39 protein-coding genes, 1 tRNA gene and 1 pseudogene (2 of these 41 only partly in view) are annotated in these 57671 nt (G+C 64.1%); 8 read left to right on the forward strand and 33 right to left on the reverse strand.

Annotated elements, in window-relative coordinates; translation table 11 throughout:
- The 3 genes in view from ACQGNJ_RS12460 to dapD are tightly spaced (at most 7 nt apart) and all read right to left on the reverse strand, a layout consistent with a single transcriptional unit that may run on beyond the window.
- A protein-coding gene (locus ACQGNJ_RS12460) for a DUF2165 family protein (RefSeq protein ID WP_426689566.1) crosses the window boundary here: on the reverse strand, positions 1 to 457 show its 5' portion. It extends 35 nt beyond the left edge of the window; 457 of the gene's 492 nt are visible here — the first part of the coding sequence; it begins with the start codon at positions 455 to 457; the stop codon falls past the left edge of the window.
- 7 nt (positions 458 to 464) lie between these two features.
- The gene (locus ACQGNJ_RS12465; protein ID WP_426689567.1) at positions 465 to 821 is read right to left on the reverse strand and encodes a Spx/MgsR family RNA polymerase-binding regulatory protein; all 357 of its coding nucleotides are present in this window, start codon (positions 819 to 821) and stop codon (positions 465 to 467) included.
- A complete protein-coding gene (dapD, locus tag ACQGNJ_RS12470) occupies positions 818 to 1645 on the reverse strand; it encodes a 2,3,4,5-tetrahydropyridine-2,6-dicarboxylate N-succinyltransferase (protein WP_426689568.1) in 828 nt (275 codons plus the stop codon). Before dapD ends, ACQGNJ_RS12465 begins: the two co-directional genes overlap by 4 nt.
- Before the next feature lie 138 nt (positions 1646 to 1783).
- Between dapD and ACQGNJ_RS12475 the strand changes: the two genes are divergently transcribed.
- The 4 genes from ACQGNJ_RS12475 to tssA all read left to right on the forward strand — a co-directional run bounded on the left by ACQGNJ_RS12475 (position 1784) and on the right by tssA (position 4355).
- Positions 1784 to 2338: an NADPH-dependent FMN reductase gene (locus ACQGNJ_RS12475; protein WP_426689569.1), complete on the forward strand. Its 555-nt coding sequence runs from the start codon at positions 1784 to 1786 to the stop codon at positions 2336 to 2338.
- Between the two features lie 176 nt (positions 2339 to 2514).
- Complete coding sequence (locus tag ACQGNJ_RS12480; protein ID WP_426689570.1) at positions 2515 to 2796, forward strand: hypothetical protein; 282 nt, start codon at positions 2515 to 2517, stop codon at positions 2794 to 2796.
- 81 nt (positions 2797 to 2877) lie between these two features.
- Entirely contained in the window at positions 2878 to 3195 is a 318-nt protein-coding gene (locus ACQGNJ_RS12485) for a hypothetical protein (protein WP_426689571.1), read from the forward strand.
- 119 nt (positions 3196 to 3314) lie between these two features.
- Positions 3315 to 4355, forward strand: coding sequence for a type VI secretion system protein TssA (tssA, locus tag ACQGNJ_RS12490; protein ID WP_426689630.1), 1041 nt, complete (start codon positions 3315 to 3317; stop codon positions 4353 to 4355).
- 36 nt (positions 4356 to 4391) lie between these two features.
- Here the strand turns inward: tssA and ACQGNJ_RS12495 are convergent, their stop codons facing one another.
- The 28 genes and pseudogenes from ACQGNJ_RS12495 to uvrB all read right to left on the reverse strand — a co-directional run bounded on the left by ACQGNJ_RS12495 (position 4392) and on the right by uvrB (position 51604).
- Positions 4392 to 5300 (reverse strand): hypothetical protein, encoded by a 909-nt coding sequence (locus ACQGNJ_RS12495; protein WP_426689572.1) that lies wholly within the window; start codon positions 5298 to 5300, stop codon positions 4392 to 4394.
- A gap of 200 nt (positions 5301 to 5500) precedes the next feature.
- Complete coding sequence (locus ACQGNJ_RS12500) at positions 5501 to 12616, reverse strand: two-partner secretion domain-containing protein (RefSeq protein WP_426689573.1); 7116 nt, start codon at positions 12614 to 12616, stop codon at positions 5501 to 5503.
- A gap of 3 nt (positions 12617 to 12619) precedes the next feature.
- Positions 12620 to 14326 carry a ShlB/FhaC/HecB family hemolysin secretion/activation protein gene (locus ACQGNJ_RS12505; RefSeq protein WP_426689631.1) on the reverse strand — a complete coding sequence of 569 codons (1707 nt, stop codon included), beginning with the start codon at positions 14324 to 14326 and terminating at the stop codon, positions 12620 to 12622.
- Positions 14327 to 14826: 500 nt separating this feature from the next.
- Positions 14827 to 15186, reverse strand: a complete 360-nt coding sequence (locus ACQGNJ_RS12510) for a hypothetical protein (protein WP_426689574.1) — start codon at positions 15184 to 15186, stop codon at positions 14827 to 14829.
- Positions 15183 to 19616 carry a protein kinase domain-containing protein gene (locus ACQGNJ_RS12515; RefSeq protein ID WP_426689575.1) on the reverse strand — a complete coding sequence of 1478 codons (4434 nt, stop codon included), beginning with the start codon at positions 19614 to 19616 and terminating at the stop codon, positions 15183 to 15185. The genes ACQGNJ_RS12510 and ACQGNJ_RS12515 overlap by 4 nt, the downstream gene beginning before the upstream one ends.
- Positions 19617 to 19632: 16 nt before the next feature.
- Positions 19633 to 20352, reverse strand: a complete 720-nt coding sequence (locus ACQGNJ_RS12520; RefSeq protein WP_426689632.1) for a PP2C family protein-serine/threonine phosphatase — start codon at positions 20350 to 20352, stop codon at positions 19633 to 19635.
- Positions 20349 to 22004, reverse strand: coding sequence for a type VI secretion system-associated protein TagF (gene tagF / locus ACQGNJ_RS12525; protein ID WP_426689576.1), 1656 nt, complete (start codon positions 22002 to 22004; stop codon positions 20349 to 20351). The genes ACQGNJ_RS12520 and tagF overlap by 4 nt, the downstream gene beginning before the upstream one ends.
- A 4-nt stretch (positions 22005 to 22008) precedes the next feature.
- Entirely contained in the window at positions 22009 to 25542 is a 3534-nt protein-coding gene (gene tssM, locus ACQGNJ_RS12530) for a type VI secretion system membrane subunit TssM (RefSeq protein WP_426689577.1), read from the reverse strand.
- Positions 25543 to 25547: 5 nt separating this feature from the next.
- A complete protein-coding gene (icmH, locus tag ACQGNJ_RS12535) occupies positions 25548 to 26879 on the reverse strand; it encodes a type IVB secretion system protein IcmH/DotU (RefSeq protein ID WP_426689633.1) in 1332 nt (443 codons plus the stop codon).
- 37 nt (positions 26880 to 26916) lie between these two features.
- A complete protein-coding gene (gene tssK, locus ACQGNJ_RS12540) occupies positions 26917 to 28254 on the reverse strand; it encodes a type VI secretion system baseplate subunit TssK (RefSeq protein WP_426689578.1) in 1338 nt (445 codons plus the stop codon).
- A gap of 127 nt (positions 28255 to 28381) precedes the next feature.
- Complete coding sequence (gene tagH / locus ACQGNJ_RS12545; protein ID WP_426689634.1) at positions 28382 to 29752, reverse strand: type VI secretion system-associated FHA domain protein TagH; 1371 nt, start codon at positions 29750 to 29752, stop codon at positions 28382 to 28384.
- A 480-nt stretch (positions 29753 to 30232) separates the two neighbouring features.
- Complete coding sequence (locus tag ACQGNJ_RS12550; RefSeq protein WP_426689579.1) at positions 30233 to 30772, reverse strand: DUF6931 family protein; 540 nt, start codon at positions 30770 to 30772, stop codon at positions 30233 to 30235.
- 16 nt (positions 30773 to 30788) lie between these two features.
- Positions 30789 to 32765, reverse strand: a complete 1977-nt coding sequence (locus ACQGNJ_RS12555; RefSeq protein WP_426689580.1) for a type VI secretion system Vgr family protein — start codon at positions 32763 to 32765, stop codon at positions 30789 to 30791.
- Positions 32766 to 32916: 151 nt separating this feature from the next.
- On the reverse strand, positions 32917 to 34212 hold the full coding sequence (locus tag ACQGNJ_RS12560; RefSeq protein ID WP_426689635.1) for a class I SAM-dependent methyltransferase: 1296 nt from the start codon (positions 34210 to 34212) through the stop codon (positions 32917 to 32919).
- A gap of 200 nt (positions 34213 to 34412) precedes the next feature.
- Positions 34413 to 34700, reverse strand: a complete 288-nt coding sequence (locus ACQGNJ_RS12565; protein WP_426689581.1) for a PAAR domain-containing protein — start codon at positions 34698 to 34700, stop codon at positions 34413 to 34415.
- A gap of 120 nt (positions 34701 to 34820) precedes the next feature.
- Positions 34821 to 35834 carry a hypothetical protein gene (locus ACQGNJ_RS12570; protein ID WP_426689582.1) on the reverse strand — a complete coding sequence of 338 codons (1014 nt, stop codon included), beginning with the start codon at positions 35832 to 35834 and terminating at the stop codon, positions 34821 to 34823.
- A gap of 82 nt (positions 35835 to 35916) precedes the next feature.
- Complete coding sequence (locus ACQGNJ_RS12575; protein ID WP_426689583.1) at positions 35917 to 37026, reverse strand: PI-PLC domain-containing protein; 1110 nt, start codon at positions 37024 to 37026, stop codon at positions 35917 to 35919.
- 91 nt (positions 37027 to 37117) lie between these two features.
- A complete protein-coding gene (locus tag ACQGNJ_RS12580) occupies positions 37118 to 38413 on the reverse strand; it encodes a hypothetical protein (protein WP_426689584.1) in 1296 nt (431 codons plus the stop codon).
- Positions 38414 to 38638: 225 nt separating this feature from the next.
- A pseudogene (tssH, locus tag ACQGNJ_RS12585) lies at positions 38639 to 41306 on the reverse strand (type VI secretion system ATPase TssH); the annotation flags it as partial.
- Between the two features lie 112 nt (positions 41307 to 41418).
- Entirely contained in the window at positions 41419 to 42441 is a 1023-nt protein-coding gene (gene tssG, locus ACQGNJ_RS12590) for a type VI secretion system baseplate subunit TssG (protein WP_426689585.1), read from the reverse strand.
- Positions 42405 to 44288 carry a type VI secretion system baseplate subunit TssF gene (tssF, locus tag ACQGNJ_RS12595; protein ID WP_426689586.1) on the reverse strand — a complete coding sequence of 628 codons (1884 nt, stop codon included), beginning with the start codon at positions 44286 to 44288 and terminating at the stop codon, positions 42405 to 42407. The genes tssG and tssF overlap by 37 nt, the downstream gene beginning before the upstream one ends.
- A 6-nt stretch (positions 44289 to 44294) precedes the next feature.
- Positions 44295 to 44798, reverse strand: a complete 504-nt coding sequence (gene tssE / locus ACQGNJ_RS12600; RefSeq protein ID WP_426689587.1) for a type VI secretion system baseplate subunit TssE — start codon at positions 44796 to 44798, stop codon at positions 44295 to 44297.
- Between the two features lie 18 nt (positions 44799 to 44816).
- The gene (locus ACQGNJ_RS12605; protein ID WP_426689588.1) at positions 44817 to 45608 is read right to left on the reverse strand and encodes a type VI secretion system accessory protein TagJ; all 792 of its coding nucleotides are present in this window, start codon (positions 45606 to 45608) and stop codon (positions 44817 to 44819) included.
- A 202-nt stretch (positions 45609 to 45810) separates the two neighbouring features.
- Positions 45811 to 46305 (reverse strand): Hcp family type VI secretion system effector, encoded by a 495-nt coding sequence (locus ACQGNJ_RS12610; RefSeq protein WP_426689589.1) that lies wholly within the window; start codon positions 46303 to 46305, stop codon positions 45811 to 45813.
- 119 nt (positions 46306 to 46424) lie between these two features.
- Positions 46425 to 47918 carry a type VI secretion system contractile sheath large subunit gene (gene tssC / locus ACQGNJ_RS12615; RefSeq protein ID WP_426689590.1) on the reverse strand — a complete coding sequence of 498 codons (1494 nt, stop codon included), beginning with the start codon at positions 47916 to 47918 and terminating at the stop codon, positions 46425 to 46427.
- Between the two features lie 6 nt (positions 47919 to 47924).
- On the reverse strand, positions 47925 to 48446 hold the full coding sequence (gene tssB / locus ACQGNJ_RS12620) for a type VI secretion system contractile sheath small subunit (RefSeq protein WP_426689591.1): 522 nt from the start codon (positions 48444 to 48446) through the stop codon (positions 47925 to 47927).
- A gap of 970 nt (positions 48447 to 49416) precedes the next feature.
- Positions 49417 to 49491 (reverse strand) — tRNA-Val (locus ACQGNJ_RS12625).
- Between the two features lie 88 nt (positions 49492 to 49579).
- Positions 49580 to 51604, reverse strand: a complete 2025-nt coding sequence (gene uvrB / locus ACQGNJ_RS12630) for an excinuclease ABC subunit UvrB (protein WP_426689592.1) — start codon at positions 51602 to 51604, stop codon at positions 49580 to 49582.
- 154 nt (positions 51605 to 51758) lie between these two features.
- On the opposite strand from uvrB, the gene ACQGNJ_RS12635 reads away from it, so the two are divergent.
- The 4 genes from ACQGNJ_RS12635 (at position 51759) to ACQGNJ_RS12650 (ending at position 56215) form a co-directional block, all read left to right on the forward strand.
- Positions 51759 to 52316 carry a GspH/FimT family pseudopilin gene (locus ACQGNJ_RS12635; RefSeq protein WP_426689593.1) on the forward strand — a complete coding sequence of 186 codons (558 nt, stop codon included), beginning with the start codon at positions 51759 to 51761 and terminating at the stop codon, positions 52314 to 52316.
- A gap of 106 nt (positions 52317 to 52422) precedes the next feature.
- Positions 52423 to 53184: a glucose 1-dehydrogenase gene (locus tag ACQGNJ_RS12640; protein ID WP_426689594.1), complete on the forward strand. Its 762-nt coding sequence runs from the start codon at positions 52423 to 52425 to the stop codon at positions 53182 to 53184.
- 27 nt (positions 53185 to 53211) lie between these two features.
- On the forward strand, positions 53212 to 53649 hold the full coding sequence (locus ACQGNJ_RS12645) for a universal stress protein (RefSeq protein WP_426689595.1): 438 nt from the start codon (positions 53212 to 53214) through the stop codon (positions 53647 to 53649).
- 37 nt (positions 53650 to 53686) lie between these two features.
- Entirely contained in the window at positions 53687 to 56215 is a 2529-nt protein-coding gene (locus tag ACQGNJ_RS12650; protein WP_426689596.1) for a cation-translocating P-type ATPase, read from the forward strand.
- 11 nt (positions 56216 to 56226) lie between these two features.
- Here ACQGNJ_RS12650 and ACQGNJ_RS12655 read toward each other — a convergent pair whose 3' ends face one another.
- Both ACQGNJ_RS12655 and ACQGNJ_RS12660 read right to left on the reverse strand, forming a co-directional pair.
- Positions 56227 to 56667: an OsmC family protein gene (locus ACQGNJ_RS12655; protein WP_426689597.1), complete on the reverse strand. Its 441-nt coding sequence runs from the start codon at positions 56665 to 56667 to the stop codon at positions 56227 to 56229.
- 36 nt (positions 56668 to 56703) lie between these two features.
- Positions 56704 to 57671 carry the 3' portion of an ATP-binding protein gene (locus ACQGNJ_RS12660; protein WP_426689598.1) on the reverse strand. It continues 412 nt past the right edge of the window, so 968 of the gene's 1380 nt are visible here — the last part of the coding sequence; its start codon lies beyond the right edge, outside the window — the gene reads right to left on this strand; it ends in the stop codon at positions 56704 to 56706.

Here is a 57671-nt window from a genome sequence, read left to right on the forward strand (position 1 = left end):
GGACCAGCGCGAGCAACAGCACCACGACGAAGCGGAACGCGCTGGCCAGCCCGTTCCATTGGGTGGACATCCACATGCCGAACCATTCGCCGCCGATCGCCATGAAGCCGCCCAGCCACAGCAGCAGGCCGAGCGTGAGACCGACCACGGCGAGGCGCTTCGATCGGTGGAAGGTCGCCGCCGGCCTGCGGCGCGCATGCCACAGGCGCCACGCACCCAGCCCGCACAGCACGGCGGCCAGCGTTTCGGTGGCGATGATCAGCACGTACGCCGCGTGTTGCAGCAGCGGAGCATGGATCGCGCGGTAATGAACGCCGGCGTCGGGAAAGATCGAATCCATCGCCAATACGTGCTGCACGAAGACCAGGTTGCTGCCGTAGTCGGTGATGTTGCCGAAGGCGACCAGCGCCAGCCACAACGCGATCGTCGCGGTCAGCCCGATCTTCGAAAGCCGCATCGGCATCTCAGCGCCCGAACAGTTTCTTGAAGCCGTTGTCGGTGAAACCCGCGCTCACCGTGCCATCGGGCTGCACCACCACCGGGCGGCGGATCAGCGCGGGATATTCCTTCAGCAACAGCGTCCACTCCGGATCGCTGCCCGGGCTCTTGCGCTGCGGCAGCAGATTGCGCCAGGTGGTGGAGGATTTGTTGACCAACTTCTCCCAGCCGCCCAGTTGTGCCGCCCATTCTTTCAGCGTCGCCGCCGGTACCGGGTTGGCGCGGTAGTCGACGAACTCATGTGCCACCTCGAACCGGGCCAGCCAGTTGCGCGCCTTGCGGCAGGTGTCGCAAGTCGAAAGCCCGTACAGCAGTGGATTCATTCGCCGCTCCGCAACAGCTCGTTGATGCTGGTCTTGCTGCGCGTCTTCGCATCGACCTGCTTGACGATGATCGCCGCGTACAGGCTGTGGCTGCCGTCCTTCGCCGGCAGGTTTCCGGCCACCACCACGCTGCCGGCCGGCACGCGGCCATAGCTCACTTCGCCGGTGGCGCGGTTGTAGATGCGCGTCGACTGGCCCAGGAACACGCCCATGCCGATCACGCTGCCACGCTCCACCACCACGCCCTCGACCACTTCCGAACGCGCGCCGACGAAACAGTTGTCCTCGATGATGGTCGGATTGGCCTGCAGCGGTTCGAGCACGCCACCGATGCCGACGCCACCGGACAGGTGCACGCCGGCACCGATCTGCGCGCAGGAACCCACCGTGGCCCAGGTGTCGACCATGCTGCCGCTACCGACGAAGGCGCCGATATTGACGTAGCTCGGCATCAGCACCGCGTCCTTGGCGATGTGCGCACCGCGACGCACCAAGGCGCCGGGCACCACGCGCGCACCCAGTTGCTGCAGTTCCGCATCGTTGCCATGGGCAAAGCGCAACGGAACCTTGTCGAATGCCTGCGCAGGGCCACCGTCGACCACGCGGTTGTCATTGATGCGGAAGTACAGCAGCACGGCTTTCTTGAGCCAGGGATTTACCGTCCAGCCACCGTTGCCGTCCGGCTCGGCGACGCGACGCTCGCCGGATTCCAGCAGGTCGAGGGCCTGGTCGATGGCCGGTCGCAGATGGCTTTCGATTTCGCTTTGCGTCAGCGTGTTGCGGCGCTCGAAGGCGTCGTCGATCAGGGTTTCGATGGCTTGCATGGCATTCATTCGGTGATATTGATGAGCGGTCCGGACGGACCGTAAAGAATACAGGCTGGACAGCGCAATGCCGCGTGCGGATTCATCCGCATTTAACGACGGCCAGCCCATTGTTCCATCGCCCCAGAGGAGTCAGACATGAACCAGATCAAGATCGGCGTGCTCGTCGGAAGCCTGCGCATGGATTCGTTCAACCGGCGACTGGCCCGGGCGGTGGAGAAGCTGGCACCGGACGACCTTGCATTCCGGCATATCCAGATCAACGACCTTCCGCTCTATTCGCAGGATTTCGATGCTGCCTATCCGGCCGCCGCGACCCGGCTGAAAAAAGACATCGAGTCGGTCGACGCGCTGCTCTTTGCCACACCCGAGTACAACCGGTCGATACCAGGCGTGTTGAAGAACGCGATCGATATCGCCTCGCGTCCGTGGGGTACCAACTCGTTTGCCGGCAGGCCCGCGGCAGTGATCGGCACCTCGATCGGCTCCACCGGCACCGCCATGGCCCAGCAGCACCTGCGCAACGTGCTGGCCTATCTGGACATGCCCGTGCTGGCCCAGCCGGAGGTCTTCATCCATTTCAAGGATGGCCTGGTCGCCGAGGACGGCAGCATCGAGAACGATGGAACGCGGAAGTTCCTGCAGGGTTTTGTGGACAACTACGTTGCCTGGGTCCGGCGATTTGTGCGCTGACGAGGCACCACGCGCGCTTGAAGACCGCTGCCCCGGAGGAATCGTCAGCGCAGCCTTCACCGCAGCCTGACGCTTCGCCTGTCCATGATGTCATCGAGGTCGTGTAATGAATGGAGTACATCGCCAGGGGCCATCAGTCGCTCGGCAACGACCCATTGCTCCGGAGGAACCGACGCATGCAAGAACAGATCAGTGAAGGCTCGATGGTCTTTGTTGCCGATGGTGCCGATGGCATCGGCTCCGTTCGGGAAATCAGGCGCGGCCTGCCGGAGCTGCTGGTGTATATCGAGAACGCCGGTGATTTCGTGGTGCCGTTGTCGGCAGTGAAGTCCGTCCATTCCGGAAAGGTGCTGCTGGATTTCGACCAGCTTGAGCTGCGCCTGCGCAACGCCATTCGCCATGCGCGCGATTCCGAGGACCGCAACTACGTGGCGCCGCCGTCGTCCGAGGACGAATAGCCAGGGACGGAACGTGACCAGCGCCAGCGCCACATTTGCCGATACGATGCCCGGCTTGCCGATTGAAACCCGACGGAAAGCATGATCGACAAAGACGAAGAGCGACTGAACCGCCAACTCGACCGCTTCGAACGCGAACTGCCCAAGCCGGTGGGCCAGAGCATTCGCTGGCTGCGCGAGCCCTCGTCGCGCTGGATCCGCATTCCGACTGGCCTGCTGCTGATCGCGGGCGGAATCTTCAGCATCCTGCCCCTGCTGGGTCTGTGGATGCTGCCGCTGGGTCTGTTGCTGCTGGCACAGGACGTGCCATTCCTGCGCCGTCCGATGCGACGCGCCCTGCTCTGGGTGGAGCGCCGGTGGGTGCGCTGGAAGCGGCGGCGCCGGAACAAGGCTGGATAGCCCGGTGGCTGCGGGACAGTTCCCGCCACCCTGACTTTGCGGGAATACCGCTGCCGGCTGGCTTTGCGTCGATTATTTGTGATAATGGCTCGATCCCACCTGGAAGGCGGTGCAAGCCCATGACGCAATATGATCTTGAGTCCTTGTTGGCGCCGATCGGAGACGAGTCACCGGCGGGTGATGACCTCGAATACGACCCCGATTTTCTCGCCCTGGAACGCGCCGCTGCGCCCAAGGCGGAGCGCGCCATCGGCGACAACGTCAAGGCCGCGGAAGAGCCGGACTGGGAGAAGGTGGTCGAGCTGGCCGAAGCCGTATTGCGCCGATCCAAGGACCTGCGTGCGGCCATCCATCTCACCACCGGCTGGATGCGAACCTCTGGCATGCGCGGCTGGAGTGCCGGGCTCAGCCTGATCCGCGGCCTGCTCGAACACTACTGGGACAGCGTCTATCCGCAGCTGGATGCCGACGACGACAACGATCCGACCATGCGCGTCAATTCGATCGTGCCACTCGGTGACCTGCAGGGCGTGCTGCGCTACTTCCGCACCACCCCATTCGTGCAATCGCCGCGCATGGGCCGTTTCGACTTGCGTGATTTGCGCATCGCCAACGGCACGCTGAAAGTCACCGCAACGGATGGCGAAGCGGCAGCCTCGTTGACCGAGATCGAAGCGTGCTGCATGGATTGCGCCGAAGAGGAACTGGTAGCCGTGACCGCCGCCATTGCCCAGTCGCTGGAAAGCGCCAAGGCCATCGACGGCATTTTCAACGACCGGGTCGGCACGGCCGGACCTGATCTGAAGCAGCTGCTCAGCGATATCTACGAACTGAAGAAGTTTCTGGAACCCCAGTTGGCGCGTCGGCTTCCGCCCGAAGGCGCGGCCGGGGACGGCGATTCAGCCGAAGACACCACCGCTGTGACGGGTGGCGCGACCCGCGCCTCCACGGGTGCGATTACCGGTCCGCAGGACGTCATGCGGCGCATCGATGAGTTGTGCGACTACTACACGCGCAATGAGCCATCCAGCCCGGTGCCCATGCTGCTGCGCCGTGCGCAACGCCTGGTCGGCATGGACTTCATGGACTTGCTGAAAGACCTGGCTCCGGGCGGCATTCCCGAGCTGCGTGTGGTTTCGGGTACGCCCGAAGACGAGTAGCGCCAAGCGGTCAATGGGCTGGTTGCGGCGGCGTCTTCAGTAGACGCCTTTGCACGTGCCGACCCCGGAACGAACGAAGAGCTGGTGCACCGAGGGGTCCCAGCTCAGGGTCATTCCACCGGGCAGACCGGCGCTGATCCCAGCCGAGGCAATCTGGCTGATCGGCCCGACCGTCGCCGTGTGCCCATCGGCAAAAGTGACTCCGGCGCTGATGGTGTAGCGCACCGGATCGGCGCAGTTGCCCGTATCGACCTGGCGCGAAACCGTCTGGCCGCCGGCAAATTCCGGCATCGTTCCGGCGATGGGCGAGCCGACCTGTTCCGTGCCATTGCCCGCGCGGCAGGTGGTGGTCAGCGCGTAACTCACCAACAGCCTGGCGGGCGCCGCCACCTGCACCACGGCAACCGCTTCGGGCAGCGCCCCGCAGCCAAGCAGGAACGACTTGTGTTTGGGCACGACGTGCAGCACGTAGCTGCCGGGCTGCAGCGGCTTGTCATTGGCGATCGCCAGCTCGATGCGATCGGGCGACACGCCGGTCACCATGGGCTGGACGGTCTGAGGTTTGCCTTGCGCATCGGTGGCGGTGACCGTGGGATTCTCGCACTGGGCATCGAACAGATTGGCGCCAACCAGCGCAAAGCTGGACTTGCCCGGGGCACTGCGCAGGACGAACAGCGGGCGGTGATCGGCAGTCTCGACGCCATCAATCACCGGTGTCAGTTTGGCCGATCCCGAGGCTTCGGCAATCTGGCTGACCGTGGTGGCGAGTGCTTCGGCCATGGCGTCCGCATCAGCAGCGAGGCAATCCTTGCTGGCGGTCAGAAAAGCCTGGACCCGCTGACTTGCCGCATGGGCACGATACGCATTGCCCTTGGACTTCGCATCGATGATGTCGATCGGCGTGTCGATATTCTTGCCGAGCGACTTGCGCAGCACGTCGGCCATCGTGGCAAGTCGCTGGCTGGTCGAACCCAGCGTGGAGTCCGGCTTGCTGCCTGCACGAACGGACAGCTCATGCTGGGCAGCATCCAGTTCGTCAAGAACCGTCGTGCCGGTCAATCGCGGCGCGATTTGCGCAGCGACCGGGCTGACCCACCCCGACGTCAGCAATCCAAGCAGGACCGCGGCGCCGAGCCTCAGCGTCCTCATCGACGACCATTCATCATGAAGCCGACCATGCCGACGGCATCGCCTTCCTGGCAATCCTGCTGGTCCGGCTGGTCCGGATCGCAACCGTTCTGCTGGTCAGCCGGCAAACGTACGCCCGACGGGACAATGCCATACGAACGGTAGTTCGCCGTGATCACGCTCGGGTCGATGTACGAATCGCCATGGTTGCCGTTCTGCGCGCTGCCCGCGCCGGTGGCGGTAGGCACGTTGATGGCAAAGCCGCCACCCAGCGGCAGCAGATTGTTGCTGCTGTCCACCGCGTAAAAGTAGGCCGGCGGAAAACCGACGTTGGCAATCATCTGCAAACCGGTGCCGACGACGTAGATCGGCGCCGTTCCCCTGCCCATCCGCCCGGTCGAACCCCAGATGCCCGTGCTGTTGTAGAGCGGCGTGGTGCCCAGCTGGAACAGATCGCCATTGGTCACCGACAGGTAGGTGACCGCAGTACCAGCATTGACCGTGAACGCACTGCCGTCGACCGACGCCAGGGTCAGGGTCTTGTTGTTGGTCATGCTGAAACCGCCCGGCGACGAGAAGTTGCCGAGCGTGTCGACCATGTTGTTGATGCGACCGGACGCGCTGCCCAGCGTGCTGGCGCCCGTCGCGCTTCCGCTCAGGGTGCTGGCCGTGATCAGGCCACCGGAGCCTTCGTTGATCGCGCCGGCGGACTTCAGCGTGGTCTTCGTGCCGCTGATCGCCCCGTTGATGGACAGTCCACCGGCGGTCGTGGTCAGGGCCAGGGCGGAACCGCCGTTGACCGCGCCATTGACTGTCAGCGCCTGCGCATTGCTCAGCGCGAAGTTCGCTGCGCTGAAGCTGCCCAGGGTGCCGATGTGGTTGGCGCCGGTGAGAGTCGTCGCGCCGACCGACTGGCCGCTCAGTGTGCCGGCCGTGATGCTGCCGCCGGCACCTTCGCTGATCGCACCCGCCGACTTCAGCGTCGTCGTGGTGCCGCTGACGGCACCGTTGATGATCAGGTCGCCCGCGGTGGTGGTGAGTGCCACGGCCGGGCCGCCATCGAGTGGCCCGACCACCGTCAGCGTCTGTGCATTGGTCAGACTGAAGTCCGCCGTGAAGCTGCCCAGCGTGTTGATGTGGTTGCTGCCGTCCAGTGTCGTATTGCCGGTCGACTGACCCGTCAGCAGATTCGCGGTAATGCTGCCTGCCGCCCCCTCGGTAATCGCACCGGCGGAGTTGAGCGTGGTCGTGGTGCCGCTGACCGCCCCGTTGATCGCCAGATCGCCAGCGGTCGTGGTCAACGTGGTACTGGCGCCGCCCAGGAGCGGACCACTCACTGTCAACGAACGCGCATTGGTCAGGCTGAAGGCCGTCGCGCTGAAATCGCCCAGCGTGGTGACCTTGTTGGCCTGATTCAGCGTTGTGGTACCGGTCGAACTGCCGGTCAGCGTGCCAGCGGTGAGGATGCCGCCACCCTGGCTGATGTTGCCGCTGGAGTCCAGGTTCACCGTCGTGCCCGTGACGTTGTTGCCCAATGCCAGATCGCCGGCCGAGGTCAGCGAAACATCACCACCCGTCAAGGCCGTGTTCACGCTCAGCGCTCCGCTGGTCGTGGTCAGGCTGATGTTGCCGGTACCACCTGTGGTGGTCAGCGGACCAGCCACGCTCAGCGCCTGCGCATTGGTGAGGGCGAAATTGGCGGCACTGAAGCTCCCGAGCGTGCCGATATGGTTGGCCTGGTTCAGCACGGTATTGCCGACCGAACTGCCATTCAAGGTGGTAGCGGTGATGCCGCCACCGCTGCCTTCGGTAATGTCCGCGGCCGAGTTCAGCGTCGTCGTGGTGCCGCTGACCGCGCCGTTGATGGCGAGGCCGCCAGCCGTGGTTGCCAGGGTCGTGCTGGTGCCGCCACTGACGGGACCGGTGACGTTCAGCGCCTGCGCATTGGTCAGCGCAAAGCCAGCCGCCGTGAAGCTGCCCAGCGTGCCGATCTGGTTGGTGCCGTTGAGCGTCGTTGCTCCAGCGGAGTGGCCCGCCAGCGTGGTTGCCGTGATGGCGCCGCCAGCGCCTTCGCTGATCGCCCCCGCGGATGCGAGTGCCGTCGTCGTGCCGTTGACTGCCGCGTTGATCGCCAGGTTGCCGGCAGTCGTGGTCAGCGCTGTGCTGGCGCCACCATTCAAGGTGCCGGCGATGGTCAGCGACTGTGCGTTGGTGAGGGCAAAACCCGCGGCACTGAAGCTGCCCAGGTTGGTGACATGATTGCTGCCGTTGAGCGTGGTCGCACCCGCCGACTGGCCCGTCAGTGTCGCGGCGGTGATGTTGCCGCCGACCCCTTCACTGATCGCCCCGGCCGACGTCAGGGTGGTGGTCGTGCCGCTCACCGCACCGTCGATGGCCAGGTCCCCCGCCGTCGTGGTCAACGCCGTGCTGGCGCCGCCATCGACTGCTCCGGTCACGGCCAGAGACTGCGCGTTGGTCAGGGTGAAGCCGGCGGCAGTGAAGCTGGCCAGGGTGCCGATGTGGTTGACCCCGTCAAGATGGGTTGCGCCTGCTGAATGACCTGTCAGCGTGGTGGCCGTGATGCCGCCTGCCGGTCCTTCGTTGATCGTACCGGACGAGTTCAGGCTCACTGCCGTGCCGTTGACGATGCCGCCCACGGTCAGGTTGCCCGAATTCACTGTCAACGCACCCGTGTTCACCGTCCCGAGCGTCAGGGCATTGATGTCGCTGATCTGCGTAGCGCCACCAGCGAGATTCACCGTGCCACCGAAGTCATTGCTGCCGCCAGCGAGGGTAATCGCGCTGGTGCCGGCATCGATCGTGGTTATTCCCGCCACGGTCAGCGCTGCGCCCGTCTGCGATACCGCCCCGCCGCTGGTGATGAGCAGGTCGCCACCCACCGTCGTCGCACCCAGCGTCGTGCTGGTTCCGGCACCGGTCGTGGTGATCGTTAGCGTACCGGCCGCGTTGCCGCTGATGCCGAGGTTGCTGCTCGCCGTCACTGCCGCGATGCCGGACGTGGTGCCGCCGACCCCTGTCGTACCCGCGCCGGACAGGTTCACGTTGACCGGCGTGGTGTAGCCCGAGTAATCCAGGCTGCCGTTGCTCCCGGCGTCGAGATTGCCCGAGATGTCCCCGTCGGCACCCGAGTGCATGAAGAACTGACCGGTACCCGTGTCGATCAGGTTGCCGATGCCGGAGAACGTCCCGGCCAGATTGGTTACCGTACCCTGGTTGTGGCCGGTGAGGCTCCAGTTCTGGTTGGACGCGGACAGCGTGCCGGTGCCTGCATCGGCGACGTTCTCGAACGAGGTCCAGGCCAGCGTGCCGCCGTTGCCGGCGTTGGCGCCGGTCAGGGTGTAGGTCTGGTTGCTGCCGCTGATCGTGTCCGCGGCCGAGCCGCCCTTCGCCGTGGTGATGCCGCTCCAGCCACCGGTGCCCGTTGCGCTGCCGCCCAGACCCACGCTCACCGCCGTGGTGTACGCGCTGTAATCCAGTGTGCCCGCACCACCGCCCGCCAGCGTGCCGCTGACGCTGGCGCCNTGCAGGTAATTGCCGAAGTCCAGCGTCTGCACCGCGATGGTGCCGGTGACGCCGCCGTTGGTGCCGAAGTTCACCGTGCCGGTGGCGTCGCTGATGTTCTCGAACGAGCTCCAGCTCACCGCGCCACTGCTGCCCTTGTCGGCAACGGTGTTGTCCAGCTGGTAGGTCTGGCCGGAACCCGTGATCGTGTCGCTGTTGCCGCTGCCTGTCACCGTGGTGACGCCTGTCCAGGTGCCGCCAATGCCGCTGGTCGCGCCGGCGCCGTTGGCCAGGTCGAACGTCACTGCCGTGCCGTAACCGGTGTAATTCAGCGTCTTCGCCGTCACGTTGCCCGTGACGCTGCCGCTGGTCCCGAAGTTCACCGTGCCGGTGGTGTCGGCGATGTTGCCGAACGATGTCCAGCTCACGCCGTTGCTGCTGCCTTTGTCCGCAACGGCATTGTCCAGCAGGTAGGTTTTGCCAGAACCCGTGATCGTCGCCCCGGAGCCGTTGCCGGCTATCGTGGTCAGGCCGAAAGCACTGTAATCCAGGCCCGAGTCGCTCGATGTTTTCGTGCCGACATCGAAAGCGCCGGTCACGTCGGTGACGTCGCCGCCGGTACCGGACACTGCGCCGAACCCGGTATAGGTTATGGCACTTGTCGACGATGCCCCGGCGTGGTCGTCGAAGCTGCCGGCGACGTTCGCAATGGTGCCGGTACCCGCCACGTTGGTGGCATTGACGAAGGTCATGCCAAGGCTGGTCCGGGCGTTGTCGTCGAATCCCGAAGCTCCCGTGACGGTCGTGGTGTCGGCGGCGGTGAAGCCGTTGAAGGTGACGCCGCCAGTGCTGCCTGCCGTGTTGCCGGTCAGATTGAACGTGGCGCTGCCCAGACCGGTGATCGAACCGGTGCCGGTCATGCTTCCCGTGCCCGTTGGCGAGGCGCCGGAAAACGCAGCGTTACCCAGACCTGCAAGCGTACCGTCGACGGTGATGGTTGTTGCCGCGGTCGCCGACAAATCGCCATTGATCGTGCCGGTGCCCAGATCCAGCGCACCGGTGTTGCTGACGACGGTCAGAGCACCCGTGTTCAAGGTACCCAGAACAAGATCACCGCCGTTCGCGACCTGCGTGGTTCCACCGGTGAGACTTACCGCACCAGTGAATGCATTGAGGCCGTTCAGCGTGATCGCCCCGCTGCCAGCGTTGAACGCCGAGGTACCGGCTACGGTGAAGATGCCTGATGTCTGCAAAATGTCGCCGGTCGTGGTGGTCACCGACAGGGGTCCGTTGACGGTTACAGCGTCTGCGCTGAACGTGCTGCTGTTCGTCGTCAGGCCGGTCAGTGCGGTTCCGCTGCCTATCGCACCACCAAAAGTCGCCGCGCCGCTGGTGCTGTTTACCGTCAGGTTGTGCGCACCGTCGAGCGTCGAGGCAAAGTCGATCGAACCACCCGTGCTCGTCAATAGCGTATCGGCGCCCAGCGTCACTGCGCCGCTGTAAGTCTGATCGCTGCCCGTGCTCACACCCGTCGCGTTGAGCGCCGTCGTGCCACTGACCGACAGCGTGGTCAGGCCTGACAACACGCTGCCAAGCACGGCATTGCCCGTGACGATCAGACCGTTGCCCGATCCGGTTACACCGCCAAGCAGCTTTACCGTCGTGCCCGTCAGGGTGTCGCTGTTGCCCAGGGTCACGCCGTCGTTGTAGGTCTGCGTGCCGGTGGTGTGAACATCACCGCCCAGCGTCGTAACGCCCGCTGCGTCCGTGGTCAGACTTGTCAGGGCGTTCGTCGCACCAACCGCCCCACCAAACGTCGTCAGGCCGCCCGTATTCACCGTGAGGTTGCGCGCACCGTCCACCGTCGAGATGAAGTTGATGGTGCCGTTGCCGCTGCTGGCAAGCGTCACGTTGGCGCCAAGAACTACCGGGCCGTTGTAGGTCTGGTTGCCACCGGTGGTGATGTTCTTGCCGATATTGATGGCGCCGCCCGCCACGGCTGCATCTGCACCGTTGGCGGTTGCAGAATTCAGCACCAGCGCAGATGTCCCGGTGCCCGTGAGTACAGCGTTGATGTTGACATCGTTGGCAGCGGTGAGAGTAAGCGTGTTTGCGCCCCAGCTCACCGCATCATTCACGTTGATGTTGCCGCTGCCGCCGCCACCGCCGCTGCTGGACAGGATCGTGACGTTGCCGCCGCCGAGATTGGTACCCAGCGCGGCACCGGTGATGTCGCCACCACTGGCGGCGATCTTGAAGTCCTTCGGGTCGATCAGCCAGTCGCCGCTGGTGCCGTTGGGAGCCAGGGTGTTGACGCGGGCGCTGTCGGCGATGCTGACGTGCGCAGCCGAGGTTTCGACGGCGCCGCCGTTACCACCCAGGGCGCCGCCGCGGGCACTTAGGCCGCCGGCGATGGTGCTGGACTGGTCGCCCCATACGACCACTGACCCGCCGTTGCCGGATTGCGTGGCGTCGGCATTCAATGTGGCGCCGGCGGCGAGCGTGCTGTTGGCGGCCCTGAGCAGTCCTTCGCCACCTCGCTGGCCTCCGCCGACGCGGATGCTGCCGCCACCCAGCGCACCGGAGGCGTCAACGCTGCCGCTGACGTTGACATCCTGGTCGGACAGCAACTGCGCACTGCCGCCATGCACGCCGGACACGTTGATGTTGCCGCCGTTCTCGACGTTGCCGCCATTGCCCACCAGCCGCACCACGCCGCCGTCGGTGTTGATGCCGCTGGCGTCGATGACGCCGGCGTTGTTGACCAGATTGGTGAACAGGTCCCTGGTGGCCGAGGCCTGCAGCACCACGGTGCCGTCTTCGGCACGCAAGGTGCCCTTGTTCGTTACCGCGGCTTCCCTGGCATCCAGGCGCTGCTTCAACTCACCGGTGATCTGGATATTGATCAGACCGTTGCCGTCGAAATCGAGCGTTGCATGCTCCGCCCCGTCGAGATTGATCTTGCCGTAGTTGGCGAAGATCAGTCCGTCGTTGAGGACACTTCCACCGACCAGGCTTACCGAGCCACCGCTCGCCGCCTGGATCAGGCCATGGTTGACGATGCCTGCACCGGCGCCGCTGACATTGAGGTTGTAGTGCCCGGCGAGAAAATCACTCGGGGTCAGGTCCAGCGTGCTGGCCATCAAGCCGCCGACGTTCATCTGCGCCGTGGCACCGAAGATGATGCCGTGGGTGTTGATCAGGAAGACCTGGCCGTTTGAATTGATCTTGCCGAAGATCTGGCTGGGGTTCTGATCGAGAATCCGATTGAGTGCCACCGCCGAACGACCCGGCTGGTTGAACAGCACCGATTCATTGGCGGCCACGTTGAAGGTCTGCCAGTTCAACGCCAGTTTCTGCGAAACCTGGTTGATGACGGTGCTGTTGCCGCTCTGCGTAATGGAGCCGGAGCCGCCTACGACGACGCCACCCGTGGGGCCGCCGGCCAAGGCCTCGCCGCTGAAGATGATCGATCCGAGGGCCAGTCCCACGCAGAGACTGATCGGCCACGTCCGCCGCAAGGGCAACGCCTTTCCGGAAGTCCGACTGGCATGGTCACGCGCGGTAACGCGCATCGTGCGCTGCTTTGTGCTCTTGCTCATGGTCGTCATCCGTCAGAACGTGAAGCTGAACCGAGAGTAGATGTGGTAGCCCTTGCCGTCGGACGCATCCTGCGAACTCAGGGGCACAGCACCGTTGAGGTGAAACTCGAAGTTGTGGAATCGCGGCAGGCGGAAGATCAGCCCCGCACCCACGCCACTCAAGGTGGCCGTATCCGGGGTAATTTCCCGATTGGCGCCCGCCGAAAAACCTTTGGCGTAGTCGACGAACAGCTGGAATTCGAGCAATTCGCGCCATGGCCGCCCGTAAAATGGCGAAACCTTGTCGCCGAACCCCGGGGCATCAACGTGATATTCCAGCGACGTGTAGTAACCGCGGTCGCGCAGTGCATCAGCAATCGGATAGGCGCGCGTGCTGTCCGGGCCACCCAGCGCGAATTGCTCGAGCGGAATCAATGCGTCGTTGGCGTACTGCCCCACGAGCTTCAGATAGAGCCTTTGCGACTTGGTCAGGAACTGCATGCGCGTGTACGACAACTTCCCGACAAGAAAGCTGCGTGAGTGTTGCGGACTGACCAGGTCCGGGTCGAGCGAGTCGTCGTTGATGGACTTGCGCAGACCCACCTGGAGGATATCGACACCGTTGAAACGCCGATCCGTATGCAGCATGGCGTAGGTCAATTCGGCCAGCGTGAATTTCTCGTCCGACAGATGGAAGCCCAGACTATCCAGCCTGGACTCTTCCCGAATCACATGCAGCGTGCTCACCGACTGCATGTCGTCGCGGTTGATGAACTTCCAGTCCATGCCGCCGTAATACATCGAGCTGGGACCTTTCACATCCAGCGCGGCGAACGACCCGGTATTGATCTGCAATTCGTTGCGGGAGGCACCCACCACGGCTGACAGACCTGGCACCCAGGGCGCCGGCGCACGATACGTGGTTGCACCGTAGATGTTGTCGCTGGGGTCCAGTGCGTAGTCGACATTGAGATTGAAGACATCGCCGATACCCAGCGGATTGGCCCATTCAAGGCCGGCCTGCGCCCTGTAGCGACCCGTCAGCTCGGTTCCGAAATTGTTCGCACCAAGGGTGAACTTGACCGGGCGTTTCGCTTCCGTCGCGATCATCACCAGGTCGGTATCGCCGGTGTTCTCGCCGGGCTGGAAGGTCGAGGCGACTGTGACGCCTGGCAGATCGCGTGCGTAAAGGAGAGCCGTGTCCACATCGCGCTTCAACAACGGCTTGCCACGGAGCTTCTCTGCCGGCGCGGAAATCACATTGGGCCGGTAGCGTTTGGTGCCCTTGACGATGATCTTGCCGATCCTGCCTTCCAGTACCTGGATCTGCACGATCTTGTCGGGACCCACCGTCTGCGCCGGAAGAAACGCATTGGAAACGATGAAACCCGCGCTCCGATAGCGCTCGACGATCTTGTTGGCGACGCCCTGCATGTCGTCGAAGCTGAGCCGCACGGGGTTACCCGCCTTGGCGGCCAACTCGCGATATTGCGTATCGGCCAGCGCCTGGATGCCTGCTGGCGTGAGGCCCACATCCGCATGGTCAGCCACACCGGTAACGCGGAACCCCTGCACGGCGATCTTCTGCTCAGCGGCGGAGTCACGGTCACGGACCGGGGGCACCACATTGTCCGCCGGAGCCTGCACCGGCTGAACTTGCGGTGTCGAAGAACTACTGGTCAGCGGCGCGTTGCCGGAAGCGTGGTCAGCTGACCCGACGCCGGCGTCCTGCGCCCACACAGACCCGCTCGCAAATGCCAACGCTGCCGCGAAGCAAACAATTCGCACGATACATTCCCCTTGGCCGCATCCAATCGATCCATTGACAGCCTGCTCCGGATGACCCGTGCACGCCAGCTGCGAACTCCCAAGCCCCGACTTTCAGGCAATTGCTGCCCTGCTGGCTCGTCTTACCGCTATCAGGATACACCTTTGCCCCTTCAAGGGAAGAGGTATTGGAGGTTGAAAAAGCACCTTCCGGAAGGCTCGGAAAGACCTGACAAGAGATGCTGGAGAAGGACGGCTTTACACACGCCTCGCCTGTCCAAACTCGTTCAATCTCTCGCGTGAAATCGTGGCTCCCGGCCGTTCCCGGGCTGCCGCGTGATGGGTCCGGATCTGCAGGAACTTGCCCTGGCGATCCGCTCACCGCGAGGGTCAGAACACGGGCAACCAGACTGGTGCGTCAAATGCCTGTCATGGATGCAAGTAACACTTGCACCCACTGGCACGACAGCCGATCAATGATGCAGAAACATCCAGCAGAGCATTGCCGCCAGCAGAGCAATGCCAACCAGCAGGGCAAGCAGCGACTTCCACGACAGCATCGGGCGCATGGAAAGCAGCGAGGAGAGCGCGCGTCCGGCGGCCGCGGAGGAATCATCGATGCCTGTCGCGGCGGAATACTGCGCGCGCGGCTTGGTGACCGCACCCGGCGGTACCAGCGCCTTGCGCGCGGTCACCACGCCCCCCCCATCGGACAACGACTGCAGTACCCGACGACGGCGACTGCGATACTCGGCACGCGAAATCCGGCCAAGCCGATGAGCGTCATCCAGGGCGCGCAAGTCTCGATTGATGGCAACTTCGCGTTCGGTCATTTCAGCTCCCTCAGTATCCGGAAACCCACATCCCGTTGCGGTGAGCCACCATCGGCGCGGCTGGAGTCGACGCTGCAGTCCGACCAGTAGCTGCTGTAACTGCCTCCGCGCACCATCACGCTACCCCCGCTCACCACCCACTCCCATACGTTGCCGGTCATGTTCACCAGGCCCCACGGATTGCGCGACCGCCCGCGAGGGGAAACCGGTGCACCGCCACCATCTCCACCGCCCGCCGAGGGAAGAATGCAGTTGCTGTCTTCGGCCTGCTTCCAACTGCCACCCGCCTTCGCTGCATGCACCCATTCCGCATCGGTGGGCAGGCGATAGGTGAAGCCGCCGCTGAGGTCGCTGAGCCAGCGTGCGTAGGCACGCGCCTGATCGAGGCTGATATTGCTGATCGGTGCGTTGCCAAGGTCCTTGTCCGTGACCGAGACGGCAGCGCACTTGCCGCTGGCGCGGCAGAACTGGTTGAACTCGTTGATCGATATTTCCGCTCGAGACAAGGCGTAAGCCTTGCCTCCGCTCACGCCGGGCACAACCACCAGCAACGGACCGCGACCGCCTCCGATGGCATCCGAGCAGAACTTGCCCTTGCCCGCCATTCCCGGTTTGGCGCAGGAATCGGGGCCACCCGCGGTCGGTGCCGCGCCCTCCGCCGGCGGTTGGGCGACGGGTGTCGGGCCAGCCTTTCCGGTCGCCGGGGATGGCCTTCCGGGCACAGGCGCCGGCGTCTCGCTTACGGGCGCCGAAACCGGCGCCTGAACCTGCGGCGCGGGCGCCACCGCCGCTGCGCGCTTGAGCTTGTCCAGCTGATCGGCCAGCGACTTGGCCGTCAGCTGACCACGCGCCTTCATGCTCGTTTCCAGCTTGCCAAGCTCCGTGGCATCCGTCCGGCGCACGCCGTCCAGTTGCTTCTGCAACTGCGCATACTCGGCGCTGCCCAGTGGCTGCTTCGAGGCCGCCATGATGGCGGCGACCACGTCGTACCGGGCCTTGGCCGCGCGCAGTCCGGGGTTGTTGCCGAGCGTACCCAGTGCTTGCCCGAGGATGTCCGTTGCGCGCTGGTAGCGCCCCTTCTGGAAGGCATCCTCGGCCTGGCCAAGATACGCATCGGCCAGCAGCTTCGGACCCTCGGTCTTGAGGAACGGATTGTCCGGCTGCAAGGTCTTGATCCGCGCCAGCGACTGGCTCGCCTTGCTGACGTCGCCTGCGGCCACGGCGCTCTTCATCGATTCGATGCGCGACTTCACCTCGGCGTCGGCGCTCTCCTGCGCCGCCTTCGCCTGCAACTGCTGCTGCAGGGCATCCAGTGCCGCGCCCTGGGCGATCAGCTCGGCAGACTTCGGTACGTACTTCAGGCCGAAGTCGACGGCAATTCTGGCCTGCGGCAGATGCTGCGGATCGGCCAGTCGCCCGGCCTCGGCGGCGATGGCGACGCCCAATGCATTGACCGCGCGTTCGGTCTCCACCGACTTGTCCGCGCTCAGGGTTCCCATGGCCGCAGCGACTTCGCGCTGCCAGTCCGGCGTCAGCGTCGGTTTCGCCGTCAAGCCCGATAGCGTCGTGCGCGCGTCGGCAAGCGCCTGTGTCTGCTGCTGCAGGTTCTGCTGCTTTGCCGCCGTGCGGGCAGCAGCCACATCGGCCAGAACCCGGCCAAATCCTGCCTCGGCCGGATCGAGCTGCTGGCCGGCCTGGGCCACACGTTCGGCGGCGTCCAGATTGGCACCTGCGATCTGCTCGCGTGCCAGCTTGATCAAGCCCGCGTCCGCCTCGACGCGCAGCGCGGCATAGTCGGGCGAATCGGCGCCGATCTGGCCGCGTGCGGTACTCAGTGCGCTCTTGACGTCCTGCAGCCAGACCACCGTGGCCTGGGGTTTGGCCAGCAGATCGGCTACCCGGCTCTTCGCCAGGGCGTTGCGCTGCGCTTCGCTGGCCGCTTTCTGGGCGAGCTGGTTCTGCTGCTCCAGCAAGGCCTGCCGTGTTGCCGTCAGGCTGGAGTCGCCCGGGAACAGGTTGATGCCGAAACCGGCAACACTGATCGCACCAGCCAGGTCGCCAGCGCCCTGGCGTTCCGTTGCCTGACTCGCCAGCACAGCCTTGAGCCGGGTGGTCTGCGCAGCGAGGCGCGGATCATCCCCGAGCAAACTGGCTGCGTCGTGGTAAGACGCGGCCACTTTCGTGCGCCAGTCGTCAGCATTGCTCGGCTGATCCAGCAAGGCGGTGAGTGTCTGCAGGCCCTGTTCGCGCTGCCGCTGCAACTCCTGCGCCTTCTGTTCCTGCAGGCGTTGCGCCGCCAGCGCCTTGCCGATTTCATCGAGTTGCGCACCGCGCTGCTTCAGCCTGGTGGAATCGGGGAACAGGCTGCTGGCGAGCTTGAGTTGTGCAGTCGCCTCATCAACACGTCCGGCGTCGATCGACTTGCCGATGGCGGTGTCGTACTTCAACTCCAGTTCGGCATTCTTCAGCAGGGCGCTGTTCGGATCGATCGCGCGGATACGGGTCAGCGTGGTGACGACGTTGTCCGGCTGGTTTTCGAAGATCGCATCGGCACTGATCTGGTCGCTCAACTTGGTGTCGAGCGAGTTGAGCAGGTCGTTCCGCTGTTTCTCCACCTCGGTTCGCTTGATGTCCAGCGCCGGTGAGTACAGCTTGAGATCGTCGCGCAGCTTGAACACCTGCTGGGTGCCGGCGTAGTCGTAACGATCCTTCGCCGGATTCCAGTAGGCGTCGATGCGGCCGAGCAGATAGCTCTGGATCAGTTCGCCCTGATCGATGACCGTGCGCTTGCGGTCGTCATCGCTGAGCGTGTCGAGCGCCTGCAGCGCCTGGTTTTCATCGGCATAGTGATCCGGGCGAGTCAAGGTGAAACGCGCGATCACTTCTTCCAGGTGGTGATTGCGCTGGTAAGTCGTCCACGCCCATGCACCGCCGGCAATCACCAGAATGGCCGGCACGCCGTACAAGAGGTAGGGCAGCGCACGCTCACGCGCCCCCACTTCGCGCAGGCCTTCGACCAGATCGTTCGCACTCTTCAGGCGCTGAGCCTTGGTGAAGGCCACGCTCGCGCAGAGCGTCTTGTACTGGAGCTTGGTCAGCCCCTTGACCGGCGGCGGCTTGCGCCCTTCCTTCATCGCTACTTCGGCGCTGGCCTTGTCGTACGGATGCTTGCCGGTAAGCAGTTCGAAGGTCACGCAACCCAGCGCATAGACGTCGTCGCTAGGCACCGGATCCTCGCCCCTGATCATTTCCAGGCTGGCGTAGGCGGGGGTCAGCGCACCGAGCGTGCCGGCGTCGAACACCGTCTGCTCGCCGACCGCATCGCCCATGTGCTTGCCGGCGCGAGCGATGCCGAAATCGAACACCTTCGGCACCCCGTCACGGGTCACCATGACGTTGGCCGGTTTGAAATCCGAATGCACCACGCCGGCGGAGTGCGCGCGCGTGAGCGCTCTCGCCATGCCTTCGATCAGCGGCCGCGCCTGCGCCAGCGGCATGCCGTTATAGGCCTTCTCGCGAATCAGCTGCTTGAGATCGGAGCCGTCGACGTACTCCATCGTCATGAAAACGATGGTGCGATCCTTGTCGAAGTCGTACACGCGCACGATGTTGTCGTGCGCCAGCTGTTGCGAGCGGCGCGACTCGCGTTGCAGCGAAATCAGCGAATCGGGATGTCGGCGAAATTCGTCATTCAGGATCTTGACGGCGACGTAGGGATCGCGATCACGCGCTTCCACCTTGCGTTCGTCGCGGGCCTTGAAGACCACGCCCATGCCGCCGCGACCAATCTCCTTCTCGAGGTAAAAGCGCCCCTTCAGCAGGGAGCCTACGGTGACGAAATCGGCCGCTTCGCCCTCGGCGATGTGATTCCAGCTGGAGCTGCTCATGCCGGAATGGGTGCCAGTCATGCCCTGGTGGGTGCCCTGCGTGCCGGTGGCGCCGAGGGTCTGTCCTTCGGCGGGCTCCCGTGGGGTTGCCGCGGACGGCCGTACCATGGTGGCTTCGTCTGTCACCGGTGGCTGAGGCGGACGCGAGGCCGGCTTGACCACCGTGACGTCATCCAGTCCTGGCTCTGGCGGTGCGCCCGGACGAGAGGCAGGCTGCACTCTGGTGGCTTCATCGCCGCCGGCACCTGCGGCAGACGCCGGCGGTGGTGGCGCGGGACGTTGCGTGGCCGGCTTGATCTGGGTGACGTCATCGTCATGCGCAGCGCCGGCAGTTGCAGCCTGCACGGCAGCCAGCTTGGCCAGCAGGGCCTTGGCGACCATCGGATCCAGCGCGCCGGTGTCGCGTTGCTGTTCGACCCACTCGCGATCTGCCCGATGCTGCGCCTCCGGCACGGCTCCGCGCGCACCGAGCGCGTCAAACAGGGCTGCGAGCTTGAGCTTGTCGGCCTGGTAGGCGGAGACCAGTTCGGCTATGGAATTCATGAGTGGTGGCTTGTCTTCATTCTTGGATGCGTACGACAACCGCAGAGATATTGTCCCGGCCGGCGCGGCTCAGGGCCAGGTCGAACAGGCTGGCCACGAGATCCTGCGGCTCGGGATGGCGACGGCATTCGTCGTCGAGTTCGGCATCGGACATTTCCTTGTTGATGCCGTCGGAGCAAAGCACGAAGGCCATGCCGGGCCGATTGCCGGCGACGACCCAGTCGACGAAAAGATTTTCCTCGGCCCCCACCGCGCGCGTGAGCACACCGGAGCCGGCCTGGCTCGGCGCCGCGGGCGCGCCGAAGTGAGTGACATCGTCGTCACCCCCATGCACGTGGTCACGGGTGACCTGCCGCAACTGCCCCTCTTCGAAGCAGTAGATCCGGCTGTCACCGACCCAGCCGCAGAGCATGAAGTCGCTGTCGTGCACCAGCACCACCACGGTGGAGCCGATCAGGTCGACGCCGCGCGCCGCTGCCGTGTGCAGCAGGTCGGCATTGATCTGCGAAAGGGTGTCTTCGATCGTCTCGATGAAGTCCAGCGCGCTACCCGTGCGCGGCAAGGCGGCCAGACGCTCGACAATCATCGTGCTGGCGTAGTCGCCGGCCGAATGGCCACCCAATCCGTCGGCGACGATCCACAGGCCAACTTCGTCACGCACGAGGATCGCGTCCTCATTGTGCTTGCGCACCTTCCCGGTAACCGTGCGTCCTGCTGAAACATAGCGAGTCATCATGCGCCCGTCTCGATGATCGTCAGCGGCCACCGGGCCGCATCCAGGCCCAGTCCAGCCGCTGGGGCCAGGCGCAGGCGTGCTTCGTCGACGGAGGGCAGCGCGAGCGCGCTGGCCAGGATGTCCGGCGACAATTGCAACAAGGGCGGGCCGGCCATCAACAGCAGCCGATCGCCAGGTTGGAGCTCGCAGCGGACTTCACCCCACAGGGGTTGCTCCGCGGCACCCAATCCAGGCGCGCTCGGCTCCGGGCGGCTGAACAACAGATCGTCAAACTCACCGTCGCCTGCTCCACCGGGCAGGGGATCGTCTGCCTGCGCGAAGAGAGGCTGCAGGCGGCCGTGTCGGCAATGCCAGGCACCCGCCATGCCGATTCGCAGCAAGCTGGCCTGGCCGCCGGACACATGGGCGGCAATCACCGCACAGTCCTCCAGCACCGGGTCGATCAGGTCTTCACTGGCCCGACGCAATGGCGGGTTCAGCATCAGGAGTTGCCGGCGCAGCGACTGCATGCCGCCGATCAGGTCGCTGCACGACATCGTGCGGATGATTCCGGACACCTCAGCAACGGCGCGCTGGCGGGGATCGACAACCCCCACCTCGGCGCAGGCCACGGTCAGGGCGCAGTCCGTCCTTGCAACCACCGCCGCGCTCGCGGCAACGACCATCGCCGCGTCGACCTCCTTGCCCATCGCCACCGGATCGTTCGATGCCACCGGTTGAGAGAGGGTCGAAACCTGAGGGCTTGCGACAAGATCGGACAGCAAGTCCGGATCGTCAGGCAGCCATGCCGTCGCCGCGGCAGGCGTTGCCACTGTCGGGGCCGGGGACGTTGGCGGCCTGGCCACCAGCGTCGGGATGGTGAGGTCGTCGAGCAGGCTGGCGGCACTCTCCCGGGCCAACGGCTGGGGTGGCCTGGAGCGTTCGAAGGCAAGCGGCGACTGCCACGCGGCCAGGCCATGTCCCGCGTCGAGAAACGCTGCGTAGGCGGCGGATGCCGGCAGCCCGCGGGTGGCCAGCGCACATGCCGGCACCCTCTCGCCGCCGGCGGTCCACCACAGGCACCAGGGCCCGGCGCCTGCCGTCAGGCGCTCCCACAATTCGCTCAGAAAATTTGCTGGTGAGGAGACCGCAGGCAGCGGCAGGCGCCAGTGAGTGGCGACACTCCAGTCGACATCCCGCAACGAAGTCGACGCCTGCGACGACGACGTTGCCAGCGGCTCGCCCAGCGCAGCCACCTGATCGTCGAACACTTCCACGTTGATGCGGGCGTCGGCCTGCGCCGCGGCATGGACCTGTTCGGCGGCGTCGAACCAGGCTTTCGCCTCGGTCAGCGCGCGCGTACCGGTAGCGATGTCCGCTGCAAGTGGCGCCGCGATGACCATGGGGAAGCAGCGTCCCACCCGGTCCACACCGGGGCCCATGATGCCGAGCCACGCGGCGTCACCGCATATGCCCGGGGCGAGCAGAAAGCGCCAGACCGGACTGGCGTGGTAGGCATCGTGCCAACCCGCGCCCAGTTCGGCGCGGCTTTCCGCCACCGCCCCTTCGAAATGCCCGTCCCAGACATCGACAAAAGCCGATGGCAGCCGGCGCTGCACGAAATCCCCCGCGCAAGGCAGCTTTCCGAAAAACCCCGCGACGGGATTCGGCATGCGCCTAGCCCCCGCACCGGAAACTGGACAGCGCGTTGCTCAGGAAGGGATTCTTCAAGTTGTTGGCCTGAAGCGTCACCTTTGCGACATGACCGCCGAAGTTGAAGCTGGCGACGAAACGCAGATCGGACTGCTTCTGCAGATTCGCCGCCTGCAGCGCCCGGAAGAACGCCCAGTCACCGTGATAGTCGAATGTGGTCAGCAAGCCGCCTGAAGTGTCATAGGCCGAGATGGCAACATGACCCGGCGTGGGACCCGGCCATTTCATGCTGGCGGTGGTCGCTCCACCGGACTGGTATTCGTATTTCTGGCCATCAACCTCGATCACCAGCTTGCCGATCCCCGCGTCGAGTACCGGCGCAAGCAGGGTGAAGTCGACCTCGGGCATGTTGCCGTTGCGGAAGAACATCTGCTTGATCCGATCGGCACCCTGCAGCTGCGCCAGCATGCCGGCCGAGCCGCTGACCGCACCCGGACCGGTCTTCCATTGCCAGTTGCGGCCGCTGGCATCGATCAGCTTGCCCACGGTCTGGTTGTAGAAGGCGTCGAAGCGACCGCCGTAGCCGAACATCTCGCCGAAATTCTGCAGCGGGATGTCGTTGTTGCTGGAGGGCGAGAACGGATAACGTCCGCGGGTATAGTCGGCGCAGTCCTTCGCCACCGCCTGCTGGTACTGGTCATCCAGCGCACCCTTGGTGCCACTGGCCACCAGCGCCTGGCTCTTGCCTGTCAGCGCCGCGAACCAGGCGGACGCTGGTGCGGGAAGTTGACCGGCGGCCTGCTGTGCCATCAGCAGCTGCGGATTGGGTTGGCCGGCAGCCGAGCTGAAGTCGCCCATGGTCAGCAGGGTCTTGCTGAGATCGTCGAGCACCTTGAGAGTCTGGTCGATCGGCGCGGCGCCCGGACCTCCCTCGCTCAGCTTGTTGATCTGCTCGAAGTGGTCGCTGATCACCTGTCCCGGCTTGCTGGCCGCCGCCTCGTCGGCGGGCGCTCCCGCGCCTGCCCCCGCCTGTGCCAACGCCCGCGCCAGGGCGGATTGCGTGGCCTTGTTCTGAGCCAGCTTCTTGGCTACGTCCTCGGCCTTGTCCTTGGCATCGGCTGGCGGCGCGCGCATCAGGTCGTTGGTGTTGTCACGAACCACTTTCAGCAACAGCTTCATCGGCGAATTCGGACCGGCAAGCTTGGCCGCGATGGTGCTGGCGTCCTGGATGTTGTTGATCGGCTGCAGTTCCAGATCCGCCAGGATGGCATCCCAGGCCTTGATATAGTCCTGCTCGTAGAGCGCCAGCACCTGCTGCGCAAGGCGCGCCTTCTGCAAAGAATCGATCTTGTTCGCGCCGAAGACCCAATCGTCGGCGGCGAATTGAGTGACCGCCTGATCGATCCCCTTGTCGACCTCATCCTTGAACACCGGCTGGGTGAACAATGCCGGCAGCGGTTCCGCCAGCGGCGTGCCGCTCTTGCGCCGATAGACGTTGCCCAGCAGACCCAGTTCCTTGTCCAGCCGCAGCGGTGGATAGGCGCCACTGTCGGCGTTCAACTTGATGTTGCCGTAGATCAGCGTGGCCAGGTCGGCCGTGCGCAAGGTGTTGCGCGCCTGCTCCACCAGGCTCGAATCCAGGCTCAACGCGCGCAGGCGCCCCTCGTGTCCGACCAGCGCGTCGAAGTGCTTGGTCAAGGCCTTCTGCAGAACCGGATCAGCCGGGAACAGCCGGCGCCACTCGATGCCGGCCAGCGCCACGATCTGGTCGTGATCCAGATGCTTGGGCTCACCCAGCATCAGATAGCCCTTGAGGTAGTAATAGAGCATTTGCGGGTCGGCCGCATTCGCGGCCAGGCCAGCACGAAACTGCGACGCCACGCCCGGCAGCAGCAGGGCATTCAGTTCGCGGTAATACGCATCGCGCACTTCGTCGCCTACCGCATTGCCTTGGTAAAGGCCGAAGCGCATCGACAAGGGGACATCGCCCTTGTGCTGCTCGGCTATGTCCACCGCACTCGACAGCGACTCCAGCCGCTCCAGCACCATCGCGAAGTAGGCCTGCTGGTTCGGCGCCAGTGACACGTCACTCTGCGCCGGATACTTCTGCAATGCCGCCTGCACCTCGCCCAGATAGGCGCCATTGCGTCGATAACTGCTGGCCAGTCCGAAAACCAGCAAGGCACACGCCAGCAGCACGCCGATGTAGGACGCTGCCTGGATCAGGATTTTCTGGCGCTCCAACTTGGGATTGGTACCGGCGAAACCGGACTCCTTGAACAGCACATCGCGCAGCAGGCGTTCGACAAAGAAGGTGCGACTCTGGGCGCCCGGCACGTGCAGGCGCGAGGCGTCCAGCCCGAAGGTACGCGCGACCGCGCCCATCATGCGGTCGATCGGTGTGCCTTCCTGGGTACCGGAGGTGAAATAGGCTCCGCGCAGCAGCAACGGTGCGTCGTACTGGTGACCGGTGAACACGCCTTCAACGAACTGCCGCGTGATGTCACGCAAGGCGCCGAGTTGCTGCGGAAACGAGAGGATGGCCGCCCGCCGTGTACGGTCGCGCTCGCCGTGCAGGCGGTCGAGGATGCGCGTATTGAGCCGATCCAGCAGCAGGTTGAATTCTTCAAGGAACTGCTTCGCCGCGCTGCCGTCCATGGTCTTGTCGACCGGAAACGACATGCCCCAGACCTGGCTGCGCAGCTCCGGGTTGAGGTCGTCGAAGAACTCGGTGAAGCCGGCGACCAGGTCACACTTGGTGAACACCAGATAGGCCGGCACGCCGATGCGCAGGTGCTTGGCCAGTTCATCCAGTCGCTGGCGCACCGCCTGGATATGCTGCTGGCGCTCGTTCGTATCGAGCGTCAGCAGGTCGGAGAGGCTCATCGCGACGATCACGCCGTTGATCGGCCGCCGCTTGCGATACTTGCGCAGCAGGTTCAGGAACTCGGCCCAGGCCGAGGCATCCGCGCCGCGGTCGGAATCCTGTGTCGTGTAGCGACCGGCGGTGTCGAGGAACACGGCCTCGTCGGTGAACCACCAGTCGCAATTGCGGGTGCCGCCGACGCCGCGAATGGCCTCCTTGCCGAACTTGTTGGACAGCGGAAAGTTGAGACCGGAGTTCTGCAGCAACGTGCTCTTGCCCGAGCCGGGCGGCCCGATCACCACGTACCATGGCAAGGCGTAGAGATTGGTCCCGCCACTACGATTCTTGCGCAGAGTCTCCACCGCTTCCTGGAAGCGGTTCTGCAACTGCGCTCGCTCGTTCGCAGATCGTTCGCCGCGTTCGCCACCCGTCGGGGCGGCGCCCTGATCGCTCAGGTCGCTGGCCATCTGCCTGGCCTTGCCGCGAACGCGCATCTGCTGCAACTGCAGCCACACGGCCCAGATCACCACGATCACGACGATCACCAGCAGGCGCACCACCGGGCTGGCCAGTGGTTGCGATTCGCCGAAGCCGAGATAGGGACCGCCGAACCAGATCAGCAACGACAGCAGCAGCAAGCCGACGAGGGTGATGAACAGGCGCGATTTGAACAACCCGAGAAGCTTGCCCACGATGTTCAGTCCTCCGGGCTATAGAGAATTTCAACGCGCCTGTTGCGTGCGCGGTTGGCCGGCAAGTCGACCGGCAGTGCAATCGGCTGCGACGAACCGGCGCCACTGGATTCCAGTCGTCCGCTGTTGTCGATCCCCTCGCCGAGGATCTGCAACACCGAACGCGCCCGCTCCGCCGACAACGCGTAGTTGTCCTTGAAACGCAACGAATGCACCGGCTGGTCATCGGTGTGGCCGACCACCACGACCCGTCCGGGAACCTGATTGAGCGCCGCGGTGATCGCATGCAGCATCGGAACCTGCTTCTCGGCCACCTCGGTTCCGCCCGATGCGAACATCGCGGCAGCGTTGAGACGCACCAGCGCCGAACCGTCCGGCTTCTCATCCACCGTCAGTGCACCGGCCTGCTCCTGCGGCGCAAGCAACTGCTTCAGGCTCTTGCGCTCGACCTTGGGTTGCGCCTGGCGGCGCTGCACGTCGTCAGGCGGCACCGCCGTCTTCAGACCGATCTGCGCCACTTGTGCACTGACTGGTGAGGACAATTCGTTCAGCCGGGTGAAGAAGTAGAGGAAGGCGCCCAGCAGCAGGCAGGCGCCGGCGGCCACGATCACCCACAGCGGTACGTGGCGAATCAGCGGATTGCGCCGGTCCTCGATGCCCTTCCAGTGCGGCGCCAGTTCCTCCGCCGCAGGCGGGCGCTGGGCCTTGATCCGGCGATACAGTTCTTCCTGGATGTCGGCCAGCTTGGCGCGGCCATCGGCCTCGATCTGGTAGCGGCCGCCAAAACCCAGCGTCAGGCAGATGTACATCAGTTCGATCAGGTCAAGGTGCCGCGCGAAGTCGGCGCACAACCGATCGAGGATGATGAAGAATTTCTCGCCACCATAGGATTCGCCATGAAACACCACCAGCAGCGTCTTCGCTGCCCAGCCACTTTGCTGACCCCACGGGGTATTCATCACCGACTCGTCCAGCGTCGAGCACAACACGTAGCGCGCGGCGGTGATGGTCTGCGCGGCAATGCCCGCAGCCTGCGCGTTGGCCTCGAACTGCCGCACCTGGGCGATCACCTGCTCACGCAGATGGGTGGCATCGGGCTGTGACACGCTGTTGCGAAGCTGCACGGCCAGCAGCAACAGCGGACTGGCCGCCTGGACGAGCGCGTTGAGGCCACCGCCAAGGAAGTCGCTGATGGCCGCCGGAGCTACCGTGTCTGCCCGCGCTGCCTGACCACGCGGAGCTGGTGCAGGCGTGGCCACGGGGGCTGCCGCCGGTGGCACCGCCGGAGCCGGGGCAGGCGGCGCTCCGCGCGGACGCACTACCGTCGCGTCACGCATGGGATCGTCGTCAAAGGGACCGTTGCTGTTCATGCGCTCAACCTCTGATCGCCCACAGTTGCAGGTCGAGACCGGCGAACTCGCCACCGAAGTGGAAGGCTATGCCGCCAGATGTCTTCAAGGCCCGCCACATCGGCGAATTCTTGTCGAATTCGAAATACAGGTAGCCGGAGTTGTAGGGGATCTGCCGCGGCGCCACCGGCATCGGCGTCACGGGAATGCCGGGAAGCTGCAGGTTCACCAGGTCGCGAATCTTCTCGACCGGCCCGATCTTCGATTGCGCCGGAAGCTGCCGGCGCAGATCCTCGGACTTCAGGTCGGCCTTCGCCGCCAGCACGAACGCGGCGCTGTCGATCAGGCTGAGGTCGGGCACCACAGCCACCCATACGCCGAACTTGCGCTGCTGCAGCGGGATCGGAATGGCGGTCTGCTCCATCACCGCGCTCAGGCTGCTGCGCAAGGCAAGGATCAATGGCTCGAAGCTTTCGTACAGCGCCTCGTGACGGTACGGCGGAAACGCCGGCGGCCGCTTGCCCGCTGCGGTGAATGTGCACAGCTCGCCAGCCATCCCGGCCAGTACCCGATAGAAATCTTCCGGATGCAGGATCGGTGCGGCGGCCAGGTGCGCGATCAGCGGCTGATAGCGGTTGACCACCTGCAGCAGCAGGAAGTCGGCAATCTCGGCGGCGCCACCGCGGTCGGTCACCGCGACGCGACTGGCCAGCGCCTCGCCGCGCTGGTGCAGCAGACCGAGCAACTCGGTAAGGAACGTGGTGAGCCTTGGCGCAGCATGACAACTGAGCGCCGTCGGCATGAAGGCTTCCTCAAGAATCACCCGGCGATCGGATCGGCATTCCACGATCCGTGCCAGCGGAATCTGCGCCAGGCCTTCCAGCGGCTGTGACTGCGGCAACAGGCGACTGTTGAGGCCGCCCACTTCCAGCGCGGTCACGCCATCCACGCTGCCCGACGCATCCCGCACCTCGGTCTCGCGCACGCGAAAACGGAACAGCTTTTCGGCAGGCGCTTCCGGGCGTCCGCTGTCCGGTTGTGCCGGTGAACGCAGCGGCAAGGTCAGGAATACCGTCTGGTCGCGCCAGTTGCCATCCACTTCCAGCGCCAGCGGCAACGGATCGTCCGACGGCATGCAGAACGGCGTGCCGTCGGGGAATACACCCCGGGCGCGCTTGATTCCGAGCTTGCCGATCGCCAGCAGGTCGGTTTCCAGCTCCAGTTCCGAGAAGCCCCAAGTGTAAGGTCGCAGGCCTCCCGCCCGCAGCTCGACAAAGCGCTCGAGATAACGCTCCTGCTGCTGCAGATGCTGGGGTCGAAGAAATAGTCCCTCGCTCCAGACGACCTTGTTCATATCCGTCATGCGTCGCACCTGCCCTGTGAGTTCCCCCCGACAGCATGGCCGGGTCTTCCGGTGCCGGCCCTCAGCTGCCAGCACGCCCCCTGGATCCGTCTTTCAGATTCGCGACCTGTGATGCCCCCCGGCGTCGCTAGTGATGTGACTTTTGCATTCTCCGCGCCGATTTCAGGCGTGACAACTGTTCTTCGTAGGCCCGCGCAAACTCGTCGCCGAACAAGCGCCTGAAGCATTCATCCGGATCACGCGACAACCCGTCGAAATTCTCGCGGTACTTGTCCCAATACTTGCCCTTGCCGGCGAAGGCCGAGCGCTTGCCGCCGTCGGCTTCCTGCTCGAACCGATCCGGATTGAAATGCACGAGCAGCGATTCGAACGCTGCGCGCACGCCAGCGAGCATCGCCATCTGGTGGCAACGGATATCGTCGAACGCATCCTCGAATGCCAGCGTTCCCGACATGAAGGCGCCGTTCGACGGCGCCATGATCTTGGCCAGCGCTTCCTCCGGATTCGGTGCGAACTTCAGCGGATTGTTCTCGGAGCGCTGGATGATGGTGACCGGCAGTCGGAACGTGTTCTTGATTTCGGCGCGGGCTCGCAGCACGTCCATCACGCCATCGACGACGACCCGAAAGATCTGGTCCAAATCCGGCGGCAAAGCCGCAGCAGCCGTTGTGGCGGGAGAGACATGCACAGGAGCCGCCGGTGGCGGTACATGGACGGGCGGCGCGGCAGCAACGGCAGCAACAGGTGGCGGGATGACCGGCGCCGGCGACGGGCTGGGTGGCGACGAGAAGTCGCCCAAGGTCAGGTCCCAATTCTCCGGCAACGCATTTGCACTCGACTGGCGCTGCTCGGTCGTCATCGGCGGATGGAAGAAATCTTCGGCGCTGGAGGAGTGGTTCCAGCTGGAGCTGGCGTTCCCCGTTGTGGCGCCGGACAGCAGCCCGGAGGCATCGGCCGAGGATCCAAGAAAGCTCAGTGGATCGAGCTCACCGCCCGAGCCAGGCGCGATGGCCCCGGGAATCAGGTCGGCGTCGAGCGGAATCCCGCCCATCGCAGCCGGATATGCCGGCGCCAGCGGTGCGGCATCGAGCAACCCGAAATCCAGCGGGTCGAGCGCTGCCGCCGGCAGGCCGGGGGCCGGAGCCGATGCCGGCAGGTCGGGCCGCACCGTGGAACTGGCGGCATCCTGCAGGCGAACTTCAACCTCGAAGGTGTCGATCAGCAGTCGATCACCGTCCTTCAACGCGGAAGGATCGCCCTTGATCAGCGGCGCATCATTGAGCAGCATGCCGTTGGTGCTGCGATCCTCGATGAAGTACATGCCGTTGAGATAGCGAATCATCGCGTGGACACGCGATACCCCGGACGCGCTGAGCACCCAATCGCAATCTTCGGAACGTCCGATGCTGCCGCCAGCGCCTTCAAATGTCCTGCTGCTTCGGCTGCCGAACTGGGCAGCCTGACGGCCAGCGACTGCGAGAATCAGGCTCTGCGACATCGGCACGCGTATTTCCCCAGCAACGGTCAGACCAGCACGGCAGCGACAAATGAATCATCACGGTTCGTGCAATGAATCAGATTTCGAGCCCTGCGGAACACCGGCAGCAGGTCACGGCAAAGACGTGAAGCGGAATCACGCTCAGGTTGAGTGCAAACACTTCCAAATTCACCATCGAGCATCCTGCTCCTCCCGTCATCACTCCACCCAACCCTGCCCCACTTCGCGCCTCGCCGGGCCGCCCGAAACAACCGGAACCGAGCCTGTCTGAGCAGCGGGGCCTGACTTGCGGCTGTTCCTGACAGCCGACAGGTCGCGACAAATCTTTCGCCGGCCATCGTATCGCCCAACGTCTGGACGAGCAAGGTAGGCCAAGCCGACGTCAACGGGACCAGAATCCTGCCGCCAGACAGCTCATGCCGCGATAGCCCGGTGGCCGGTGGCATGTGCCCGGCGGCAGTGGACCAGTCGCCCGGAGAGTCAGTTCGCTCCGGCAACTCCATTGAGCAAATTCAGGGCTGGATCGATAAAGGCGGCGCGACGGCTTTCGAACTTCTCGATCACAAGGGCAGCCAGCATGTTGATTGCTGCCACGACGGCACAGGCGGTCAGGTGATCCGCTGGCGGCACCGGAGTCTCCTGCGTGGCAGGGGCCAGGCTGCCACCGGACCAGCCGGCAGCGGCAGCCACCCATGCACCGGCTGACTTGTAGCCGCCTGCGTTGGCAAATTCGAATGCGGCGCGTCGGTTGCTTTCATTCGGTTCACGCACCCACTTCTCGGCCAGTGAGGCGCCTGCCCTGTCCTCTGGGTCAAGCACCTGGTCGCGTGCGCATTGGCACAGCCAGGCCACGGCGTAGCGTTTGGGCAGCATCCGCGCCAGCAGTTTCAACGCATCCTGCACCTGCCCGGCCGCCACCAGCGCCTGCACGGCGGCCTGTGCGGTCATGTCGGGGGTGAGCAGCGCACTGGCCGGCTCGGACAACTCCATCTGGATGGATGCTTGCATGACTGATGACATCGACGTGCTCTCCAACCTAGCCAATCATGATGATGCCGCCGGACAACTGCGCCATCGCGTCGGCCTTGAGCATCAGCATGGGGCCCTTGACCGTCGTCATGGCGCCGCCAGCCACTTCGACCTGCGCGTCGGAATGGGCCTTCAGCGACACACCGGCGCCGAGATCCATGTTGACGCCAGCCTTGGCAGCGATCTTCATGCTGCCGTCGATCGTGATGTTGACGCCCTTGATCGTGATCGAGCCGTCGCTTTTCATGACGATGCTCGAAGCACCCGTGACCAGCTCGATCTCCGTGCCCGCATCGAGCTTGAACTTCTGGCCGATCGTGGTGGTGCCGTTCTGCTTGACGTCCAGCTTGTCGTCCTTGCCCACCGTCGCCGTGCGATTGCCGGTGATGTCCTCGGTCTGGTCGTTCTTGATCGTGATCTTTTCATCATGGTCGATCTGGACGAAATGATCGTTCTCCACCTCTTCGCGCATGTCCTTCTGCGCGTGCAGGAACAACTCCTCGCTGCCCTTCTTGTCCTCGAAGCGGATCTCGTTGAAGTCGTCCGCGCCGCCACCTTCGTGACTGCGGCTCTTGATGCCGCTCTGGGTCTTGTTGTCCGGCAGCGTGTACGGTGGCAGATTGTCGGCGTTGTAGACGCTGCCAATGACGAGCGGGCGATCAGGATCGCCTTCGAGGAAGCTGATAACCACTTCCTGGCCGACGCGGGGAATGTGCACGGCGCCCCAGCTCTTGCCGGCCCACGACGATGCCACCCTGACCGGGCAGGAAATGTGGGCGTTCTTCTTGTCCGACTTGTTCCAGTGGAAGGTCACCTGGATGCGGCCGTACTTGTCCACCGAGATGTCCTCGGCTGTGTCGCTGCCCGACACCACGGCGGTCTGCAGACCGACCACCGTCGGTTTGATCGCCGTCGGCATCGTGCGGAACGGCTGGCGGCTCTGGATCACCGAGAAGTTGCAGAAGAACAGCTCGCCATCCGCTCCGCCGGACGTTCTCGCGGCGTTCTCGATGTGCACGGTCGACCCGGTGACGAGGTATTCCTGGTTCAATTCGTCGCGCGGAAACTTGGTGAGCTTGAACAACGCACCCGTCAGCAATCCCGGCGCATTGGTGGAACCGGAGCACAGCGATTGCGCGACATTGATCGCTTCAAGACGCACCTGGGCGTAGTGCTTGCCCGCGTCGCTGGTCTCGTGATCACCGGGAAAGTCGAACGACTCCAGTCCGTTGACGGAGTGGTTGTCATCGGCATTGCTGATGGTGTCGTCCCCGAGCAACGAGGTTTTCGGCTTCATCGGGTCGTAATCGGTCAGCGAATACTTGGTCGTCTGCACCGATCGCGCCGACGAAAAATCCGTGATCGAGACTTCCAGTGCGGCGCGACTCCCGCCGGCCTGTGGCCGATACGGCAGCTGTGCGTATCCGCTCGTGGTGGCGTGTGCCCCGAGGGAGTCCGCCAGCACCATGGTGTGCACGCCATCGGTGTGCTGGAAGAAATAGTAGATGCCCTCCTGCTCCATCAGCCGACTGATGAAGTTGAAGTAGTCCTCGCGATACTGCACGCAGTAATCCCGGGCCGGATAGTTGCCGCTCAGGCTCAGTTTCACGTCGCCGTAGCCGACTTCGGCCAGCACAGCCTTGACGATGTCGGGTACCGACTGCTTGAGGTAGATCCGGCAATCGACCTTGTGCATCAGCAGCCATGCCTTCGGCACCAGGGTCACCGCGTATTCGGCAAGGCGTTCTTCCCTGAAGCTCTCGAACCCGGTCTGGGAAATCTCCGAGACCATGCCGTTGAAGTAGCGCTTGTAACCGTCCGACTCGAAAGTGACGGTCATCGAGCTGCCCAGCAGGGAAAGCAGCTTCACCTGGCTGTCCTTGCTGACCAGCTTCAGCTGGTAGGAAAACAGCCGCCCCAACTGTTCGCCACCAGACAGGCTGGCGGGCAGCAACTTGTCACCGAGGTCTGACTTCAGTGTCATCCGATTCGTCATTTCCAGTCTCCCCCAGCGAGCCCGCGATTGCGTACTTGCGAATCCCCAATGTTTATCATATTCCCGTCAGGCCGGGGAGAGGCGAAGCTCCCGCCGTCACCGCTCCTTCCGCCCGCGTCGTGGCAATCCGATTGCATTTTCAAGCCGCACGGCGGGCCAGCACCACCCAGCCAGCCACCGCATGGCCCATTTCCTTGCGCAATGACTCGGATACGATCATCACGTCGGCAAACCCGGCCTCGCGCAACCCTCGCTGCACGTGCCGCTGGCTGTGCTGGTAGCGCCCACTGGGGCTGAGTTCGGCAAGATCCTCGTCACTGTCCAGCGCCTCCAGCGTGAATGCCAGCATGCCGCCTGACCTGAGCGCCGCATGGGCGGCCGCCAGGACTTCGCGCAGGTCCCCGAAGTAGACCAGCGTGTCGGCCGACAGCACCACGTCCCAGCGCGCCGGACGGTCGCGCAGGAACGCAGTCAGTTCGGCCACGTCCAGCGCATCATAGCCGCCGCGGGCACGCGCCTTGTCCACCATCTTGCCGGACAGGTCGACCCCATGCAGGTGGCGTGCGTAGGGCCGTATAAGCGGCCCGCACAGTCCGGTGCCGCAGCCGGCATCGAGCACATCCAGAGCGCCCTCCGGAGGAGCCAGCAGGGCCGCCATCGAAGCAATCAGCACTTGCGGCGCACGATAGTCGAGGCTGTGCAGCAGTTGCTCGTCGAAACTGTCGGCAAAGCTGTCAAAGACCTGACGTACGTAGGCGTCATCCGCCCGAGCTGGAGCGACTTCGCCGCCACAGGACGCCAGCATGTGGCGTGGAATCGGGTTGTCCGGTTCGCGCACCAGCCAGCTGCGGTAGACATCAATCGCCTCTTCACGCCGGTCCAGCATGTACAACGAGATGCCCAGCTCCTTCAGTGCGCGCACATCGCTGACGTCACAGCGACAGGCATTCCGGAAACAGGCCACGGCGTGCTCGAGATCACCAAGCGTTTGCAGGTGAGCGCGTCTGAACAGGCCCATCAGGTAATGCGCCCGCCCAAGGTGTGGCGCACGTTCCACCAGTCGCTGGTAGACGCCCAGCGCCTCCTGCGGCCGCTGTTGTGCCTCCAGCACGATGGCAAGGTTGCTCAACGCGTCAAGATGATCGGGGACGCAGTCGAGGGCCTGCCGATAGCAGGCCTCCGCCTCGGCGAGGTGCCCGGATTCCTTGTGGATATTGCCCAGGTTGTTGTGGGCTTCGGCATGATGCGGCACTGCGCGCAAGGCCATCCTGACCAGCCGGATGCCTTCGTCGCTGCGCCCCCGCTGGTGACACAGCACGCCAAGGAAATGCAGGGCGTCGGGCTGCCCGGCCTGAAGCTGCATGGCTTGCCGATAACCCGTCTCCGCTTCATCCAGCCGGCCGGCCCGATGCGATTCGACAGCCTGGCGGACCATCGACACCACGCGGCGCGCAACTGCGTCGCTGCGGCGCTTGTCCCCGCCTTGCGGCATTGAAGACCGGCTCACAGCCACCTCGCCCGACCGCAGGCAGCCGATGCGTACCGCGAAATGGCGCGTGATTCGCCCGTCGCTGTGCCGGGGCCATGCCAGCGCTGGCCGCCTGCTCCCTGCCACTGCGGCATGCTGTCCACCACTCAGCTGATGATCACTGTGGGGCAGCCCAGCATGATGCTTCCCCCATGCGCCGTCATGTCGCCCATGCGTGCTGCCGGCATGTTGGCAATCAAAACCTTGAATGAGCCCAGCGCAATCACATCCGGCGGCCCGACGCAGACGGCCATGTCCCCTACGCGAGCGGCTGGAAGGCCGCCTATCAGGACAGTCGGGGCACCCGGACCGGAAATGGGGCCACCCACATGCGGAACGACACCCGTCACCATCGGGCAGACATGCATATCGGTAAGTCGCGCTGCTGGAGGCATAAGCTTCCCCTCTCCCTCAATGACGGATGAATTATGCGCCTGTCCCGGCGACCTTTCGCCTGCTGCTTGGAAGCCGCGGTACGACCATGCAACTTACATCGGGAATCGTCGCCGGCCTGATCAACTGAGGCCTATCTGCTTTAGCGCCTTGCTCTTGATCCCGGCGAAAAACCCCTGTTTTGCGTGGGTACCCCTGTCGCTGGTCAACCCTTCCAGTTGCAGACGGGAACCCATGATGTTCTTGTTGGCGATCTTCAGCATCGGATCCATCTGCTTCTTCTTCATCAACTCGACCTTGTCCATCCATCCCGGCAAGCCGATGTCGGCAATGAACATGTTGGCCACTGCCGACGTATCAGCACAGGTCAGCAGATAGCAACCGAGAATCGGACACTCCTTGAACACACTGAGATCGAGCGTGCTGGGCGCGATCAGACGCTTGTTGCCGGCACGCATGTCCTTGATGTCCAGTCCCAACCCATAGAGGGTAAGGCCAAGACTTGCCAGCGAGTTCGCAATGCCGATACCGGCCGTGGTGGCGGTGCCGAAATCCGCGAAGAGACCACCGATCTTGGCACCGGTGGCGAGCGTCTGCTGCCCCAACTGTACCGAGTGCTTCGCCAGATCGCGCTTGATGATCACCTGGATCGCTTCGGCCGCTGCACTGGGGTCGCCCATCCGGAAGCCCTGCCGGTAGTCGTCGCTCCTGTACAGGTGATAGCCGTCCTCGGCCACGGCCTTGCCTGCCTTGACCAGCTTCACGCTGCTGGTCACCACGCCAAGGATCGGAGTGATCTCATGCACGAGATTCGCCAGCACTTCACCGGTGATCGCCGCGATAACCTCGTGGATATTGTCGACATCCGCGCACTGGACAATGAAGTCCTGGACAGCGTCCTTCATCCCCGGTACGTCGGCGATGGTGCTGGCCGCCTTGCCACCCTTGGCGGCCTTCTTCGCGGTCGAAGCGATTTTCTTGCCGTTGGACAGCAAGTCCTTGGCCGCGGACAACTTGCTCTTGGTACCGAACTTGAGCTCGGTGCCGTTGAACATGTTGACCACGAGCTGCTGGCGCGCACGCGCCAACTCGCCCATGGCCCTGAACTCGCCCATGCTTAGTGGCTTGGATGGCATGTACCGCTCCCCCGCTACGTTTTGGCTTCAGTCCGCACCGGGCGATATTCGACGCACCCACCAGTACGGCATCCAGGTCGACCTAGACATCGAAGCTGACAGTATTACCGGGACGGTCGATGCCGCCGTTGAGCTGAATGATTTCCGCCCGGGTCAGCAAATTCAGGTCATGGATCGTCTGACCCTTATGTTCGTCCGCAAAATCGACCATGATGAAATTCGGCATGTAGATCTGGAAATTGGTGGCATGCGAGTCCATCGCAAACGCCTCGGGCACGCTGTTGCTGAGGTAGTTGTAGCCACCCTCGGCCCATAGTGCTTTCAGGCGCTGCTTTGATCCGGTGGTCCACGCCTTCTTGTCGCGACCCTTGATGCTTCGCACCATGCCGGTCTGGGTCCAGTACATCATGCGCAACACGTCGCGCGAGTAGTGCTCGGTGTTCGCATCGCCGAGAATCCGGCGCTGCTTGTCGATGTTCTCGAGGAACTTGCCCTTGACCGGTGCATTCAAGGCGTACTTCGAAGGCTGGGCGATGGACGTCCCCCCCTTGCCGTAGTAGAGCAATCCGTTGATCGTGTCAGGTACCTGGCCATGGGGGTACAGGCTGACGATCTGCGCAGCCCCGTCGGCGATCGTCGCGCCCGCATGGCTCAGCGCGGCAAACCCGTCGGGCATGAAGGCGCAGACCACCTGGCCGGCCATCTCGTCGAGCGTGTGGTTGGCAAGGTTGCCGGTCTTCTTGTAGATCCGGTTGCGCAGCTTGATCTGGCAGGCTTCCAGGATCAGCTCGTAATTGGCCGACTTGTCGAACTTGAGTATCAGGAATTCATCCTGGTATTTGTCGACGAATCGCTTGGCGCCGTCGAGGATATCGTCCAGGTCCATGCCCCAGTCGCCCAGGACCATGCGGGTGACTTCGATGTTCCGGGTGACCCCGCCCACCGACTTCGACTTCATCTCCGGCGTGTTCTTGCCATGGAACGCGGAAAGCTTGGCGCCGCCGTGGCCAGTCCGCTGTCCCGAAATGCGGACGTCGAAAATGCGCACGCCGCACTTGGCCTGCTGATAGATCGACTTGCTCTGGGTACGCGCGCGGATGCCGCCCGAGGTGATGGCGGCGTCGTGACTGCCGGCCATCACGATTTCATTGACCTTCTTCTGTCCGCCGAGCGGGTGGTACTCGATCGCCATGGTTGAACGTCCTTCGGTATGGATGAAACAGGTGGACCGGGACCTCTCCGTCGACGGTCAGCTACCGCAGGACATCCCTGCCCGCGATGGTTCATGCATGCAGTGGAAACTGGTCAGGCCAGAGCCGGCGCAACTGGTTGCTGTAGCGCCCCGCCCCGATGCCGATCATGTATTGATTAGGCGACTCCTCCACCAGCAACCCTTTCAGCACCAATGAGTGTCGCAGTGGCGCGCTGGCGCCGACCACGCCGAAAAACGTCGAGAAGCGCGACCGCGCCGTCAGCGCCATCTCGCCGGAACCCATGCTTTCGAAGATGCATTCGTAGACGTCCGGAAACGCGGCGGCGAAGCAGGCCCGGTGGTGTTCGTTGACCCAGTAGCTCTCCTTGCCGCCACGCGTATAGGTGTCCATCTTCGAGTGCTTGGCGAAATCACGTCGTCGCAGGCTGGTGGTACCGCCCATCACGCGTCCCATCACGCTCTTGGTCTCGTACGACTTGTGCTCGGACAGCGCAAGCACCAGCCGCGCATAGGCGATGCACATGTCTTGCGGCGTGCCCAGGTGGGCATAAGGCGTGGCATTGATCGGCGTACCCCAGTCGCGCAGCAGTCCGCATGCCAGGTTGCGCGTGATGTAGGCCGCGTCGGCCGGCGTCTTCACCATGACCTGCGCGTTGTGCACGCCCGGCATTGGCAGAAATATCGCCGTGGTCGCGGGCGCGCGCACGCGGCTCCAGTCCTGCGGATTGAAGGTGCTGCGCATCTCGTGCATGGCCAGAATGCCGACATAGCGCTCGACGTTGGACTGCAGCACCTGGGTGTCGGCCATCTCCTCGCCGGCATCGGCACCGGCCACCGGATCGACCGCAAAGATGTTGCAGCTTATTTCGTCGCTGAAGACCTCGTACATCAGGTTGGCGATGCGCATGCAGGTGACTGCGCCGCGGCTCCAGCCCACCATGTTGACCCGGTCAATGGGCTGACCCTTGTCGAATTTCAGATCCTGGATCAGGTTGACCGTGCGCTGGGTGTTTTCATCCCAGCCCTGGCCGCTGATTACGCCGCGCAGCTTCGCAGCCTTCTGCGGCCCACCCGTGTTGCCGCGCGCATGATCGGCAAAGGAGGGGCCGCTGACCCACTTCTTCAGCGACAGATTCTGCTTCGCCGAACCGGTCATGGGGTTGATCTGCTGCGGCTGCGCCACGCCATTTCCGCTGTGGCCGGGGCCTTCGTTGATCATGTAGTCGCCTCGCGTAACCACCCCGCCGGCGAGCTGTGCCTCGACGCCGTCGTTATGGTTGTGGAACCAGGCCACCAGCTCGTCGGAGGCACTGCCCTTGATGCGATTGAAGCCGGTTCCGTGACAATAAACGGTAAACGTACTCACGAGGGTTCTCCAAATTCGTCCTGGCACGGCAACGCGCACCGATCATTGAAAGAAGGCAAGACGGATCAGCCATCAAGGAGAGCACGGGGCGACGCGCGCGCTCCAGGGGCAGATCAGATGGACCAGTCCCACGACCCCGTGCCGATCAGCCAAACCCGTACGAAAATTCCCCATCCGTCACGCCGACCTGCACCTTGGCGATCTGCTCCCCTTCCATCATCTTGGTGAGGAAGGCACGCGAGATATCCGGCAGCATCGAATTGGTCAGGATCGCGTCGATCATGCGACCACCCGATTCGGTCTCGGTGCAGCGTTCGACCACCAGCTTCACCACATCCTCGCTGTATTCGAACGGGATCTTGTAGCGGGCTTCGACACGCTTTTTGATGCGGTTGATCTGCAGCTTGACGATCTTGCCCAGCATCTCCGGGCTGAGCGGGTAGTACGGGATCGTCACCAGGCGCCCAAGCAGCGCCGGCGGGAAGATCTTCAGCAACGGCTCGCGCAGGGCCTTGGCCATGCCCTCGTGGTCGGGCATCAGTTCCGGGTCCTTGCACAGGCCGGCGATCATGTCGGTGCCGGCGTTGGTGGTGAGCAGGATCAGGGTATTCTTGAAGTCGATCGAGCGGCCCTCGCCGTCTTCCATCACGCCCTTGTCAAATACCTGGAAGAAGATTTCATGGACGTCCGGATGGGCTTTTTCCACCTCGTCCAGCAACACGACTGAATATGGCTTGCGTCGCACCGCCTCGGTCAGCACGCCGCCCTCGCCATAACCGACATAGCCAGGAGGCGCACCTTTCAAGGTGGAAACGGTGTGCGCTTCCTGGAACTCGCTCATGTTGATGGTGATGATGTTCTGTTCACCACCGTACAGCGCCTCGGCCAAGGCCAGCGCGGTTTCGGTCTTGCCGACGCCGGAGGTACCGGCAAGCATGAACACGCCGATCGGCTTGTTCGGATCGACCAGGCCCGCACGTGAGGTCTGGATGCGCTTGGCGATCATCTCCATCGCGTGATCCTGGCCGATGACGCGCGCACCCATCAGCTTGGCCAGATTCATCACGGTCTCGAGCTCACTCTTGACCATGCGCCCGACCGGAATACCGGTCCAGTCGGACACCACCGAGCCGACGGCCTGGTAGTCGACCGAGGCGAGAATGAGCGGCGTTTCACCCTGCAGCTCGGCAAGTCGGGTTTGCAGGCCTTTCAGTTCCTCCAGCGCCGCCGCACGCTCGGCGCCGTCCAGAGCCGCTTCGCCCGCCGGCGGCGTGCCCGTGGCCTCGGCTTGCTGGTTCGCCGATTCCTCCAGCGCACTGCCGGTGCCCTCAACTGGCGCGGTCGAACCGCGCAATTTCGAACGGATATCGAGAATATTATCGACCAGCTCCTTCTCGGCAACCCAGTTCGCTTCCAGTGTCGCCAGCCTGGCCTTCTGGGTCGTCAGCTTCTCGTTGGCGGCTTCCTCGCGTGCGCTTACTTCGACGCCGACGTTCTTCTCGCGACCGATGATGCCCAACTCGGTTTCCAGTGCCTGGATGCGCTTGCGCGTGTCGTCCACTTCGGCCGGCACCGCGTGCTGGCTGATTGCCACACGGGCGCAGGCGGTGTCGAGCAGACTGACCGACTTGTCCGGCAGCTGGCGCGCCGGAATGTAGCGGTGTGAGAGCTTCACGGCGGCTTCCAGTGCTTCGTCGAGGATCTGCACCTTGTGGTGCTTCTCCATCACGCTGGCGACGCCGCGCATCATCAGGATCGCCTTCTCCTCGCTGGGTTCGTCGATCTGCACGGTCTGGAAGCGGCGGGTCAGCGCCGGATCCTTCTCGATGTGCTTCTTGTATTCGGCCCAGGTGGTGGCGCCGATGGTGCGCAGGTTGCCGCGCGCGAGGGCGGGCTTGAGCAGGTTTGCCGCATCGCCGGTACCGGCCGCGCCGCCGGCGCCGACCAGGGTATGCGCCTCGTCGATGAACAGGATGATCGGCCGGGTCGACGACTGCACCTCCTCGATCACCTGCTTGAGGCGATTCTCGAATTCGCCCTTCATGCTGGCGCCGGCCTGCAGCAGGCCCACGTCCAGTACGCGCAGCTGCACGTCCTTCAGCGGCGGCGGCACGTCGCCGATGGCGATGCGCATGGCGAAGCCTTCGATCACGGCGGTCTTGCCCACGCCCGCCTCGCCGACCAGCATCGGGTTGTTCTGCCGGCGGCGCATGAGGATGTCGACCAGTTGGCGGATCTCGTCGTCGCGACCGACGATCGGGTCCATCTTGCCGCTGCGCGCCTGCTCGGTGAGGTCGATGGTGAATTGGGCCAGCGCTTCCTGCTTGCCCATCTGCGCGGGCGACATCGCACCGCTGGCCTCGCCCGGCGTGGCGCCGCCGCCCATCCTGAAACCGTCGTTGGCACTTTGACCGTCTTCGGGAGAGCCAGCGACCACTTCGGCAAATTTCTCGACCAGCGCCTCGGGCTTGATCTTGTCGAATTCGGCCGAGATATTGATCAGGGCATTGCGCAGATTGCGCGTTCGCATGCAACCGACAACAAGGTAACCGGTGCGCACCTGGGCCTCACCGAACATCAGGGTGGCAAACACCCAACCGCGCTCCACCGCCTCTTCGACATTGCTGGAGAGATCGGAAATGGATGATGACCCGCGCGGCAGCCGATCCAGCGCATCGGTGATGTCACGCACCAGGTTCGAGGGATTCAGATTGAACTGCTTGACGATGCGATGCAGGTCCGAGTCCTGCAATTGCAGGATCTGGTGTATCCAGTGCACGAGTTCCACATACGGATTGCCGCGCAACTTGCAGAACACGGTGGCGCTTTCGATGCCGCGGAAAGCCAGCTTGTTGAGCTTTCCGAACAAAGCGCCGCGACTGATTTCGGCCATGATCATCGTTCCTTTGCAGTGATTGTCGTTCTGCTGTCTTGTTGTGATGTCGAACTTTCAACCCTTGGCGGCAACAGCGATGGTGTTTTCCGACCGCCATCGCAAAAGCTGGTCAACCCACCGGCTTCAGCACCACATGATCGGCGTCTTCCTGTGATTGCGCCTGACCCATCCAGGTGGTCAGCCCCATGCGGCCGCTCTGCCCCAGCTTGGTCGCAGGCACCTCGGCCCGCTTCAACACCAGTTGCACGTCCCAGGCCTTTTCTTCACCGATATAGGTTTTCACCGCGGCAACCAATTGCCTGAGCGCTTCGCCGCCGGGCAGGAAATTGTTGAACTCCGCACGGCTCAGGGGGCCGAGCCGCAAACGGAAGCGCTGCTGGCTTCCCCATACATATTCTCCGGTGACCGTCGTCAGACCCAATGCGGCGACCTCACCGGAACCGCCCAGACGCAGATGTGACTCGGGCGGCAGGCGCATCCATTCGGCAACGAATTCGACGACGCCGACTGGGATGCGGAAGAATCGCTCGAGCAGACCCTTCAGACCCTCGGCATTGCGCGCCTGCTGCAGCAGGCGACCAGCGAAGAAACGCTTGAACTGGTCCGGCAGGGCATCGCAGTCTTCAAGGTTGGGCGTAGCCAGACCCACCATCGCCCCCATGTAGAGGCGAAAACGATCTTCGGCCGGACGATCCAGATGCACGGTCGGCTGCGAATCAGCCCAAGCCCGGTAGAACAGACTCATCATCCGATGATGGAAGATGTCGGCGAACGAGGAAAAGGTGCGGTCCCTTGAATTGAGCTCGCGGTCCATGGCGTATTCGGTCAAGTGCAGCGGCAGCGGCGCGTTGGGACCGAACAGCCCGAAGAAGAGACCATGCATGCGCGCCGGTTTGCCGCCACCGCCGGGCCGATAGCGATCGACCGTCTTGGGCGCGAAGGCCAGCGATGGGGTCTGGCACAGGCGGACAAAATCTTCCGCGGCCTTGGCCGAATGGCCCAGCCGAGGGCGCTCCGGATAGGCACACTCAAGCCGCCGGATCGCCTCGAAAAATTCGAAGTCCTCCGGACGGTCGCGCAGCGCATTCTCCAGCGCTACAACGTCTGCCGTGTTCCGAGCCTGGCCGGCCATCGAGCAACCTCGTTGCGTTCCAAAGTACGCAGAACGGTTTCGGTAAAGGAGTTGACGGATACGTAGCGCGCAAAGAACTGCTGCATCACCGCACCCAGAAGAAAGGCACCAGTCCCCTCGAAGGCGCCATCGTCACAGGTAAGCGTGATTTCCAGGCCACGACCGAAGGTGATCGGACCGGGCACCGGAACGCGCCGCACGATTGGCTGCGAGCTGACCGCCTTCACGCCTTCGACTTGCCTCAACGCACTGGAGTCGAACTCATCGCAGTACAGAGTCAGCATTTCGCGCAGCGCCGAAGCGCCTTCGCCAGCATTGTTCTCAAGCAGCGACACGTAGTTCAACTGCAGATGGCTCAGCAGCCGCCAGGCTGTTTCACCGGTGGCCACCGGCGCGCGAGGCTTGGTGGGGCCGGCCACACAGCGGATCGATTCAACCGGCGCGCCGGTTTCCAGGGTGAAGTCCGTCTTGGATTTGCCCACCGGCATCTGCAACGGCAGGTCGCGATTGGTGCACATCAACTGCATGCCGATCTGTCGCAACTCGGTCGAGTATGGTGCTTCACTTGAATCGACCAGGGCGATGAACATTTCATTGCCGATATAGCTGGAACGCGCGCCCTGGCGCTTCTGCCGCGAGGAAACCAGTCGAGGTTCCCGGCGGATGGTGTAATAGGCCGAATGCTGACTGTGCCAGGTGCGTTCGTCGCACCCGTAAAACGGCAGGAATCGCTGTTCGGGCTCCTGCCGATCGCCGAAACCTTCGACGTTGCCGATACTGTGAATCTCGAAGTCCATCGGCCGCGTGCGGTCGGCCAGGATGTGGTACTCGGCCTTGCCCTGTTGCAGATGTATGCGATCGGCGCGACGGGGAAACAGGTTGATCGCCGGCGTGCAGAACAGCCGGAAATTATTCAGATCAATGGCATTGTGCAGACTTGCCACGCTGCGGTCGAAGAGCACGACGATCTCGAACTCGCTGCCCCTGGAGCGGTTCAGCAGGGCCTTCAACCCGGTGAACTCGGCAAACAGGAAGCGCTCGGGGCAGGCAAAGTATTCCTGCAGCAGTCGATAGCCGCTGAACGAACGCCCGCTGTAGGGGATGAGCGCTTCGTCATCATCGAAGCCGCGCCGGTGGATGGCACTGCCCTCGAAAGTCTGGCTGATGTCGCCATTGGGACCCGGTGCCCGGACCATGTAACAGACGGCGTTGCCCAGCAATTGCTCGTAGAGGCGCTTGGGCAATTCGTCGGCACCGGCGATGAATACCGGCAGCTTGTCCAGCGCCAGCATGTTGGCCTGGGCTCCTGCAGTGACCCGGAACTTGAGCCGCAGACCCGCTCGTACCGGCTTGCCAGCGGGCAATGCCACGCCGGCGGCCGCGATGGCGGCCGGCGTTTCGAAATACTTCGCTTCGGTCAACTCCAGCGGCCACAACGTGACATCGTGGGCTGTGCGGTACTCGCAAGCGGTACGGTCATCCTTGCCGGCAAGGCTGCGCAATGCGGTGTGGCGCGCCACCGTGTGCCCGGTGAGCAAGCCGCTTTCCTTGAGATCCGGCTGCATCTGTACCACCGCCATGGACGGCACGGGGGCCAGGTAATGCGGGTAGATCATCTCAAGCAGGTGCTGGGTAAATACCGGAAATTGCGCATCAAGCTTGAGCTGAACGCGCGCCGCGAGAAAGGCAAAGCCTTCCAGCAGGCGCTCGACATAGGGATCGGCGCATTCGAAGCCCTCCAGGCCGAGTCGTCCGGCAATCTTCGGATACTCGCGTGCGAACTCGCCGCCCATCTCGCGGACGTGCTGCAGTTCCCGGTTGTAGTAGCGCAGCAATCGTGGGTCCATGGCAACTCAGCCGAAGCCCTCCGATACCTTGAAGCTCCCCGTCTCCAGATCCACCTCGGTCTTGAGGTACAGGTTCAGCGGGATGGGCTGAGCCCACATTTCCGATTCAATGCTGAAAATGAGCGCCTGGCGATCCATCCGTTCGGATTGGGCATTGAGGCCAACCCGCAGCGTGTTTGCGGTCAGACGCGGTTCGAAGGCCAGCAGCGCGTCCCTGACGCGGCGCTGCAGCACATCCGGATTGATCCCGGACAGAGCCACGCCGGTAAGGTCGGGAATGCCGAAATTCAGGACGGAACGGGCGACTTCCGGATAGTCATCCAACTGCACGTCGGCATCCATGCTCACGCAGTTGAGCAACCAGGAGATGTCGCGGGTGACGCAATCGCGCAATCTCGTCGCCGAGATGACCCTCTTGTCGCGGCTCTCCTCCAGCTTGCCCGGCTCGTCATCGGTAAGGCGGTCGAGCAGCGAAGGCTGAAGTCTTTCCTGCGTGGTCAGTTCAGCCATGGTAATCGGGACTCCGGATCAGTCGGCGTTGAACGAAACAAGGCGGACGTCGAGCAGCGGATAGTCCGCCGCGTCGGTCGCCAGCATTCGCTGCCCCAGGCCCACCTGGAGATCGGCACCCGCGTCGACCCACTCGGTCTTGCGGCCCAGGACAAGTTCATGGTCCTCCGACTTCTCGGTGGCGGGATATCGACCTGGGATGAAGCCAATGGCCTGCCCGCCGTTGCTCCAGGTGACCTGTACCGGCACCCATATCTTGTCGCGCAGGTCGGTTGGAGGTTCGAATTTCAGTTCCCGCAGTCGCGAAAATGGAACCCAGGAGTAGCCACCGTTGACGATGATCTCCAGGCACGGCCCGAGCCTTGGATCAGCATCGGCGATCCACTCGAACGGCGTGCCGTCCAGGTTGCCGCCCACCGCCGGAGCCTGCTCGAATGCCTGCGCACGCAAGTCGGCCGCTTGTTCGTGCCGGCCTTCGGCGCCGAGCTTCAAGGCCTGAAGAAGCAGGGCCAACCATTGCTCGGGCTCGCCAATGATCACCGGCATGCGCTTGCCTGCGAACACCTCGGCACGCAGCCGCTCACCTTTCAGGGCCTCGGAATATGCGCCCACCATCATGGCGTTGAGCGGATCCAGCTCGCCACAAACGTTCAGCTGGTTCTGCGCTCGATCCCACTGCCCGAGCAGGGCGAGCAACTGGAACAAAAAAACCCGGCGCTTCGCGTCGGCCGGGTTGTTGCGTACTTCCACCGTGAGCAGTTGCAATGCTTCGTCAACTCGACCTTCTTTGAGCTTGCTCTCTGGTGTCATTTCATTTCTCGCAAGCGAATCGTTGGCCGTGTCCGCGACATGGCCCGACAAGGAAAACCGACCGGGGATGCCCCTTGCGCAAGCCATTCGCCGTGTCGCCGCGACGCAACGCCACTCCCGGCCCTGGCCGGGAGTGGCGTTGCCAGCTTCCACTGAAGATCCGCAATGAAGTCCCTACCCCAGCGGGATGGGGACAAACCAATCACGTCGCCTTCATTTCCTCGACGCTGTAACCCACCTTGCCGGCCGAAGCGACAGCACCCTTGTCGTTCTGGGTGAAGTACTCGACATCGAACTTGGCGAAGCTGATCGACACGTTCTCGGTCAACATGTCCTCGCCGCCGGAGCCGCCGGTGGAATAGCTGGTCACCATCGCACTGGTGAGCTTGATGGTGAAGTAGTCTTCCTGCGATCCGCCCGCCTTGGATATGGACAAGGTCACCGTGTCCATGTGGCTACCGGTCACGAGAGCCTTGATGAAAGCCGTCGAGCTCTTGTCGATGTACTTGGTGATGCTGATGTCCTGGATGTTCGCCTTGCCGGCGCCACCGCCGGAGCCGTGACCGAACGAACCGCTCTGCGACATTCCCCAGGACCATGCCAGAACCTGGATCTCATCCTTGTGCTTCGCGTGCTTGGACTCGCCCTTGAACGTGACCGAACCGCCTTCCAATTTCAAATGCATGTCTAATGACATCAGAATTCTCCTGGACTGTTTGCTTCAGTTGAGCCAATCGTGCCCATGAATCGCATCGGCACATACTGGTGGTTGCTTGCGCTGCAATTGCTTTTGTACAACTTGTGGCACCAGGTACGTCAGCTCTTGGCAGCCGACGGCAGGCGGGACACCAGCCTCAAAGAAACGGTCAAGCCTTCCAGCTGGTAATGCGGCTTGAGGAAGAACTTCGAGGTGTAGTAGCCCGGCGCCCCTTCCACTTCTTCAACCACCACTTCCGCGGCAGAAAGCGGCTTGCGTGCCTTGGTCTCCTCGCTGGAATTGGCCGGATCGCCATCGACGTACTGATTGATCCACGAGCCAAGCCAACGCTCCATCGCATCCCGGTCCTTGAACGAACCGATCTTGTCGCGAACGATGCACTTCAGGTAATGGGCGAAACGGCAGCAGGCGAACATGTAGGGCAGACGCGCGCCCAGGGCCGCGTTCGCGGTCGCGTCGGGATCGTCATACTCGTCCGGCTTGGCCAGCGACTGCGCGCTGATGAACGCCGCCATGTCCGAGTTCTTTCGATGAACCAGCGGCATCATGCCCATCTTGTCCAGCTCGGCCGAACGACGGTCGGTGATGGCGATTTCGGTCGGGCACTTCATGTCCACGCCGCCATCATCGGTGGGGAATGTGTGTGCGGGAAGGCCTTCCACCGCACCGCCAGATTCAATGCCGCGAATGCGCGAGCACCAGCCATATTCCTTGAACGAACGGTTGATGTTCACCGCCATGGAATAGGCCGCGTTCTGCCAGGTGTACTTCGAAGAATCGGCACCGCTGGTGTCCTCCTCGAAATTGAACTCCTCGACCGGATCGGTGCTCGCCCCGTACGGCAGGCGGGCCAGCGTGCGCGGCATGGTCAGACCGATGTACTTGGCATCGTCCGACTCCCGCAGTGAGCGCCAGGCGGCATAATCGGGCGTGGAGAACACCTTGGCCAGATCGCGCGGATTGGCCAGCTCGTTCCAGCTGTCCATCCCCATCAGCGTCGATGCGGCGGCGGAAATGAATGGTGCATGGGCGGCGGCGGCAACCTGTGCGATACCGCCCAGCAGCTCCACGTCCGGCGGACTGTGGTCGAAGTAGTAGTCGCCGACCAGGCAACCGTAGGGCTCGCCACCGAGCTGGCCGTACTCTTCCTCGTACATCTTCTTGAAGATGGGGCTCTGATCCCAGGCAGTGCCCTTGTAGCGCTTCAGGGTCTTGGCCAGATCCTTCTTGGAAATGTTCAACACGCGGATCTTCAGTTGCTGATCCGTCTCGGTGTTGTTGACCAGGTGATGCAGGCCACGCCATGCACTCTCCAGCTTCTGGAAGTCGGCGTGATGCATGATCAGGTTGATCTGCTCGCTGAGCTTGCGATCGATCTCGGCGATGTAGGCGTTGATGGTCTGTGCCACATCGTCGGAAACGATGTCGGAACGGCTCAGCACCTGCTCGGCCAGCGTGCGCACCGCGGACTCCACTTCTTCCTTGGCGCGATCGCTCTTGGGCTTGAATTCCTTGTTCAGCAGCGCAGCAAAATCGCCGGCGTCCAGAGTCTCTGTGGCGCCACCCTGTTCGGCTAGTTTCTCGGTTGCCATGCCTGCTTACTCCCCGTCTTTGTTGGTGTCATCGGACGGCTTCGGCGCGGAAGCCAGCGACTGCAGCAGCGCCGGATCCTTCAGCGCCTGGGCGATCAGGTTTTCCGCACCGGCCTTGCCATCCATATAGGTATCCAGATTGGCGAGCTGGGTACGCGCCTCCAGCAGCTTGGCAACCGCACCGACCTTGCGGGCCACCGCGGCCGGCGAAAAGTCGTCCATGCTCTCGAAGGTGATGTCCACCGCAAGATTGCCTTCGCCGGTCAGGGTATTGGGCACGGCAAACGTCACCCGGGGCTTCATCGACTGCAACCGGCTGTCGAAGTTGTCGACGTCTATCTCCAGCGCCTTGCGCTCCTCGATCGAGGGCAGTTCGCCAGCATTGGCACCGGAGAGATCCGACATCACGCCCATCACGAACGGAACCTGGACCTTCTTCTGGGCGCCATATACCTCGACGTCGTATTCGATCTGCACGCGCGGCGCGCGGTTGCGCGCGATGAACTTCTGACTGCTTTGCTTGGCCATGCCTTGTCTCCCGGTAAATGCTCTTGCAGTTCGAACGGAACGATCAATTCGATGCGACGTTTAAGTCTCGGGTGCCGCAGGAAACGCGGTATTTCGTCATGTCAGCGCTCCCCCGCCGCAAATGCACGCGACGCAGAGCTGCCCTGGTCTGCATTTGATGCGCGGCTCAGTGCCCGGTAGGTTCCAGCAACCCGGGGCACTGCACCGGCCCGGCAGAGTTGCCTTCAATCGGCCCGGCGGAGCATCAACGGATGCGCAATGTCGTCATGCCACGACCTGCAATCTCTGGGATGTTTCGGGGCATACAGAGGAGACCTCGGCGCAATTTGCCGGGTCAATCCGTCTTCACCAGAGACACTCGCAAGCGTGATCGTCCACCCCCTTCATTCCATGCGTCGGACAGGCTCAATGGGACTCCCTGCTTGCCCCATCTGGATCTACTTCAATGAGCGCAGGTTCATCCCCATTCCCGATGAACCCCACTCGCTGCCGAACCGGCAGTAAAGCGTCTTGCAGCCCCCGTACCAGCCATCGTCACCGAAGTGCTGCCCTTTCCGGCGCAGTTCCCGTGATACCCGGAGGCCCCTGTATCTGATGCTGCGAAGCGACGCGATTCGGCGCTTCGCCTGAATCCTGAACCAGACCGCTTCGCTCGCTAACGTACATCTGCCATCGCCTGTCTGCAAGCTGAATTTGAACCTGCCGACCGCGATCGGATGAAACCGGCATTCCGGTTCCGCCAATCGACAGCGGCGACACGACAATTGCTGCCGCATCGCATGATTGGGAAGCATCGTAGCCCGCAAACCTCTGTAGGCTTTTGCCGCATTGCCCCTGATGGAGACCGCAGGTGGCTCGCCTCGGGAAACCGGGAGGTAAACGAAAAAAGCCGCCCAAAGGCGGCTCTTTCGTCATTTCGCAATGCAGGAGGGCAACAGCATATCGAATCTCTGAGCCACCCTGCGAAAGGTGGTGGGCGGTACAAGGATCGAACTTGTGACCCCTACCATGTCAAGGTAGTGCTCTACCGCTGAGCTAACCGCCCGCTTCGCGCCTGACCAGCCACGCGAGCCGCGCAGTATACGTGAGCTGCCAGCACTCGACAATATCCCCGCGCCGATTCCGTTTTCGGCTCAGCGCAAAGCCAGCTCGCGCAACTGGTGGATCCGGTCGCGCAGGCGGGCGGCGTCTTCGAATTCCAGGTTCTGGGCGTGCTTGTACATCTGCGCCTCCAGTTTCCTGATCTCGCCAGCGATCTGTTTTGCGTTGAGCCCCTGGTAATCGGCGGCGGGCTCGGCCACGGCGCCGCGGCCCCGCGATGCCGACTTGCTGCCACGGCGGTTGCCAGCCTCGCTGCGGGCGCCCTCCATGATATCCGCGATGCGCCGCACCACGGTCTTCGGAGTGATGCCATTGGCTTCGTTCCAGATCAGCTGCTTTTCGCGGCGACGGGAGGTCTCGTCCATCGCCGCCTGCATCGACCGGGTGACGCTGTCGCCGTAGAGGATCGCCTTGCCGCGCACGTTGCGGGCGGCGCGGCCGATGGTCTGGATCAGCGAGCCGGTGGAGCGCAGGAAACCCTCCTTGTCGGCATCCAGGATCGCCACCAGCGACACCTCGGGCATGTCCAGGCCCTCACGCAGCAGGTTGATGCCGACCAGCACGTCGAACTCGCCCAGACGCAGGTCGCGGATGATCTCGCTGCGCTCGACCGTTTCGATGTCCGAATGCAGATAGCGCACCTTGATGTCGTGCTCGGACAGGTATTCGGTGAGGTTCTCGGCCATGCGCTTGGTCAGCGTGGTGACCAGCACGCGGTCGCCCATGGCGATGCGCTTGTGCGCTTCGCTGAGCAGGTCGTCCACCTGGGTACGCACCGGGCGCACCTCCACTTCCGGATCGACCAGGCCGGTCGGGCGTACCACCAGCTCGGTCACCGCCTCGCCGGACTTCTTCAGCTCATAGTCGCGCGGCGTGGCGGAGACGTAGATGGCACGCGGCACGCGCTCTTCCCATTCCTCGAAGCGCAACGGCCGGTTGTCCATCGCCGACGGCATGCGGAAACCGAATTCCACCAGGGTTTCCTTGCGCGAACGGTCGCCCTTGTACATCGCGCCAAGCTGCGGCACGGTCACGTGCGATTCGTCCACCACCAGCAGCCCATCGGCCGGCAGATAGTCGAACAGCGTGGGCGGCGGCTCGCCCGGCGCGCGCCGGGTCAGGTGGCGCGAGTAGTTCTCGATGCCCTGGCAGTAACCGACCTCGGCCATCATCTCCAGGTCGAAGCGGGTGCGCTGCTCCAGTCGCTGCGCCTCGACCAGCTTGTTCTCCCGGTAAAGGTATTCCAGCCGCTCCTTCAGCTCGACCTTGATGGTTTCGATCGCGTTGAGCACGCTTTCGCGCGTGCTGGCGTAATGCGTGCGCGGATAGACGGTGTAGCGCTGCACCTTGCGGATCGTCTCGCCGGTGAGCGGATCGAACAGCGCCATCTTTTCCACTTCGCCGTCGAACAGCTCGATGCGCAGCGCCTCGGTTTCCGACTCGGCGGGGAAGACGTCGATGATCTCGCCACGCACGCGATAGCTGCCGCGACGAAGTTCCATCTCGTTGCGCGTGTACTGCAGCTCGGTGAGCTGGTGGATCAGCTTGCGCTGGTCGATGCGTTCGCCGGTCGCCAGGATCAGCCGCAACGACAGGTAGTCCTCGGGATTGCCGAGGCCGTAGATCGCCGACACGGTGGCGACGATGATCGAATCGCGTCGCGACAACAACGCCTTGGTCGCCGACAGACGCATCTGCTCGATGTGCTCGTTGATCGACGAATCCTTCTCGATGAAGGTATCCGACGCGACCACGTAGGCTTCCGGCTGGTAGTAGTCGTAGTAGCTGACGAAGTACTCCACCGCGTTGTTCGGAAAGAATTCCCTGAACTCGCCGTACAGCTGCGCCGCCAGCGTCTTGTTTGGCGCCATCACGATGGTCGGCCGTTGCACGCGTTCGATCACGTTGGCAATGGTGTAGGTCTTGCCCGAGCCGGTCACGCCAAGCAGGGTTTGCGCGGCCAGGCCGGCCTCGAAACCCTCGGCGAGGCGCGTGATTGCCTGCGGCTGGTCACCGGCGGGTTGATAGGGTGCGACGAGTTGGAAGCGATCGGTCATCGGCTACAGATGTGGGCGCGGTGCGCCATTTTAAATCGGGCCTGCTGACAGGGGATGTCACCAGACGCCGACATGGGTGCGGCAAGCCGGCTGCTGGCCGGCGCCTGGCCCAGCCCCAAGCATGGAGATCCCGGTCCATGCAGGAGGCGACGTCGTGACGATACCCGGAAACCGCAGGCAAGAACGCCAGGCCGGCTTCAGCCTGATCGAGCAGATCATGGTGCTCGCCATCATCGGCATCCTGACCAGCGTCGCCACCCCATCGCTGCAGCGAATGCTCAGTCGCCACGAACTGCAGGTGGCGCAGATGGATTTCATCAGCGCCCTGCAGCGCACGCGCCAGGCGGCCGTGATGAGCGGCCGACGCTCGCTGTTCTGCCCCAGCGTGGACGGCGGCAGCTGCAGCAGCGCCATCCGCTGGGAAAGCGGCTGGCTGGTGGCGCACGACCGCAACGGCGACGATCAGCCCGATGGACATCCGCTGGATGTCGGCAACAGTCATCGCGGAAAACTGATCATCCAGAGCAGCAACGGCCGGCACATCGTGCGATTTCACCCGGATGGCACCGCCGGCGGCAGCAATATCACCTTGCTGTTCTGCCAACCCGCGCAAGCCAGTGACGCTCTCACCGTGGTGGTTTCCAATGCCGGCCGCGTCCGCGGCTCCCCGGCCAACTCCACCCAGGCCGCCACTTGCGCCAAGCTGAAATGATTCGCCTCGGCAGGGTTGGCGCGGTGGCAGCATGTCCACTTGATCCCGATCAACACCTGGCCATGCCGACAGGCACATGCTGAGTTTCCCCCGAGGAGACATGGCCATGGGCAGATTGAGCGGAAAAGTGGCGCTGGTGACTGGCGGCGCCGTGGGCATCGGCGCCGCCTGCGTGCGCCGCATGCTGGCAGCCGGCGCCCGGGTAGCCGTCGTCGACCTGCCCGACGGGCCGGGTCGGCGGCTGGTGGCGGAGCTCGGTGACGACACCCGCTTCTTCCCGGCCGACGTCTCGGTGGAAGCCGATGTCGCGGCGGCGATCACCGCCACCGTCGCTGCGTTCGGACGGCTGGACATCCTCGTCAACAATGCCGGCATCGCCGGTCCGAACAAGCCGACGCACGAACTCACCGAGGCCGAATGGGACCGGGTGCAGGCGGTCAACGTGAAGGGTGTGTTCTTCGGTACCAAGCACGCGATCGCCCCGCTGCGTGCAGCCGGCGGCGGCAGCATCATCAACCTGTCGTCGATCTACGGTCTGGTCGGTGCGCCCGACGTGCCGCCGTACCATGCGTCCAAGGGTGCGGTCCGCCTGATGAGCAAGACCGACGCGCTGCTGTACGCCGCCGATCGCATCCGGGTGAATTCGATCCATCCCGGCTTCATCTGGACGCCGATGGTGGAGCAGCACATCGGGTCCATGGGCGGTGACCGCGAACAACAGCGTCGCGAGGTCGGCGCGCTGCATCCGCTGGGCCACATGGGCGAGCCGGACGACATCGCCTGGGGCGTGGTCTATCTTGCCTCCGACGAGTCGAAGTTCGTGACCGGCAGCGAGCTGGTCATCGATGGCGGTTATACCTGCCGCTGATTACCCAGAGCATTTGAGGAGTCCCCCATGTTCAAACACATCCTGCTGCCCACCGACGGCTCCGAACTGTCCATGCGTGCGGTCGACACCGGCATCGAGCTGGCTGCCCGACTGGGCGCCCGCGTACATGCGTTCCACGTGATCGCGCCGTTCCCCGCCTCCAATTATTTCGCCGAGTTCGTGCTGGCCAACGAGCCGGCCTACACCCAGGAGGCCAACGCCAACGCCGAACGCTATCTGGCCGATGTACGTCGGCGTGCTGAGGCCGCCGGTGTCCCATGCGAAAGCAGCGCCGAGGTCGATGCGCGACCCTACTCCGCCATCGTCGGCGCCGCGCGCAAACACCAGTGCGACCTGATCGCGATGGCCTCGCACGGCTGGCGCGGCTTCGATCGGCTGCTGCTGGGCAGCGAAACGCACAAGGTGATCCTCAACGGTGACGTGCCGGTGCTGGTTTGCCGTTGAGCGACATCATCGACGCGAGTGGCTGTCGGAGTGCGGCATGAGTGAAGCAGGATCACCGCAACCGGCCAGCCGCCCCGGGCTTGATCCGGCCGACGCCGCGCGGCGACTGACCGAACATGGCCCGAACCTGCTGCCGGGCAGCACGCCCAAGAGTCTGATGGCGATCGTCGGCGGCGTGCTGACCGAGCCGATGTTTCTGATGCTGCTGGTCGCCGGCGGCCTGTACCTGGCGCTCGGCGACCGCGCCGAGGCGGCGTTCCTGCTGTCGTTCGTGTTCGTGGTCATCGGCATCACGCTGGCGCAGGAGCGCAAGACCCAGCGGGCGCTGGAATCGCTGCGCGAGCTGTCCGCGCCGCGCGCGCTGGTGCTTCGCGGCGGCCGGGAAATCCGCGTTCCCGGTCGCGAGGTGGTGGTCGGCGACCTGCTGGTACTGCACGAGGGCGACCGCGTCGCCGCCGATGCGCGCCTGCTGGACGGCCATCTGGATGTCAACGAATCACTGCTGACCGGCGAGGCGGTGCCGGTCACCAAGCTGCCCGGCAGCGACACCGGCGAGTTGTTCGCCAGCACCGTGGTGACCAAAGGCGTGGGCATGGCCGAGGTATCTGCCATCGCCAGCGCCACCGCCGTCGGGCGCATCGGCCAGGCGCTGGCCGATACCGTCGAGCCGGTCTCCGGCCTGCAGCAGGCTTCGCGCCGGCTGATCCGCAATCTCACCATCGGCGGTCTTCTGCTGGCCACGGCATACGCCCTGCTCGGCTGGCTGTGGGACGGGCACGGCCTGCTGCAAAGCGTGCTGGCCGGCATCGCGCTGACCATGGCGATCCTTCCGGAAGAGATCCCGGTGATCCTCACCGTGTTCCTGGCGCTGGGCGCGTGGCGGATCTCCAAACACAAGGTGCTGACCCGGCGCGTACCGGCGGTGGAGGCGCTGGGCGCGATCTCGGTGCTGGCCGTCGACAAGACCGGCACGCTGACGCAGAACCGCATGCAGCTCGCCGAGCTGCGCCTGGTTGACGACAGCTCGCACGACGAAGACTCGACCGAGCTGCCCGAACCGTTCCACGCGCTGGTCGAGTTCGCCATGCTGGCCACGCCGCTGGATCCGTTCGATCCGATGGAGAAAGCGATCCAGCAGTTCGGGCTGCACTGGCTCACCGACACCGAACACGTCCACGCCGAATGGTCGCCGGAATTCGAATACGCCCTGTCGCCGGACATCCTGGCGATGACCCGCGTGTTCCGCGGCGACGCGCGCGATGCGCACCTGCTGGCGACCAAGGGCGCGCCGGAAGCGGTGATCGACCTGTGCCATCTGCCCGCCGCCGGCGCCGCGGCGATCCTGCGCCAGGTCGAAGCAATGGCCGAGCGCGGCCTGCGCGTGCTCGGCGTGGCGCGCGGCGAATGGCAGGGCGTGGCGTGGCCACGCAGCCAGCACGACTTCGACTTCCGCTTTCTTGGCCTGGTCGGCTTCGTCGATCCGCCGCGCCCGGAGGTGCCCGCGGCGATCGCCGAATGCCGCGCCGCTGGCGTGCGCATCATCATGCTGACCGGCGACCACCCGGCCACCGCGCGCGCGATCGCCTGTCAGGTTGGCCTGAGCGAACGCGCCGAAGTGATCACCGGCGCGGAAATGGCCACACTGGACGACGACGCACTGCGCGAACGCCTGCGCCACGTCGACCTGTGCGCGCGACTCAAGCCCGAGCAGAAGTTGCAGCTGGTGCAGCTGCTGCGCGCGGACGGCGCGGTGGTGGCTATGACCGGCGATGGCGTCAACGACGCGCCTGCGCTGAAGGCCGCCGACGTCGGCATCGCGATGGGCGAGCGCGGCACCGACGTGGCACGCGAGGCGGCCGCGCTGGTGCTGCTGGACGACAGCTTCGCCAGCATCGTCCGCGCGATCCGCCAGGGCCGGCGCATCTACGACAACATCACCAAGGCCACCCGGTTCGTGTTCGCCGTGCACATGCCGATCATCGCGCTGGCGCTGGTGCCGACCCTGCTGCACTGGCCGGTACTGCTGATGCCCGTGCACATCGTGCTGCTGGAACTGCTGATCGACCCCGCCTGCTCGGTGGTGTTCGAGGCCGAGCCCGCCGCTGCCGACATCATGCAACGACCGCCACGCGCCACCTCGGACTCCCCGTTCGCCGCCGCCAACCTGCGCTACGCGGTGATCCAGGGACTCGGCTTCGCCATGATCCTGCTGCCCGGCTACGGCCTGTTGCTCGGACGGGGTTTCGACACTGTACAAAGCCGCAGCGCCGTATTCATCGCGCTGGTGACCGGACTGTTCCTGCTGACCCTGGCCAACCGCGACCTGTCCCGCCCCGCACTGGCACGCACCCCGGCGAAAAACCCCTGGCTGTCGCGGATGTTCGGCGGCGTGGCACTCATGCTGGTCGTCGTGGTGGGAGTACCGTTCTTCCGGCACGTGATGGGCCTGGCGATGCCGGGCATGTTCATCCTGCTTGCCGCCGCCGGCATGCTGCTTGTTGCGATGGCGTGGCTGGAACTCCTGCGGCGTGCGGAAAGCGGCAGGCGGAAGCGGCAGGCCGGTTGACGGCGCCAGGGCTACGGCGCACGGCGCAACACACCCGACAACCGCGTGCCCGATCCCAACGTGTTGAACACCGTGCCGTACTTGCGCACGTTTTCATGCAACAGGGCAAGGCGCTGTTCGCTTTCCTCACTGTCCACGACGATTTCGTAGTCGATCGACTCCATCTGCGGCGGCACGTTCTGGCGCACGCCCTGCACGTGAACCTCCACGCCGCGCAGCTGGAAATCGAGGATCGGCGTGACCCGCTCGATGCCCTTGATGATGCACGCCGACAACGCGGCCAGCAGCAGTTCGGCAGGGTTGAAGGCATCGCTGCGGCCGACCCGGTCGGTGTCCAGCAGCAGTTCGGCGTCCTTGCAGTGGGCAACGCTGCCGTGGGCATTGGTCCGACGGGCGGAGACCTGGAAGGTCAGCTTGCGGGGGGCTTCACTCTGGGTCTGGGTCTGGATCATGACGTTCTCTGTGGGCAGCTTTGGGGACTCGGTTGCTCAGACATATCCGGGTACGTGCGGTGCGGCGCCGGCGACGCGTGGAAGGCTCAGACTGACCCGCGCACCGCCCAGCGCGGAACGGCCGAAGGCGAGCTGGCCGTGGTGCAGGCTGGTGATCGCCTGGGCGATCGACAGGCCCAGCCCGCTGCCCTCGCCCACGCTGCCTTCGGGGCGATGGAAGCGTTCGCCCAGCCGCGCGGTATCGGTCGACGCGAAGCCGGCACCATTGTCATTCACCTCCAGGGTCACCCGCTCGTCGTGACCACCGACGCGTACATTCACCTGGCCGTGGTCGGGCGCGTGGCGCAAGGCGTTGTCCAGCAGGTTCTGCACCAGGATGCCGAGCAGGCTGCGGCTGCCCTGCACGAAGTCGTTGCCGTCGTGATCCAGCGACAACTCGATGGAGCGGCCCGCCGCGCGCTCGCTGGCGTCGCGCAGGGCAGCTTCCGCCACGCTCGCCAGACGCAACGGGCCGGCATCGTCCAGTTCGGCCAGTTTCTCGACGCGCGCCAGCAGCAGCAACTGGGCCACCAGTCGCTGCATGCGGTCGAGCGCCTCCTGCGATCGCTGCAGGTGCAACGCCGTAGTGGCCGCATCGTCGCCGCGCCCGGCCAGGTCCAGCTCCAGCCGCAGTGCCGCCAGCGGATGGCGCAGTTCGTGGGCAGCATCGGCGGTGAAGCGACGCTCGTGTTCCAGACTCAGCTTGAGGCGGTCGACCAGCCGATCGATCGCCTCGGTGAACGGTGCCAGCTCGACCGGCACGCGTTCGTCGGTGAGCGAGGCGGCCATCGGGCTGGCGCCGGCGGACAGGCTGCGGGTCAGCTTGCGCAGCGGTTTCAGCCCGCTGCGCAAGCCGGCGAACACCGTCGGCGGCACCAGCACCAGCAGCGCCAGCAGAGCCAGCAGTGCGGGCGCCAGCAGTTTGCGCATCAACTCGTCGCGCTCGTCCAGCGGCGCGCCGACCT

The organism is Rhodanobacter ginsengiterrae, from assembly GCF_050026815.1.
GTDB lineage: Bacteria > Pseudomonadota > Gammaproteobacteria > Xanthomonadales > Rhodanobacteraceae > Rhodanobacter > Rhodanobacter ginsengiterrae.

What these genes read in the sequence shown, in the direction of transcription:
- ACQGNJ_RS12465 (WP_426689567.1), bottom strand. Translation starts at nt 821, where the DNA reads ATGAATCCACTGCTGTACGGGCTTTCGACTTGCGACACCTGCCGCAAG.
- dapD (WP_426689568.1), bottom strand. Translation starts at nt 1,645, where the DNA reads ATGCAAGCCATCGAAACCCTGATCGACGACGCCTTCGAGCGCCGCAAC.
- ACQGNJ_RS12475 (WP_426689569.1), top strand. Translation starts at nt 1,784, where the DNA reads ATGAACCAGATCAAGATCGGCGTGCTCGTCGGAAGCCTGCGCATGGAT.
- ACQGNJ_RS12480 (WP_426689570.1), top strand. Translation starts at nt 2,515, where the DNA reads ATGCAAGAACAGATCAGTGAAGGCTCGATGGTCTTTGTTGCCGATGGT.
- ACQGNJ_RS12485 (WP_426689571.1), top strand. Translation starts at nt 2,878, where the DNA reads ATGATCGACAAAGACGAAGAGCGACTGAACCGCCAACTCGACCGCTTC.
- tssA (WP_426689630.1), top strand. Translation starts at nt 3,315, where the DNA reads ATGACGCAATATGATCTTGAGTCCTTGTTGGCGCCGATCGGAGACGAG.
- ACQGNJ_RS12495 (WP_426689572.1), bottom strand. Translation starts at nt 5,300, where the DNA reads ATGGCCGACGTGCTGCGCAAGTCGCTCGGCAAGAATATCGACACGCCG.
- ACQGNJ_RS12510 (WP_426689574.1), bottom strand. Translation starts at nt 15,186, where the DNA reads ATGACCGAACGCGAAGTTGCCATCAATCGAGACTTGCGCGCCCTGGAT.
- ACQGNJ_RS12515 (WP_426689575.1), bottom strand. Translation starts at nt 19,616, where the DNA reads ATGAATTCCATAGCCGAACTGGTCTCCGCCTACCAGGCCGACAAGCTC.
- ACQGNJ_RS12520 (WP_426689632.1), bottom strand. Translation starts at nt 20,352, where the DNA reads ATGATGACTCGCTATGTTTCAGCAGGACGCACGGTTACCGGGAAGGTG.
- tagF (WP_426689576.1), bottom strand. Translation starts at nt 22,004, where the DNA reads ATGCCGAATCCCGTCGCGGGGTTTTTCGGAAAGCTGCCTTGCGCGGGG.
- icmH (WP_426689633.1), bottom strand. Translation starts at nt 26,879, where the DNA reads ATGCGTGACGCGACGGTAGTGCGTCCGCGCGGAGCGCCGCCTGCCCCG.
- tssK (WP_426689578.1), bottom strand. Translation starts at nt 28,254, where the DNA reads ATGACGGATATGAACAAGGTCGTCTGGAGCGAGGGACTATTTCTTCGA.
- tagH (WP_426689634.1), bottom strand. Translation starts at nt 29,752, where the DNA reads ATGTCGCAGAGCCTGATTCTCGCAGTCGCTGGCCGTCAGGCTGCCCAG.
- ACQGNJ_RS12550 (WP_426689579.1), bottom strand. Translation starts at nt 30,772, where the DNA reads ATGTCATCAGTCATGCAAGCATCCATCCAGATGGAGTTGTCCGAGCCG.
- ACQGNJ_RS12555 (WP_426689580.1), bottom strand. Translation starts at nt 32,765, where the DNA reads ATGACACTGAAGTCAGACCTCGGTGACAAGTTGCTGCCCGCCAGCCTG.
- ACQGNJ_RS12560 (WP_426689635.1), bottom strand. Translation starts at nt 34,212, where the DNA reads ATGGTCCGCCAGGCTGTCGAATCGCATCGGGCCGGCCGGCTGGATGAA.
- ACQGNJ_RS12565 (WP_426689581.1), bottom strand. Translation starts at nt 34,700, where the DNA reads ATGCCTCCAGCAGCGCGACTTACCGATATGCATGTCTGCCCGATGGTG.
- ACQGNJ_RS12570 (WP_426689582.1), bottom strand. Translation starts at nt 35,834, where the DNA reads ATGCCATCCAAGCCACTAAGCATGGGCGAGTTCAGGGCCATGGGCGAG.
- ACQGNJ_RS12575 (WP_426689583.1), bottom strand. Translation starts at nt 37,026, where the DNA reads ATGGCGATCGAGTACCACCCGCTCGGCGGACAGAAGAAGGTCAATGAA.
- tssG (WP_426689585.1), bottom strand. Translation starts at nt 42,441, where the DNA reads ATGGCCGGCCAGGCTCGGAACACGGCAGACGTTGTAGCGCTGGAGAAT.
- tssF (WP_426689586.1), bottom strand. Translation starts at nt 44,288, where the DNA reads ATGGACCCACGATTGCTGCGCTACTACAACCGGGAACTGCAGCACGTC.
- tssE (WP_426689587.1), bottom strand. Translation starts at nt 44,798, where the DNA reads ATGGCTGAACTGACCACGCAGGAAAGACTTCAGCCTTCGCTGCTCGAC.
- ACQGNJ_RS12605 (WP_426689588.1), bottom strand. Translation starts at nt 45,608, where the DNA reads ATGACACCAGAGAGCAAGCTCAAAGAAGGTCGAGTTGACGAAGCATTG.
- ACQGNJ_RS12610 (WP_426689589.1), bottom strand. Translation starts at nt 46,305, where the DNA reads ATGTCATTAGACATGCATTTGAAATTGGAAGGCGGTTCGGTCACGTTC.
- tssC (WP_426689590.1), bottom strand. Translation starts at nt 47,918, where the DNA reads ATGGCAACCGAGAAACTAGCCGAACAGGGTGGCGCCACAGAGACTCTG.
- tssB (WP_426689591.1), bottom strand. Translation starts at nt 48,446, where the DNA reads ATGGCCAAGCAAAGCAGTCAGAAGTTCATCGCGCGCAACCGCGCGCCG.
- uvrB (WP_426689592.1), bottom strand. Translation starts at nt 51,604, where the DNA reads ATGACCGATCGCTTCCAACTCGTCGCACCCTATCAACCCGCCGGTGAC.
- ACQGNJ_RS12640 (WP_426689594.1), top strand. Translation starts at nt 52,423, where the DNA reads ATGGGCAGATTGAGCGGAAAAGTGGCGCTGGTGACTGGCGGCGCCGTG.
- ACQGNJ_RS12645 (WP_426689595.1), top strand. Translation starts at nt 53,212, where the DNA reads ATGTTCAAACACATCCTGCTGCCCACCGACGGCTCCGAACTGTCCATG.
- ACQGNJ_RS12650 (WP_426689596.1), top strand. Translation starts at nt 53,687, where the DNA reads ATGAGTGAAGCAGGATCACCGCAACCGGCCAGCCGCCCCGGGCTTGAT.
- ACQGNJ_RS12655 (WP_426689597.1), bottom strand. Translation starts at nt 56,667, where the DNA reads ATGATCCAGACCCAGACCCAGAGTGAAGCCCCCCGCAAGCTGACCTTC.